This window comes from Bacillus sp. AFS037270 (genome assembly GCF_002585305.1).
Genome location: NZ_NUNF01000030.1, coordinates 1 through 57,671, shown reverse-complemented (window position 1 = coordinate 57,671; position 57,671 = coordinate 1). Strand labels below are relative to the sequence as shown.

Here is a 57,671-nt window from a genome sequence, read left to right as displayed (position 1 = left end):
GCATATGAATTTCTTCAATTTCTTCTTCTTTCAAAGTAAGACCTTCATTATGCTTTTTCATATACCAGAAAGCATCGATTGACTTTACTTCTGGTTGTTTAGCAAAGTTATAGAATTGAACAGGTGAAGCAGTTGCCCACTCTAGTGTTCTAGCATCCCATGGATCGTTAGAAATATTACGGTCAGCATATCTAGCACTCCAATAAATGTTATAGCAAAGAACTGCAAAACCAGCGGCTAAAATAACCGCACCAATAGCAGAAACTAAGAACAATGGAGCAAATCCTGATTCAGCAGAGAAGGTGTACGCACGACGTACGGCTCCATCAAGTCCAAGGAAGAACATTGGCATAAATGTTACGTTAAAACCAATTACGAATAACCAGAAATGAATCTTACCAAGTTTTTCATTTAACATATGACCGAACATCTTTGGCCACCAGTAATATAGAGCCCCGAATACCGCAAACACAACACCAGGAATTAATACATAGTGGAAGTGTGCTACAAGGAATAGGGTATTATGATATTGATAATCTGCTGCACCCATCGCAAGCATAACCCCTGTGACACCACCGATGACAAAGCAAGGAACAAACGCTAGTGCCCAAAGCATCGCTGTCGTAAATTGAATACGGCCTTTTCTCATCGTAAATAACCAGTTAAACATTTTAACCCCTGTCGGGATCGCAATCATCATAGTTGTGATCGAGAAAACTGAGTTTACGGCAGGGCCTGAACCCATTGTAAAGAAGTGGTGAACCCAAACTAACATACTTAATGCTGCAATTCCGACAATGGAAAATACCATTGATTTATAACCAAAAAGCTGTTTATGAGAGAAAGTTGAAATAATCTCAGAGAACATACCGAATGCTGGAAGTACCACGATGTAAACCTCAGGGTGTCCCCATAACCAGAATAGGTTCGCCCACATCATATCCATACCGCCTGCGCTTAATGTAAAGAAGTGAGTACCGAAAATACGGTCAAAAGTCATCAACGCAAGGGCAACTGTGAATATTGGGAAGGCCGATACAATGATAACAGACGCAATAAAAGAAGTCCAAGTAAACATTGGCATTTTCATAAGGCCCATGCCTTTTGTTCTCATTTTTAAAATTGTTACTACAAAGTTAATCCCTGTCATCAGGGTACCGATACCCGCAATCTGCAAGGCTATTGCATAATAGTTGTTCCCGATGCCTGGAGTAAATTCCTTACCGGCAAGAGGGAAGTAAGCAGTCCAACCCGCATCAGGTGATCCGCCCACAACAAACGAGATGTTAAAAAGCATCGCACCTGCAAAGAATAACCAAAAGCTTAGTGCATTCAATTGAGGGAACGCGACGTCACGTGCGCCAATTTGTAATGGAACAACAACGTTCATGATACCAATTAATAATGGCATCGCTGCAAAAAGAATCATGATAACGCCATGAGTCGTAAAAATTTCATTGTAATGCTGTGCATCCAAAAACTTTAATTCCGGACGTGAGGTTTGGGCTTTCATTAGAAGACCATCTACACCACCACGGAAAAACATTAAAACACCAGAAAGGATGTACATAATCCCAATTCGTTTATGATCTACAGTGGTTAGCCATTCGCGCCAAAGCCACTTCCATTTTTTTAAATAAGAAACACCTGCTACAATACCAATCATCGTTAGTAAAATAGCAATCTGGGAACCTAGGATGAGCGGGTTGCCGACGATAAAGAAATCATGCCAATTAATGCTCATCAATGTTCACCTCCATTTGATTTATCAGTCGTATTCGTCGAGTCTTTTGAAGTTTCAGTGGATGGTTCTTCATCCTTGAAAATTTGGCCTTTTACGCCATGAACTTCATATAATTTTGGATTAGTAAAAGTTTTAGAGTTCATTTGTGAATGGTCAACCCATTGCAGATGTGTACCGACGTAGGTTTCACGTCCTAAATGTGTTGGGTTCAGCAATTCATAATATTTCTTTTCAGTCAATTTAGGAGCAGTGTCTTTAACTTCATTTACCCATTTTTCAAAGTCTTTAGTGTTCTTAGCTTCCACGGTAAATTCCATATCCGCATAGCCTTTTCCGTTAAAGTTCGTATTTCTGCCTAGGTATTCCCCAACTTCATCAGCAGTTAAATACAATTCTGTTTCCATTTTATTCATGGTGTACTTTTGACCGCCTAATTGTGGAACCCAGAACGATTGCATTGTGCCTGCAGATGTTAATTTAAACTTAACAGGTGTGCCGACAGGAATGTTTACATAATTGACAGTTTCAATCCCTTGTTCAGGATAACTAAAAATCCATTTCCAGTCAGCTGAGGTCACATTAATCGTAATCGGCTTTTTATTTTCATAACCAGCCGGAACCTTTTCAAGCTTGTAAATCGTAGATACAGTAGGAATCGTGAGGGCAATGACAATTAGAATTGGGATAAAGGTCCAAATTAATTCTAATTTGGTACTGCCATGTTCCTCTGGTGGCTCATAGTCTTTATTCTCAGGTGTTGCACGGTATTTCCAAACGATATATCCGAATAAACCAAATACCACAACTACCACAAGTGCCATAAAGACTAATGACCAGTTAATTAAGCCAAGAATTTCTCTTGCTGCCGGACCTTTTGGATCAAAAACAACCATTTTTGAATCACATCCACTTAGCAGCAGCACAGGCAATAAAGCCAATAGTGGAACAATAAAGATCTTTCTAACCATGTTCGTAATTCCCTCCAATAAATTTGTTCATTTGTTCACAATTTCAACGTGAATGTATTCACAAACTTCAATAGAATAATACATTTACCTCAAAATTACAAGCAATTGATTTTAAATTAATTATTAACTGATATTCATTAGCAACTCAATTTCGCTATCACAATATTAACAATTACGCCATGATGTTTATATAGGTTTTTTGAAAAAGTTGTGACAAATTTGTTAAGGATTTAAAATGCTAATATGGAAATTAATTGGAATCGGGTAAGCGGATTTTCCAATTTTCCTTTATTATAAAGGGTTTTAGCGTTTAAAACTGTCTAATTTAGTCTTATCGTGGGATAATAAAAAAGAATACATAATAGAGGAGAGCGCAAAATGAAGGTAAAAATTAATCGCCATGCTGCAAAAGAATTGAAAAAGATTGTGGAAAGTGAAGAGGCAGAAGGCAAACTATTTCGTGTATATGTGACAAGCATGCACGGAGATCATGCCCATTATGACTTGATGCTTGACACACCCACAGAAAATGATGAAGTTGTCAAAACGGATAAAGATATTGATTTTATCCTTGATAAAAGTGATGAGTACCTAGATGGAGTCTGGATCCAATTTTTCCATGTTCCAAAAGAGGAATGGCTCATTACCAACCCATCAAAAGGCGGACACCATCACCATCATTAATAACATTTATAATCCTGCTGTTAGAGCAGGATTTTTTATTTAACCATAACTATATTATGTAAACTAGAGAGTATTTTTGAAATGTTACTAATAAAAATGTTATCTTATAAAGGAACATGGGAGAAGGGAGTTTATGACAATAATGGAAAACTTCAAGAATGATGTTGAAATCAAGTTAGTTGCGCTCGATATGGATGGGACTTTGTTAAATAATAAAGGCCAAGTTTCAGAGGAAAATCGTAAAGCGATTAAGGCTGCAAAAGATATAGGTATAATCGTTGTTCTAAGTACGGGGCGTTCTATACTTACTGTTCGAGAACATGCGGATGATTTAGAGCTCACCTCCTACTTAGTAACAGTAAATGGCAGTGAGATTTATGATGAAAAAAGAGATCTGGTTGAAAGGAACCTTGTCAATACAGAGCATATTCAGTGGATGTGGGAACTGTCAAAACTACATAAAACTAAGTTTTGGGCCATTAATACACAAAGGACCTGGCACAATGAAATGCCGGAAGATTTTCATACTCTGGACTGGTTGAAATTTGGCTTTACGATTGAAGATGATGCAACTAGGGAACTGGTTTTTAACGAACTGACCTCAAGAGGTGAATTTGAATTAACGAATTCCACGTTAAAAAATATTGAAGTAAATGCAGCCGGAATTAATAAGGCGCGCGGGCTAGCGCTTGTCTGCTCCAGGTTAGGAATCGAAATGAAGAATGTAATGGCAGTTGGCGACAGTCGAAACGATTTAATGATGATCAAAGAGGCTGGACTAGGAGTTGCAATGGGAAATGCCCAAGATGTGGTCAAAGAAGAAGCAGACTGGATTACGTCAACAAATGAAGAGGATGGGGTAGCTAAAGCCATACAAAAATGGGTTCTTGCGAATAATTAAAAGTTATTTGTATAAAGGATTATTACTTTGGTAAAACTAGATTTGCAAATAAATTTTGCAAAATTATGTAATGGCTACGTGCTAGGAGGCTACAAAGAAAATGGAACATGGTAAAGTAAAATGGTTTAACAGCGAAAAAGGATTTGGATTCATTGAGCGCGAAGGCGGAGAGGATGTATTCGTTCATTTCTCAGCTATTCAAGGCGAAGGGTACAAGTCTTTGGATGAAGGTCAAGAGGTTACATTTGAAATCGAAAATGGCCAACGTGGACCGCAAGCCGTCAACGTTCAAAAACAATAGACCTATCAATAAAACAGACCCTTACAAAGGGGTCTGTTTTTTGATTTTCTTCCATTCATCCTCATGGATCACTGATTCATTTTAATATATCCTTTAATAAGTAAAATTTTTGGACGTTATTTCTTAAATTGGGAATAACGTCCTTCTTTTTTTAATACGAATGTAATAGTGAGTACAGGTTATATTTTATATTTTTTATCAGATTATAATTATTATAATTTAGTATTGATTTTCACTAAAAATATATTATAATCTAGTTAAGTATTAAAAAATAGATTACGAGGTGATTAAATGAGTAATACGAACAAACATTTAACAACTGGAACAGGTGCCCCTGTCGGCGATAATCAAAATTCTATGACGGCTGGTTCGCGCGGACCAACCTTAATACAAGACGTCCACTTACTAGAAAAATTAGCACATTTTAACCGTGAACGTGTACCAGAGCGTGTGGTTCATGCAAAGGGTGCCGGTGCACATGGATATTTTGAAGTAACAAATGATATGTCTAAATATACAAAAGCAAAATTATTTAATGGGGTTGGTAAACGTACGCCGATGTTCATTCGCTTCTCCACCGTTGCCGGTGAACTGGGTTCTGCTGATACAGTCCGGGATCCTAGAGGTTTTGCGGTTAAGTTTTATACGGAAGAAGGAAACTATGATTTGGTGGGTAACAATACACCAATCTTCTTTATTCGTGATGCAATTAAGTTTCCGGACTTCATTCATACACAAAAAAGAGACCCTAAAACCCATTTGAAAAACCCAAATGCAGTTTGGGATTTCTGGTCCTTATCACCTGAATCCTTGCACCAAGTTACCTATTTAATGGGTGACCGTGGTCTCCCAGCAACATTGCGACATATGAATGGATATGGAAGCCATACCTTTAAATGGGTAAATGAGAATGGAGAAGCAGTCTGGGTTAAATATCATTTCAAGAGTGAACAAGGCGTTAAAAACATGTCTGCAGATGTAGCGGCGAAATTAGCTGGTGAAAATCCAGATTATCATACAGAAGATTTATATAATGCAATTGAAAACGGAGACTTCCCGGCATGGAGGCTGCATGTTCAAATCATGCCATTTGAAGATGCCAATACGTATCGGTTCGATCCATTTGACGTCACAAAAGTGTGGTCCCATAAAGATTATCCTTTAATCGAGGTTGGCAGAATGGTCTTAAACCGCAACCCTGAAAACTATTTTGCAGAGGTTGAACAAGCCACATTCTCGCCAGGTACAATGGTACCAGGAATCGAAGCATCACCTGATAAAATGCTTCAAGGTCGTATATTTGCCTACTCTGATGCCCACCGTTACCGGGTCGGTCCTAACCATAACTTACTGCCAATTAACCGTCCAAAGGCAGAAATAAATAACTATCAGCGTGATGGTGCAATGCGCTTTGATAATAACGGCGGCGGATCTGTTTACTATGAGCCAAACAGCTATGGCGGTCCAAAGGAAGTACCAGAACATCGACAAACACCTTTTGAAGTTACTGGTGCTGCAGCGCAGGTTGCTTATGACCATAATGATCATTATACCCAAGCTGGTGATCTATACCGCTTAATGTCGGAAGATGAGCGTACTAGATTAGTTGATACCGTAGTAGGGGCTATGAAACCGGTAGAGAGAGAGGATATTAAATTACGTCAAATTCAGCACTTTTATAAAGCTGACCCACAATACGGCGAGAGAGTGGCCAAAGGATTAGGATTGGCGATTCCACAGGAAGTAAAATAAATCGGATGCAGGCTGTTCTTTTATGGAATAGCCTGTTTTTTATTATTTTCAACAAATTCCGACAGTATTTTTAAAATCCCCTTATTAAACTAGTTTTTAGATAGGGGGAGTTGTTTTAATGTACAAAAGATTTATTTTCACCTTGCTATGTTTACTGCTGCTTTTCAGCGGAATAGCTTGGCCTGTCCATGCGAAGGAAAACAGCATGGTAAAAAAATTATCTAAAGATAACAATTTGACTAGTTTCGATAATTCTTCCTTTTCCATTCATTCCTTTGCGAAGAGAATTTTTGGAAGATTCTATCAAGAGTTCATTATAGACAAACCCAGCGGAACGTTTTATGAACAGTATACGATGATGGAACAAGCCCCTTTGAAAAATAGGATGAACATTGCCGAGCAAAAAGATAAAGTCTTTCTCGATGAGCCGATCCGATTAACATTCGCGGGGGATGCAATGATGGATTGGTCGGTGAAGGAAACGGTCAAGCAAAAGGGAGCAGACTATCCTTTTGTACATATAAAAGAGGAACTATCTTCAAGTGATCTTAGCATAGTTAATTTAGAGACGTCTGTGACAACAGGTGGGACTAAACAAGGAAAACAATATACCTTTCGTTCGGATCCCTTCGCCTTGTCAGGTTTAAAAAATGCGGGATTCCAGCTAGTCAGCTTAGCTAATAATCATTCTCTTGATTTTGGACTATCAGGGTTTATGGATACGGTTGCTTCCTTAAAGCAGTATCAATTAGATTATGTCGGCGGGGGATTAAATAAACAAGAAGCCTATAGGGCAAAAACATATACTTTAAAAGGAAAAACAGTAAAAATATTGGCTTTTTCAAGGGTACTTCCTGATTATTCGTGGGTAGCATCAGATACAAAACCAGGCCTTGCAAATGGGTATGATTTAAGTCTGATCGAATCGACGATTAAAAAGGAAAAGCCGACCGCAGATTTCTTATTTGTGTTTATCCATTGGGGTGTTGAAACAAAACGTAATCCTGAGCCATTTCAGCGCGAGTGGGCAAAGAAGATGATTGATTCTGGTGCTGATGGGGTAATTGGAAGTCATCCCCATGTATTGCAGGGATTTGAATATTACAAAGGAAAGCCTATTGCCTATTCGCTTGGGAATTTTCTATTCCCCAACTACATAAAAGGGAACGCTGCCCAAACAGGCATCCTTCATATAGATATTCATAAAGAGGAGACGAAGATGACTTTTGTTCCATTTAGAATATTGCAGGACCAAATCGTGAAACAAAGTGACCAAGATAAACGGGCCGTTTGGAATGAACTGCAAGGATTGTCCTATGGCGGATTGACAATCAACAATGGGGATATTTCTGGAAATACAACCGTAGCAGACTCAAATTTTTAAAAAAACTTTTCCAGAAAAATTTTTGTATAACGTCGAATTTTTTCGGAAGGATTTTAATGATATTATCCGAATTATAAGAATAGTATGTAGTAAAAAAAGGGGGTCTTAAAATTGGGGATTAAGGTGGTAGAGAAAGAAGAAATAAAAGTGGTTGGTATAGCTTGGACAGGTACATACTCTGAAGTAAAAACAATCCCAAATCTTTTTAACAAAATGGAAAATCGTTTAGAGGAAGTTTCTTGCCTGACCAACGAACCTGTTGTGATTGCGCCATTCCATAGCCGTGAAACAGAGTTTACTTATTATGTTACAAAACCTGTTGGGAAAATCGAGAATGTACCAGAGGGAATGGTTGGTTTCTCAATTCCGAGAAAGAACTATGTCTGTACTACTCATAAAGGAAGCCTGGAAGAAGTAGAAAAAACATATCAACAACTGTTCAATTGGATGAAAGAATATGGTTATGAACAGGATTACCACGCCTTAGGGTTAGAAATTTTTAAAGAAGAGCATAAGCAGCAAAATATGTCAGGAGACTTATATTTTGAGATTTATGTACCGGTTAGAACCTATAAGGAATAGTTAAAAAGGAGTTTTTTAGACTCCTTTTATAAAATATATGTCAAGATGGACATTACTTGTCTTCAAGCATTTCCCTTTACTATTTCTTTTTAGTATAATAACATTATATACAAAGCTAAATATTTCCTTCGGGGTCAGGTGAAATTCCTAACCGGCGGTGATGAAGCCAATGCTTCTTAGTCCGTGACCCGTTTAACTTAATGTTAAACGGTGGATCTGGTGAAACTCCAGAGCCGACAGTTAAAGTCTGGATGGGAGAAGGAAAAATAGTGGGTTATGATTAGGGAGAAATTTGCCCATTTATACCCTTTATTTCCTATTGTCATTTTTAAGACCCTAAAGAAATTCTATTCTTTAGGGTCTTTTTTATACTCTGAAGGTATTTTATATAGCGTGGATCTAGTAAAAATGGGATTCGAATCTTGCCCGAGCCAAAGTAAGGAGAAGAAGGATTATGTTTACCGGAATCATTGAGGAAATAGGTAAAGTAGCAAAGATTCAGCGGACAGCCAATTCGTATGTATTAACAATAGAGGCTGAAAAAATACTACAAGATATACATCTTGGTGACAGCATTGCTGTAAACGGGGTCTGCCTGACGGTTACTTCTATTTTAGGAAAGCAGTTTACAGTAGACGTCATGCCGGAAACAGTTAAAGCGACCAGCTTAAATAACATTAAAAGTGGGACAAAGATTAATTTGGAACGTGCAATGGCTGCAGGCGGCAGATTTGGCGGGCATTTTGTCTCCGGACATGCTGATGGAACCGGGGTTATTAAAAGAAAACAAGCCTTAGAAAATGCAGTTTATTACGAAATAGAGGCAGATCCTGAAGTTTTAAGATTTGTTATTGTTAGAGGCTCTGTTGCGGTCGACGGGACAAGTTTAACTGTATTTGATGTTTCGGAAAGTAGTTTTACACTCTCACTTATCCCTCATACCCTGTCAGAAACTGTTATAGGTCTAAAGGGTCCAGGCGATATCGTCAATCTGGAATGCGATATGATTGGCAAATATGTCAGCCATTTTATAAAAAATACTGGCAATGATATGCCTCAAAAGAAAAAGTCGGGAATCAGCCAAAGTTTTTTAGAAGAAAACGGATTTTATTAAGCATTAAAATGATGAAAAAGGAGTGATCACATGTTTGATTCAATTGAGGAAGCCCTTTCCGATTTAAAAGCTGGCAAGGTTATTATAGCTTGTGATGATGAAGACAGGGAGAATGAAGGGGATTTTATCGCCTTAGCGGAAAAAACAACACCTGAGGTCATTAACTTGATGGTTACGCATGGGAGAGGACTAGTTTGTGTTCCGATCGTGGAAGAATTAGCTGAGAAACTAGACTTAACGCCAATGGTCGCTCACAACACAGATTATCATGGGACGGCTTTTACGGTAAGTATTGACCATAAGTTTTCGACGACAGGAATCTCTGCTTATGAACGGTCTGCAACTGTATTAAGTTTACTGGATCCAGAAGCAAAACCGGAAGATTTTAAACGTCCGGGGCATATGTTCCCGCTTATCGCGAAAAAAGGCGGCGTTTTGCAGAGAAACGGGCACACAGAAGCTGCAGTAGATCTTGCGAAATTATGCAGTGCTAAACCGGCCGGGGTTATTTGTGAAATTATGAATGAAGATGGCACCATGGCCCGCGTACCACAGCTTAGAGAAATAGCTGATCATTTGAACATAAAAATGATTACCATCAAAGCATTGATTGAGTATATAAGCAAAAAAGAAAGTCCTTTAAAAACCAAGGCGGATTAAAAAATTATATTGGAGGAATCATCATGTCGAATATTTTCGAAGGTAATTTAGTAGGTAGTGGGTTAAAAGTAGGGATTGTTGTAGGAAGATTTAATGAGTTTATTACAGGTAAATTATTAGATGGTGCAAAAGATGCCTTAAAACGTCATGGTGTCAGCGAATCTGACGTAGATATTGCCTGGGTTCCAGGTGCTTTTGAACTGCCGCTAATTGCCCAAAAAATGGCATTCAGTAAAAAATATGATGCTGTAATTACACTAGGAACAGTTATCCGCGGTGCAACACCACACTTTGATTATGTATGTAACGAAGCGGCTAAAGGGATTAATGCCACTGCATTAGCGAGTGGAATTCCAGTCATTTTTGGAGTACTTACAACAGATTCAATCGAGCAGGCGATTGAGCGTGCTGGAACAAAGGCAGGTAATAAGGGCTGGGATTCAGCAACGTCTGCGATTGAAATGGCGAACTTGATCCGAAATATCGAACAATAAAATGTTTAGCTTTACAACAGAGTAAAAACAGGCAAATCTAACGCCTGTTTTTATTCTGAAATATCATTGTTTTTTATATAAGGTATATACAAACCAAACCAATTATCTATATAATGGTCATATCATAAAAAAATAGCACGGTAAATAGGTGCTTAAGTCTTACTAGACTCTAAGCTTAATAGGGAAGTTGGTTGAATGCCAACGCGGTCCCGCCACTGTAAATGGGAGCAACCTATAGATGCCACTGTCGAAAGATGGGAAGGCATAGGAAGCAATGACTATGAGCCAGGAAACCTGCCTGTTTTAGACACCAAAAGCCTACGCGGATAGGAGAGTGTTAAGAATAGGAACGTTTTTATTTGTTTCTGCTTAACGTACATACACTCCTCCTCCTCAATAGGGGGATTTTTTTATGTCTATTTTTATAATGAAAGGAATGCAAGTAGAATGCTAAAAAGAAAGAATCTTTGGATGTCTATGCTGTTAGTTTTGATGGTACTGACAAACGGCTTGCAAACACCAGTATTTGCGGCAGAGGCAAAACAAGGTACTGTTACAGTCCTTGGACTAGACTCCACACCGGTAGTTCCAGAAAAGACACTCCAATTGGCTGAGAAAGAAACGGCTACCGAAGCATTGATCGATGCGGTTGGTAAAGATAATCTCGAATATACGGATAGCAGTTACGGGCCAATGCTCACAGGTATTAATGGAGTAAAAGCGGGGGAAAACCAATTCTGGGCATTCTTTATTAATGGAATCTCAGCACAAGTGGGACCGGATTCTTATGTCCTTCAAAATGGTGACAAAATAACATACCGACTAACCGATTTTACGAAACCAGCACAATCCACTGTTTCACTGAAAGTTGTTGATGATAAAAAGAATACAGTTGCTGAACTTTCATCCATTGAAGTAATCGGAAGTCCAAATGCCTTTCAGCTTTTACAAACAGCCTTGGGTTCTGATCAGGTTGGTTTTGAAGAAACAAACTATGGAAAGATGATTACCTCTCTTAAAGGAATTAAAGCGGAAGGATCTAACTACTGGGCATTCTATGTAGATGGGAAAATGGCTACCGTTGGTGCAGAGGGCTATCAGCTGCAAAATGGTAACCAGTTAAGTTTTCAACTTGAATCCTTTGAACCAGCACCAGGAGATGGAGGTAATGGTGAGACAACACCAACAACACCGTCAACTCCAACTACTGGAACAGTTACAGCTCAAGATTTGCAAACAGCTGTGAACACTTCAAGTGCTTACGTACTAAAAAACCAAGTTGGTGAATGGCAGGTAATTGCCTTGAAACAAGCAGGAAAAGAAATTCCTAAAAACTACCTTTCTGATGTAAAAGCCATTGTAAAAGAAAAACAAGGAAAGTTTTCAAGAATTACAGATACAGAACGATATGCTTTAGGGATTTTAGCTGCAGGCGGCAATCCGACAAATGTAGAAGGCTATAATTTAATAGAAGCAATTTATAATGGAAATGTAACAAAACAAGGTTTAAATGGAGTTGCATATGCCCTAGTAGCTCTAGACAGTGCCAATTTCACAATACCATCTACGGCCCAATGGACAAAAGCCAAACTCATCAGTTATTTGACTGAACGACAAAACAGTGATGGCGGCTGGGCTTGGGACGAAAGCACCACAAGTGATATAGATACGACAGCAATGATTTTAACTGCACTTGCACCATTTAAGGATCAAGGCGGTGTAAAGGAAAAGGTTGAGGCAGCCGTCGAGTATCTATCTACTCAGTACAAGGCTTCCAAAATCGATAATAGCTCAACTGCAGCCCAAGTGATGATCGCATTATCAGTTCTTGGAATCGATGCAAACAGCGGTGATTTTTCAAAAGATAATAGCGGCCTTGTTCAATATTTGCTATCATTCCAAAATAAAGATGGCGGTTTTGACTGGCAGGGCGGAGATGAGAGTGATCCATTCACGACCTCTCAAGCGATTCAGGGATTAGTTGCCTATCAGTTATTTACAGCAGGTAAAGGCTCTTTATACCATTTCAATCTAACTGCGGAAACTCCTGTAGCCGAGAAACCTGCTGTTGAAACGCCTCAGACAGAACAGGCTGCTCCGACAGAACAAGCTGCTCCTACAGCTACTGTTGTGAAGACAACCAATCAGACTGGGCATGCACTTCCAAATACAGCCACAAATATCTACAATCTTGTAGCTCTTGGACTATTGCTTATGATTGCAGGTAGTTTCATTTATTTAAGACAAAGAAAACAGAACGCATAAAAACCATTATCCCCTCTTGGCTTCCAAGAGGGGATTGATTGGAGGCAGGACATGAATAAATTTTTTAAAATTACTTCCTTTATATCGATTCTATTTATAATCTTTAACTTAGTTGGCTGTAGTTCAACTGACAGTGCAGAGAAGGATTCCAAAAAAGAAACAAAAACTGTTGAAGTAACAGCGAAAGCAGAAAATAATACAGAGCAAGTTACAAACCAACAAACTTCTGTAGAACAAGCGAAAACGACAGCTGCTTCACCTGAAACAAAGGAGGAACAGCCGGCTGAAGTGAAAACGGAGAGCGAACAAAGCTCACAGCCTGCTCAGCAAAATCCCGCTGAAAGTAAGCCAACAGCCAACACGTCTTCCACAGCGAGTAAAAATACGGCAACAACAACAACAAAAACCACAGGTACAACAACAACAAAAAGTACCGGAACGACAACAACAAAAACCACAGGGACGACAACCCAAAAAACTACCGGAACGACAACAAGTAAAACGACTAGCACGGCACCAAGCACTACAACCAATTCAACTCCAGCTCCTAAACCGGCGGTCACTGCACCAAAGCCTGTCGCTACGGTAACAATATCTATTACAGGTCCTAAAGACCGCGGGACAATCCTTTCAGCTTCAAAGGTAAAAATAGAAGATGGGTATACTATTTTTGATGTGGTGAAGCAAGCAGCGAAAGCAAAAGGGATTGTAGTGGATTCCACAGGCAGCGGTGCAACAGCCTATATCGAAGGAATTGACAATATCTATGAATTTGACTATGGTGCAAAAAGCGGCTGGGTATTTAAACACAATGGTCTTAGTATTACCAAGAGCATCGGAGTCATAAAGGTTAAAGATGGTGATCAGATTGCATGCTACTATACTGAATAATATTTGGAGGTACAAGCGATGAGGCTACGGTTTGATCGCTTTCATCCGCTTGTTACTTTTCTATTTTATGCCGGGGCTGTTTCATTGCTTATTTTAATGCTGCATCCCCTTTTTTTAATCAGCTCCATCGCAGTTGTTATTTTGATTAATTTACGCCATGATCGTTTAAACGGATTACGGCGATGGTGGTTTTTCATTATTACTACATTCCTCTTAATGGTGATCATGAACCCGCTATTCAATGAGAGGGGGAGGCATTTGTTAGTTGAAATATATGAACATCGTGTCACATTGGAGGCAGTTGTTTATGGTGGAATGAATGCCCTCTCGATTATTGGGATTATTGCTTTATTTGTTTCTTACAACATCATCATGACACCGAACAAGCTTTTATTTATTTTTGCAAAAGTGTTACCTCAATTTGCGGTCCTTCTCATGTTGACGCTCCGGTTTATTCCATTAATGCGAAGAAGGCTTGAAGAAATTTCGCTCGTACAAAAAAGTAAAGGACTCTCGGTTAGTCATGGCACCTGGAGGGCAAGAGCTAAGACAGGAATGCTTTATGTTCAAACATTGTTAACCTTTTCTTTAGAGGAGGCCATTCAAACCGCTGATTCTATGAAAGCTAGGGGATACGGACAAGGTTCGCGTTCATCCTATGAATATTTTAAAATAAACAAAGCAGATATCATCGCAATCCTTTATTTATTAAGTCTTTTTGGTTTTATCGTAATTGAACGTTTTTCAGGGTTTGGTGTATTAACGGTTTACCCCATTATGGAATCATGGCATCTATCGTTGATAGATAGAGCGGTTTTCATTTGTTATATCATGTTTTTAAGTTTCCCATTACTAGTTGAAGCAGGTGGAATGTTCCGATGGCGCTTATCGAATTAAATAATGTTACCTTTACCTACCCGGACTGCACAGAGCCTGCCATTCGGAATCTTTCTCTAAACATCTGTAAAGGACAATTTGTTGTTCTCTTTGGTGCTTCAGGGTCCGGAAAAAGTACTCTTTTACGATTACTAAAAAAAGAAATCCAGCCGCATGGGACGTTATCAGGAGGAATTTCAATAAATGGCCAGCTTGTTCAAGAGACACCTGGGCTTACTAGGGATGTTGGCTTCGTATTTCAAGATCCGGAAAATCAGATTGTCGCAGATGATGTCTTACATGAAATTGTGTTTGGGTTAGAGAATATCGGTCTGAACACAAATGAAATGAGAAACCGAGTGGCAGAAATAGTCCACTTTTTTGGCGCAGAATCAATTCTGAACCGAAAAGCAGAAGAGCTTTCAGGCGGGAAAAAGCAGCAAATTAACCTGGCATCTGTTTTATTGATGCAGCCGAACATTTTATTATTGGATGAACCGACCGCGCAGCTCGATCCCGTTAGTACGCGGGAGTTTATGGATATGATAAAGAGATTGAACGAAGAATTTGGAATGACGATCATCATGGCGGAACACCGGCTTGAAGAAGTCTTTACCTTGGCTGATCAAATTATCATGATGCAAAACGGTCAGCTAAAAGTTTCTGGTGAGCCCAAAGAGGTGCTTCGTGAGCTATGGGATACCTCTAATAAGGCGTATGTTCCAAAGATTCCTGCGTTATTTTTAAGTATGGAAGGTCATGGCAGTGTTCCTTTAACGGTGAAAGAGGGAAGAGACTGGGTGCAAAAGCAGAAGGTTGAGCCTGTTTTTTCAGGAGCAGAGAGAGTCTTTCCGAAAACAGGAGAACGGGTAAAAGTAAATAATCTTTCTTTTCATTATGATAAGAAAAGTGGTTATATTTTAGATGAACTTGAACTGAGCTTAAAGCAAGGAGAGTTTTATGCCTTGCTGGGAGGAAATGGTTCGGGGAAATCTACTTTGCTAAAGATTATTGCAGGTTTGTTAAAGCCTGATAGTGGGAAAGTGTCTTTTGATGATCTGCCCTTGAGGAAGTATAAACAGAATGAATTAGCTGGTAAGATTGGTTATTTACCACAAAATCCGAAGCTTTTTTTTCTTCAGGATACCGTTCAAAAAGAACTTCAAATCACGATGGAGCAGTGGAAGTTAACGGATGGTCATGAAGTAAAGCAACTGTTGGATAAATTAGGAATAGCCCATTTATTGTCAAGTCATCCGTATGACCTTAGTGGCGGAGAACTGCAGAAGGCAGCTTTAGCTTGTATTCTAATAAGGAAGCCTGAGGTGCTTTTATTGGATGAACCGACCAAAGGCTTGGATCCAATTTCAAAAGAGAACTTAGCTAAGATTCTCTTATCATTCCATTCAGCTGGGATGACGATTCTGATGTCCACACACGATGTCGAGTTTGCGGCACAATATACAAGCAAATGCGGGATGATGTTTCAAGGCAAGATTACATCTGAGGACGTACCAGAGAAGTTTTTCAAAGGGAACTTCTTTTATACGACGATGATGCAAAGGGTGTTTCGAGGGTTATCGGATAGCCAAATCCCAATGACGCTTGAGGAGGCCACACGGTAATGCGCAAACACAAGGCCTTAGTTACCGGTTTTCTTTTCATTATGATGCTAGTTTTACTAGGGCTGAATTATATTTGGGAAGATTCCTATTTAGGCTTTAGCTTTGGGCTAGTTCTTTTAGCTCTGTCTCTCTTTTTATTCCGGTTTGAAACTAGAAAGGTAGAACCTCGTGAATTGGTGCTTTTAGCCGTACTAGCTTCGATTGCTGCCGTGGGCAGGATTCCATTTGCAAGTCTCCCGAGTGTCCAGCCGACGACCTTTGTGATTATGATGTCCGGTTATGTGTTTGGAGCTGAGAGCGGCTTTGTGATCGGAGCAGTTGCGGCTCTAGCTTCCAATATGATTATGGGGCAGGGGCCATGGACACCTTGGCAGATGGTGGCATGGGGCTTGGTTGGATTGACTGCTGGTCTATTAAGAAATACCCTCTTTATGAATAGAAGATGGGGGCAGATTGTATTTGGGGTTATCTGGGGTTACCTGTTTGGCTGGATTATGAACCTATGGGGATTTATCGCGCTGATTCAGTCCGGCGGCTCGCAAACTTGGAAGGCGTTTATCGTTTATATGATTGGAAGTGCCACTTTTGATACCTTTCATGCCATCTCCAATGTTTTCTTCTTGGTAGTTTTTGGCGGGATTTGGATTAAGATTTTATCCAGGTTTAAGCGGAAATATGGATTACTAGAATAAAAAAACTCCAGTTTTAGCTGGAGTTTTTTTAGTGGTTATTGTCCAAGGACCTTTGCTTTATCGATTAATGCATTAATCCCTTTCCCAATCGTATATAAGGCTTTTTCAAGTCCACTTTTCAACTCAGGGGCATGCTCTTTGATCGTAGAGCTAATTTTCTTTGCATTATTATTCAATTCATGCCCTATGGCCTTCGCCTGATCATTGATACTCTCTTTAGTTGCCGCTTCACCTGCAAGCTGGGCGTTAATGGAGGTGACTTCAAAACTTTCATTAGGGAGATGGCGGATAGATTCCCGCATTATCTCTTTAAAAATAGGAACAACATTGGAAGAACTCGCACTTGGTAAGTAGTGCTGCCTGTCAGTTTGGTCATAGCCAATCCAGATGGCACCGACAAGGTTTGGCGTATAACCGACCATCCACTGATCCTTCGTTCCGTTAACCCCGCTGAACGGCAGCTGAGTGGAGCCTGTTTTTCCCGCAATTTGAACACCTTGGATATGAGCTTTCCTTGCAGTACCTGTCTCAACCACATTCAATAACATCGAGGTCATTTGATTCGCAACTGATTTGGAGGTTACCTTAGTTGTTTTTTCTTCCCGCTCGGCAATCACATTCCCAGTCGGACCGACGATTTTGGTAATCAAATGACTATCCTCTCGGACCCCATCATTAGCGAAAGCAGAAAAGGCATTAGCCATTTGTAATGGTGAAACCCCTTTACTCATCCCGCCAAGAGCAATTGCAAGGTTTTCGTCTTCTTTTTCAACCGGAATACCGAACCGCTTTAATGAATCTAAACCCTTATTTAGGCCAATCTCATGTAACAGCCAGACAGCCGGAACATTTAACGATTCTTCAAGGGCTTTATACAATGGTACTTCCCCTTGGAATGTTTTTGAAAAGTTTTCCGGTGTGTAGTTCCCAATGGTGGTTGGCTTGTCTTCAAGCACAGATGAATATTTATAGCCATTTTCTAAGGCAGGAGTATAGACTGCCAAAGGCTTAATGGAGGATCCCGGCTGGGCCTGCAATTGGGTGGCCCTGTTAAAGCCACGGAAAACATGCTCACCGCGGCCGCCGACGAGGGCGCGAACACCGCCTGATGCGGGGTCCATTAAAACCGATCCGCTTTGGACCATTTTTCCTCCCATACCGCTAGGGAACAGATAATTTTTGCTATAAACCTTTTCAAGCCCAGCTTGTAAATTTTGATCCATTTCTGTATAAATCCTGTAGCCTCTAGTTAAAATCTCGTCTTGTGTTAACCCGTATTTAGAAATGGCTTCATTTAAAACAGCATCGACATAATATGGGTAATTACGCTCAATATTGCTTCCGCCGCCATCACTAAGTTGTATCTTTTCTTTCTTCGCTGTATTGTACTGATCTGCCGTAATCATACCTTGTTCCTTCATCTTAGCTAAGACAACATTTCGGCGCTTCATCGCTAAATCATAGTTATTATAAGGATTAAGATAGTTTGGCGCGTGTAATAGGCCGGCCATCATAGCTGCTTCGCTGATGGTTACATCTTTAATATCCTTATTAAAATATTTTTTTGAGGCATTGCTGATCCCCCAAGCGCCGCCGCCAAAATAAACTTGATTTAAATACATTTGCAGAATCTCATCTTTTGTATAAACCTTTTCAATTTTTACGGCTAAAAATAGTTCTTCTGCTTTCCGTTTATAGGTTCTTTCAGGGGAGAGCAGGGCATTTTTAGCTAGCTGCTGTGTTAAAGTACTACCGCCGGCCGTAACCCTTCCAGCAAATATGTTCCCGAAAAGGGCACGGGCGATTCCTTTTATATCAAAGCCGCCATGTTCATAGAAACGCTCATCCTCTATCGCCACTACCGCGTTAGGGACATACTTAGGTACTTCATTAATAGATATGCCCTTCGTTCGATTGGTAGCTACATTGCTGGCGACCTCTCCATCTTTATCGTAAATAACCGTTGGCTGACTTAAGCCTTGTTTTAATTGGTCAACGTTGGCCCTTGATGCCAGCCAGCCAAAATAAGCAATCGTTACTAATACTACGAATAGAAGTAATAATAATAAAATTTGGGTTAAATGTCTTCTTTTCCAGAACCCGACAAGCATTCCCCAAATGGGCTGTAATTTTTCCATGCTATCTCCTAACTTTCAAAAGAAATTTTCGATTTCTTTATTATAGAATTTCTAGACGAAAAAGACCAATATTTAGCTAAAGGATGGGCATCTATGACATATGTGGACAACCATTCCATATCGTAAGCATATATTAATTAATAGAAAAAGAATAAGAAAGGGGTGGGGAGATTGATTAACTGGAAAGTCCGCTTTAAAAACCGGAATTGGGTGATTGCCTTTCTTTCACAGCTTATGATCGTAGCGGAACTGGTTTTATCTGGTTTACATTCAATGGGACTCGTTCATTTTCAATTAACGGATTCAATCCAAAATTCGATTTTAACATTAGTTAATGCAGTGTTTGTGTTGTTATCCTTGTTAGGGATTATCCAAGATCCGACAACCAAAGGATATAAGGACAGCGAGCAAGCGTTAAAATATAAAGAGCCAAAATAATCTAAAGGGAAATATAATTTTTAGCAAATTGTCTACAAGTTGGAAAAATTTTGATAAGATAAAATATATAGATTAATAGGAAGAAAATGACAGGAAAGGAGGCCCTTCTTGAATAAGTTTCTGAGTAAAGGATGAACTATTCAGCAGAGAGGGGGCATTAAAATGTCAGTCTGGTTTATGATTTCAGGGGCTTTCTTACTGATTATCTTTTTAGAGGAATCTATTTACTATGGTTGGAATCGGTATGTATATGGTAAAAACAACCAGATGAGAAGTAAATGGAAAAATCGCTTGTTTGTTGTATTGGGATTCTTTAAGCGAAAAAAATCAATCGATATCGAAACAAATCATCAAGAAAAGAGCTCAAGCTAAAGCTGGAGTTCTTTTCTTTTTGGGTCAATGTAAAAGCCTAAACATAAGTCAGTTGGTTTGTGACTCATTCTGTTTTTTCTTCTTTTTAAAGTAAGACTTAAGCAATCGAATGCAAAAGAAGAGGCCAAATAAAAACACAATCACGTATTCAGCGGGTTCCATTACTCGGAATGGGTTTAAGGCCTTCAAGATAAGCAAGTTTGGCGCTGTTCCCATAATAAAATCAAGGAGAATAATTAAGCCGAACATCCCTCCGGCTAATATAAAAACAACCATTATTGCTTTCAATTTGTTCACCCTCATTCCACGTTACGGATTAGTATTCAGAGTTTTAATAGTCCTTATACTCTGAATTCTAAAGTTTTTTGCAAAGATGGATATTGGTGTGTTTTTTGGGGAAAATACCCATTATCAATCTCTAGGAAATGGGGTGGAGACTTGTGTCAATCCTGTCACAAATTTTGAAAAAGAAACAACAGAAAAGACAGAATGATAATTATCGGCAAAAGCAAGATCCACTTAAGCCAGAGGAATTGCCAATTCTACGTGACTATAAAGAAAATATCGATAGGATAAAAGGAGAATTTGGTAATAGTTCTGATATTGTTATTCGCCTCATAAGTGTAAGCAATCATAAGGCTGCTTTGGCTTTTATCGATGGATTAGTAGATACAGCAAGCATAAGTGATTTTCTTTTAGAACCGTTTATGGAACAGGCTGTTATTCCTGAAAAAAAGGATATATTTCAATATCTTCTTGATAAAGCGGTTGCCTTAGGAAGTGTCCAGTCGATTGATAATTGGAATCAAGTATATGATTCAATGCTATCGGGAAATACAGTCATTTTTATAGATGGATGCAACAAAGCGATTAGTACTGAAACAAAGGGCTGGGAAAAGCGCTCCATAACAGAGCCAACAACACAGCTATCGATCAGGGGTCCAAAGGATTCCTTTACAGAAACACTAAGAACCAATACAGCGTTAATAAGAAGGCGGATTAAAAGTCCTAATTTATGGATAGAACCGATGAAAATAGGGACAGTTAGCCAAACGGATATTGCGATACTGTATATAAAAGGAATTGCCAACGATAAAATTGTTAATGAAATTAAAAAAAGATTACAACGAATCGATATAGATTCCATTATGGGATCGGGATATATTGAACAATTTATTGAAGATCAAACATGGACAACTTTTCCAACCACCTTTCATACAGAGAGACCAGATGTTGTCGCATCGCATCTACTTGAAGGTAGAATTTCCATTGTTGTGGATGGAACACCATTTGTCTTAACAGCGCCAGCCTTATTTGTGCAATTTTTTCAGGCTCCTGATGATTATTATTCCCGTTTTGATATCTCAACAGGAATTAGGCTCCTTAGGATTATTGCTTTTTTAATTGCCCTTATAGGTCCAGCCACTTATATTGCAGCTACAACGTTTCACCAGGAAATGATTCCGACGACAATGGCTATTGCCATTGCAGCACAACGGGAAAACGTTCCATTTCCTGCGTTTGTTGAAGCTCTTATTATGGAAATTACCTTTGAAATCTTAAGGGAGGCCGGGTTAAGACTTCCACGTGCGGTCGGTCAGGCCGTTTCAATTGTGGGTGCGCTTGTAATTGGGCAGGCCGCCGTACAAGCCGGTTTCGTTTCACCTGTAATGGTAATAGTGGTTTCGGTCACAGCAATCGCAAACTTCTCCACACCGATTTTTGCCATGGCAATCGCAGCAAGGTTAATTCGCTTTGTCTTGATGGGGTTAGCCACCATGTTGGGGTTTTATGGAATGATGCTTGGTCTTATGTTTATGGCGATTCATTTATGTTCACTGCGCTCTTTCGGTGTACCATACATGATGCCATTAGCACCATTTAATATTACTAATCAACAAGATGCCTTTGTGCGCTTTCCTCTTTGGGCATTAAAAAATAGACCTCCATTTATTAGTAAAGGAAATATGAAGAGGACTGGAGATAATCAAAAGCCTAGTCCCCCAAGTCCTGATGAGCAAAATAGTAATAAAGGTGATGAGTCATGAAAAAGAGCTTAATTATCTTAACCATGTTATTCATGCTTATGCCTTTGCTTAGTGGCTGCTGGAATCAAAAGGAATTAACAGACTTAGCCTTTGTAATGGCGTTAGGAATCGATAAAGGGAAGGATAAAAAGTTTAAGCTTTCCTTCCAACTGGTGAATCCTGGTAACGTAACAACAGGACAAGGCAGCGGTGGAGGTCAGGGTCTTCCGATTGCTGTTTATCGAAGTAGCGGGGACACAATAACAGAAGCTGCACGGAACGCAACCAAAAAGGTATCCCGGCGCCTTTATTACGCTCACACTAACGTTGTTGTCGTTAGTGAAAAAATCGCAAAAAAAGATCTACTATATATTTTGGATGCATTAGACCGAGATCCTGAATTTCGAACAACTACAGAAATGGTCATTGCCAGGGGCTGTACAGCAGAGGATATTGTAACAACCCTTACAATTCTCGATAGGCTTCCTGTTAACAAAATTACGAAACAGTTAAAAGCTTCACAAGCGATGCTGGGTGAGAATATGTCGGTAAGTATTGACGACTATCTTAGTGCTTTAGTCAGCAAGGGCAAACAGCCTTTTTTAAATGGTTATAGCTTAATTGGTATTAAATCAAAAGCAAGAAAAGCCGAGAATCTCCAAAAAACCACAACGGATGCCTTTCTTGCTTCCAATGGGTTAGCTATCTTTCATTATGGAAAATTTCGGGGCTGGGTCGATGATGACAAAGCCCGGGGGATCGTCTGGATTCAAAATAAACTCAAAAGTACCGATATTGTGATTCCGTGGAAAGAAAATAAAAAGGCTCTTGTTGTCGCACCAATCCGCTCCATAACAAAAGTTTCTGCTCACTTTGTCAATCAAAAGCCGGAAATAAATATTGCCATTAATAGTGAAGGATGGGTTAGTGAAGCCAACACTGTCATTGATTTAAACAATCCTGTGATTATCGAAAAAATAGATAAACTCGTCGAAAAGGAAATAAGCAAGCAAATTTTAGACTCGGTTCACGCCGCGCAAAAATTAAAATGTGATATTTTTGGATTTGGAGATAAAGTGCATATTACTAACCCTATTTTATGGAAGAAAATCCAAGGAAATTGGGATGAGGAATTTGCCTCATTAAAGGTCAATGTGACCACAGACTTTTATGTTCGCCGTGAAGGAATTCGGACACTGCCTTTTTGGTCTTCAATGGGAAAATAAGAACTGGCAAGGGGAGACGTCTATGGAAAACGCAAAAATTAAGGCCTACCAGCTGTTTGTGCTGGTTGTTCTTTTTGAAATGGGGAGTGCGATCCTCGTTGGCCTGGGAGCGGAGGCCAAGCAGGATGCCTGGATGTCTATTCTATTAGGTCTTGGAGGCGGGTTAGCGGTTTTTCTAATTTACTATCAATTATATAAATATTATCAGGACATTCCGCTAACCAGTTATGTTCAAAAAATCACAGGTAAATGGATTGGCCGTATTATTGGGGTTTCGTATATTATTTATTTCCTGTATTGTGCTGCCAGGGTACTGCGTGACTTTGGTGAATTATTAACTTCTACCATCTATACGACAACCCCTTTAATTGTCATTAATTGTTTGATGATCTTCACGATTATTTATGGTATTCATAAAGGTTTTGAAGTGATTGCACGGGTTGGAGAACTCTTTTTTCTTTTGGTGTATATGATGGCCCTTGTAGGCTTTGGTTTAATTATGTTTTCGGGATTAATTCATCCAGAAAATCTTCGTCCCGTCCTAGAGAATGGCTGGAAACCTGTGCTGAAAACTTTCCTAATGGAAACCATTAACTTTCCATTTGGAGAGATGATTGTCTTTACAATGGTACTCCCCTATTTAAATGATGCCAAAAAAGCAAAATGGGTATGCTTAGGTGGAATGGTCCTAAGTGGCATTAATATTACAATCACAGCTGTTATTAATGTGGCCGCATTGGGTGCTGATTTGTTTACTCGGGCTAATTTCCCATTATTATCAACAATCAGCAAAATCCAATTAGCCAATTTTATTGAACGGCTTGATGTTCTATTTATGCTCTATCTTGTCATTGGCGGTTTCTTTAAAATATCCATCTTTTTTTACGCGGCAGTTGTAGGAACAGCAGATATTTTTGGATTTAAAACTCACGGAAAACTCAGCTTTCCTATGGGGGCACTTGTATTATTTTCATCCATTACAATCGCATCCAATTATTCGGAGCATATAAAAGAAGGACTAAAAATTGTCCCAGTCTATTTACACTGGCCATTCCAAATTTTGATCCCCTCATTTTTATTAATCATTGCCTTTTTCAAAAACAGAGGAAAAAAGAAGAAAGAATCATAAAAAAACTGCCATTCGAATATTCACTTAAATGGCAGTTTTTTTAATTTATTTATTTATTTGTAATGGCATTCTTCGTGATTTCCTGCCTAATCGGTAAGGAGATGTCAACAGAAGTTCCTTGATTCTTTTGACTGTTAAAATGAATCATACCATTGTGAGCTTGAACAATTTTAAAGCTGACAGTTAATCCAAGACCCGTTCCTTTTTCTTTCGAAGAGTAGAATGGTTCACCAAGCTTCTCTATGCGTTCCTTCGAAATTCCACAGCCATGATCTTTCACCGAAATCATTACATGTTCACTTTTAGCAGAATGAATAACAATTTCAACTGTTCCGCCTTTTACAGATGCTTCAATCGCATTTTTAATAATATTAATAAATACTTGCTTCAATTGATTAGGTTCGCATTCAATGTAAATTTCCTCTTCCGGAAAAGTAGAGACAATTTGAACATTATAGTAAATGGCTTCAGTACTTAATAACGAGATAACATCACTTAAAAGCTTTTGAATATCTGCTGTGGAAAATTTAAGATGCTGCGGCTTGGCTAAAAGCAGCAGTTCCCCCACAATGTGATTAATCCGGTCTAATTCATCCATCATAATCCGATAGTAAAATTGATGTTTTTCATCTTCCATTTGTAAAAGCTGAACAAACCCTTTTAAAGAGGTAAGGGGATTACGAATCTCGTGTGCCACACTTGCGGAAAGTTCCCCAACAACAGACAGCTTTTCTGTTCTCCTTAGCCGTTCCTCCGCTTTTCTTAAGATGGTTACATCTCGTCCGTAACCAATAATTCCGGAGATGATCCCATTAACAATAATCGGCACAGAGGTACATTGAAGGGTTATTTCATTTCCATTCCCGTGAGGAATCTTAATTTCATACATAACTGGCTTCACTTCATCTGCCACTGATTGAATAAAATATGGCAGGAATTTTTTATATTTTTTTGGTAAAAGAGTCGAAACGTTTTGACCTATCACATCTTCCCGCTTGAATCCTGTAATTAAGTCAAAGTGTGGGTTTAAATTGGTAATAATTCCAGCTAAATCCAGCATATAAACAATATCCGGACTATATTCGAACAGTGATTTATATTGCTGTTGACTTTCTGCAAGTTGTTTGGCCATTTCCCTTTTTTCAGTGATATCACGACCGATCACAACCAACCCTTTACGGCTGTCATCAGGATTGAACAGAGGGACTTTAATAGTATCAAACGTCCTAAATTTCCCATCTGGCATGTGAAGAACTTCTTCCATTCGCGTTATGATTCGTTTCTTCCATGTCTCTTCATCAGATATTTCACAATACCTTAAGGCATCACTATGGAACTCGGAATAATCCGCTAACTCGGAGTCCTTCTTCCCGCGATAATCTACATGCTCAAGTCCGAACAATTTCAATCCAAATTCATTGGCCTCAATCCATCTGCCATCCCCATCCTTAAAGTTGACAAAATCAACCATAGCATTAATAAGGGTGGACAGCCGGTTTTGATCTTCAAGGGAATCTGTTAATTCCTGTTGTTTTCTGTAGGAAAAATAAATAAATAAACCTGTAACCATAATATAAAGAATTTCCTTTGTTCTCTCTACAGCCCAAATAAGGGGTGTAGGAACAAATTCTTCAATGAGATAATTTGTTCCATAAATCCAAATAATACTACTAATTATATAAAGGATAACGAGCTTTTTTTTATCCATACATTTCTCCAAATTCTTTCTAGGGAGATACATTCCTAGAATAATAGAAAACATTTCTACTATATAGTACTAGAAAATGTTCTTTTTTGGAATAATAAAAAGCTATGTACTATATTATGGAAGATTATTCGTTTTTCAGCGCATATTCTCTGACCATTTCTATTGAGACTAATTTCCGAGTAGGAATGATTCCCTGTTTAGCAAGGTCATTAATCTGATTTGTAACCATATTGATTTTTTCAGTTGTAAATGGTTTGCCTTCTCTGCATAATGTCACTGCTTCTTCTATATACATTTCTCTTAATTGATCAAGCGAAAGGAAATCGTTAATTTTCTTATTTTGTTTGTTAACATGTTCTGTAATTGCCTTATGTACACTCATCTTTTTCTACCCCTTTGTTTTCATTGATTTAGTAAACTCTTTTCCCAAGAATGAGTAAATCCCTTTCTACTCCATCTAACTCTGCTACATCTGGCAGATGAGCCCATTTTTCAAACCCAAAGCTCGTAAACAGTTTGATACTTGGTTCATTATGGCCAAAAATGAACCCTAGTAATGTCTTGATCCCAAGTTCAGGGCAGGTATCGATTGCCTTTTGGATCAAGAACTTGCCCAGTTTTTTACCGCGAAAATTGTGATGAATATAAATACTTACCTCTGCTGTCGCGTTATAGGCAGGTCTGCCATAAAACGATTGAAAGCTGACCCAGGCGCAAATTTCCCCGTTTGTTTCTACTACCCATAAGGGACGAAACACTGGTGAGTGATCATAGAACCACTGCAGCCTGCTTTCAACTGAAACAGGTTCTAAATCAGCTGTAACCATCCGGCCAGGAATAGTGGAGTTGTAAATATCAACTATGATTGGCATATCCTTTTTTTCTGCATCTCTTAATGTGAAATCTTCATACATGGGTATTGTCACTCCGTTGGTTAAGATGTAATTAGATTTTATGATATCGTTGAAACATTATCTTTTCAAGCCATTTAGAATAATAATTTCCGCAAAAAGAAAGACCCTTTTTCAAATGTGAAAAGGGTCTTTCTCCATTTGGCTGCACGATTCGTTATACAGACCAATTTCGTTTCGATGCCAAGACTTTATTACCAGCGATGGGCCTTAGCATTGCTCCTTAAGATGATTTGGTTTTGCGACACTCTAGTCTGACCGTTTACTTGTGCTTTCGTATGCTTTGGTCTCGTAAAAGTGTAGTGAAAAAGCTCCGACTGTGAATCTAACTGGTCTCTGTAGCTCATCAACAATCACCTCATCATAGGATTTGAAACGGATATTCAGAAGAATATCATCTTTATCATTTGTAAAAAAGGGAGGAAATAGTCAATAATCTTAAATGAATCAAAAAAGTTCTAAACGTTAAAATAAAAAGACAGTCAAAACATAAAAAGGATGAATTATAAATGAAGATGACAGGAAATACGATTTTGATTACGGGCGGGGCATCAGGCATTGGGTTTGCGTTTGCTGAGCGGTTTTTAGAGAGAGGCAATGAGGTGATTATTGTCGGCCGCCGTGAAGAAAAATTGCGTGAAGTTAAGGAGAGATTTCCGTCCATACATACAAAGGTTTGTGATGTTTCCAAACAGGACGAGAGAATCCGTTTGTTTGAATGGGCAACGAAAGAATTTCCTCAATTAAATGTAATTGTTAACAATGCCGGTATCCAACAGAGAATTAATCTCTTAAATGCGAAAGAAGATTGGGATTACTACCGCAATGAAATTTCGATTAATGTAGACGGTCCGATTCATTTAACGATGCTGTTTACACCTCATCTTGAAAAACAAGCACAGGCGGCGATACTAAATATCACGTCCGGATTAGCGGTGATGACCGGTGTTTGGGTGCCTGTTTATAGTGCAACAAAAGCTGCGCTTCATTCTTTTACCACATCACTACGCCATCAATTGGCAGAAACAAACATTGAGGTCATCGAAATCCTCCCTCCTGCTGTCAACACAGATTTAGGCGGAGTTGGTTTACATACCTTTGGTGCTCCGTTAACGGATTTTGCCGACACGATTTTTGCCGAGCTTGAAAAGGGGGAGGTTGAAATCGGCTATGGCGGCACAAAGGAACGACTTCAAGCGACAAGAGAAGAAATTATGCAGGGCATTAAAGGGGCATGGCAGAACTTTTTAAAAAATAACCCCAGCTTTCGCAGTTAAAAAATAGGATGACGTGTGCTTTAGGATGAAGAATGAATGTGAAACCGCTTCAAAAACAGTAATAAAGTGTTCACAAGATTATTCATTGGAATGATGTACAATGAATACATGAATTGGTTTGTGATTCGAATCACAAACCAAAATACAACGTGCAACACAAAAGAGGCGACTAAAAATGGCTCATTTATCTTTAAGCGCACTGCTGATCCGTTTCCTGTTAGGAGGACTAGCTGTTGTCGCTTGTACAATCGTTGCGAAAAAACTAGGAGATAAGGTTGGAGGAATCTTCGCAGCTTTCCCAGCTGTTTATTTAGCGGCACTACTGACGATTGGTTTAGATTTTCATGGTGGTCAGCTTATTTCTCATTCCATCATGTTATCACGAGGCGCTATTTTTGGAATGGCAATTAATATAGTAGTTGCTCTTCTTGCAGGATATCTCCTTCCTAAGGTTGGCTGGAAAAAAGGTATTGTGCAATCAATGGCTTGCTGGTTTGCTGTTTCCGTTATTGTCGTATTAATTACATCACATTAATTGAAAAGGGTGAGCAACATGAATAAACAAGATTTATTTATGCGTTTTTTACTCGGCGGGACAGCAGTTTCCTTAAGTTATCTAATTACAGTCGTTTCTCCATGGAAGATTCTCGCCGGTATCTTTGCTGCTTTTCCAGCTGTTATGCTGACAGCTGTTATAATGGTGGGTATCGCATCTGGAACGAAGAAAGCGACCAATATCGCCAGGGGTTCCGTTTATGGGATGATGGGGGGAATTATTTGTGTCATCACAGTCCTTCTATCTTTACAGGAAACTAGTAATTGGCTTTTTAGTATCAGCATTGGTTTAATTTCTTGGCTGGTAAGTTCTGTTGCTATATCAACCATACGCGAGCGGGCTACTAGAAAAGCAGTCCGCCAGGCATAGGTTCTCAGCTGTTTTAGCGGCTGAGGATTTTTTTTACAAAAAAGTTAGTAAATACTTGTATTATCTGAAATTTCCGAATAAAATTAAAGTGCACATACTAACCGGTAGGTATGTGTTGGGTTATTCTTGCATACTCTTTTATGGAGGAAAAAACTAGATTTCAAGATTAAGAATGGAGTGAAAAAGATGCATTTACGCCTAACCGATGAACAAAAAATGGTGCAAAAAACAATTAGAAGATTTGTAGAAAAAGAACTCATTCCACTTGAAAACGAAGTATTAAGAAACGAGCGAGAAGGAAGACCAAGTCTCCCTCCAGGCAAATTAAAAGAGCTGCAATTAAAGGCAAAGGAAGCAGGATTTTGGGGAATCAATACACCGGAGGAATATGGCGGCGCCGATCTTGGGCAGATGATGATGGCAATTGTCCTGATGGAAGTGTCTAAGACCTTTGTGCCATTTTCATTTGGAGGCTCAGCAGATAATATTCTCTACTATGGCAATGAAGAACAAAAACAAAAATATTTAATTCCAACAATAAATGGCGAGAAAAAATCCTGCTTTGCGATGACAGAGCCAGGGGCTGGTTCTGATACGAGAAATATCAAAATGACGGCGGTAAAAGACGGAAATGACTGGGTGCTAAATGGAGAGAAAACCTTCATAACTGGTGGAAACGAAGCCGATTTTGTTATGGTGATTGCAATTACCGATAAGGAGAGGCATCAAGCCACACAAGGCCGTGAAGGTGTGACTTGTTTCATTGCTGACCGGGATATGGGCTGGAAATCCGAGTATATACATACGATGGGTGATTGGGGTCCAGCCGGGTTAGTATTCGATAATGTTCGTGTTCCTGAGGAAAACATTCTAGGTGAATTACACAAAGGATACAATCTTGGGTTGGAATGGATTGGCTTTGCAAGATGGATCGTCGGGGCTAGAGCAGTGGGCTCTGCCGAACGCTTATTACAAATGGCGATTGATTATTCCAGAGAACGGATTACCTTTGGTAAACCGATTGCTGAACGGCAAGCCATTCAATGGCAAATTGCCGATTCTGCGGTTGAAATTGAGGCTGCCAGATGGCTTGTCTTGAACGCTGCGTTTACGCTCGACGAAGGTGAAGATAACCGGCATCTTGCATCCATGGCTAAATTATATGGTTCTAATATGGGCAATCGAGTGGTCGACCGGGTTCTGCAAATTCATGGCGGGATGGGGTATACAAAGGAATTGCCAATTGAACGTTGGTACCGTGAAGCAAGATTATGGAGAATTTACGACGGAACAGATGAAATTCAACGTATGATTATTGCCCGAAATTTAATCAAAGGTCATGTCAAGGTTGGTCAATACGTATAGAGAAAATGTAAGCGCTATCTATTAAACTTTTTAAAAATAGGAGGAAGAGGGATGGCAGGAAGATTTTCAGGACGAGTCGTATTTGTAACAGGTGGAAGCAGGGGGATTGGCAAAGGAATTGTCGAACTTTTTGCTGAAGAGGGCGCAAAAGTTGCATTAATTGATTTAAATGAAGAAGCATTGAATGAAACAACCAGTGAATTAAGAGAAAAAGGGTATGAAGTGTATTCAAAAGTTGCGAATGTAGTGGATGCTGAACAAGTAGAGAATGCTTTTAAAGAGGTTTATGAAACGTTTGGATCGGTGGATATTTTAGTCAATAACGCCGGGGTTATCCGAGATAATTTGTTATTTAAAATGACAGATTCCGATTGGCAAACGGTCATGGATGTCCATTTAAAAGGATCGTTTAATGCCGCACGTGCAGCGCAAAAATACATGGTTGAGCAAAAATATGGGCGGATTATCAATATTTCGTCTACTTCAGCGCTCGGCAATCGCGGCCAGGCCAATTATGCTGCTGCCAAAGCCGGCTTGCAAGGCTTTACCAAAACACTAGCCATTGAGTTAGGAAGATACGGCATCACCGCTAATTCCGTAGCACCGGGCTTTATTGAGACAGAAATGACGAAAGAAACAGCGGCAAGAATTGGGATCACATTTGATCAATTAGTTCAAGCGAGTGTAGCTCAGATTCCGGTGGGCAGAACTGGCAAACCTGCGGATATTGCCAATGCCGTAGCGTTCTTTGCAGATGAAAAATCTTCGTTTGTTAATGGCCAGGTGATTTATGTCGCTGGCGGACCAAAATGCTAATAAGGTGAGGTGAAGAGCTTTGTTTAACGACCAAATTGGTAAACAATCAAACAAAGTGAAAAATGCCGTGGAAAGAGGCGCTGTAAAAAAATTTGCGGAGGCAATCGGCGACCTTCATCCGATCTATTTTGATGAAGATACAGGCCGTCTTTCTCGCTATAGAAACAATATTGCACCGCCAACTTTCCCGCGGATATTTGATTATGGAACGATTGAAGGATTGAACCTGCCAAACAAAGGTTTAATTCATGGGGAACAAACCTTTCATTATAGCCGTCCATTAGTAGTGGGGGAAGTAGTGTACTGCTATTCCAAAGTGAAAAATTATTTTGAGAAAAAAGGGAACTTTGGGCAAATGGGATTCTTGGTGTTGGAAAGCTCTGGGGAAGATGAAGCAGGGAATGTCATTTTTAGTTCTACCTCAACTATTGTTATTTCTGAAGCAGTAAGGAAGGTGTTGGTAAAATGAGTACGCTGACACAATTACAAGTGGGTGAGTCACTTACTGAGGTGCAGCTTGAACCAGTCTCACGGATGGACCTAATTAAATATTCTGGAGCATCTGGCGATTTTAACCCGATTCATACCATTGATGATGAGGCGAAAAAGGCAAGACTGCCAGGGATTATCGCTCACGGCATGTGGACAATGGGCAACTTGGCAAAGCTGTTTACTGCTTACTATGAAGAAGGATTTGTCCAAGATTACTCGATTCGGTTTAAAGGGATGGTATTTTTAAACGATGTGGTGACATTAAGGGCGACTCTGAAAGAAAAGCAGGACCAAAATCTCCGTTTTGACGTTCAAGCGGTGAACCAGCAGGGGAATGAAGTTTTAAAAGGTGAAGTAATCTATCACCAATATTAAAAGCATCCATGAAATAAAACCCAGCATAAAGAATCTCCTTTTTTCATGCTGGGTTTGTTTCTATCAGCGTAGAGGATGAGTGCATATCCTTACATAAACCAGATGATGACCAAACCATATTGGTAGGTGTCAACTTTTGAATTTTGAGTTAGATGAAGACATTCTTTTTTTCAAAAATAACGTCAGGGAGTTTATCCAAACAGAAGTAGAGGCCGTGGCCAGGAAATTGTCGGAAGGTTGGCTGTTGAGTATTCGAAAAATTTCCATTATGATGTGGGTAGGCACATACTGACTAGTAGGTATGTTGAGGAGGGAAAACCATGAATTTTAGTTATTCTGATAAGGTCCAAGAGCTTCAGGAAAAGCTGACAGGCTTTATGGATGCATATATTTATCCAAATGAAAAGTTCTATCATGAGCAAATCGATAAAAGTGACCCTTTTTCCCAAATACCTCCGATTATGGAGGAGCTTAAAGAAAAGGCGAAACAGCACGGATTATGGAATTTATTTTTACCAGAAAGTGAATATGGGGCAGGTTTGACTAACTTGGAATACGCGCCGCTTTGTGAAATTATGGGACGTTCCGCGATTGCCCCGGAAGTCTTCAATTGTGCCGCCCCTGACACTGGAAATATGGAGGTCCTTGTCCGTTATGGGACCCAAGCCCATAAAGAACAATGGCTCAAGCCGCTTCTAGACGGAGAAATCCGTTCCTGTTTTTCGATGACAGAACCCGATGTTGCTTCCTCTGATGCGACTAATATTCAAGCAAGTATTGTCAGAGATGGTGATGAGTATGTCATTAATGGAACAAAGTGGTGGTCTTCTGGTGCAGGAGATCCCCGCTGTAAGATTGCCATAGTGATGGGGAAAAATGATCCTTCCGCTCCGACCCATGAACAACAATCTATGATTCTAGTTCCTTTAGATACTCCTGGAGTGACAATCAAACGGATTTTACCTGTGTTTGGATATGATCACGCGCCACATGGTCATGCGGAAATTGAATATAAAAATGTTCGTGTTCCAGCTTCTAATATGCTTTGGGGAGAAGGAAAGGGCTTTGCGATTGCACAGGGAAGGTTAGGACCGGGAAGAATCCATCACTGTATGAGAACGATAGGTGCAGCGGAACGTGCGTTAGAAGAATTGTGTAAGCGTGTTCAAAGTAGAGTGGCGTTTGGAAAAAGGCTTTCCGATCAGGGGGTTATCCAAGAATGGATTGCTGAGGCCAGGATTGATATTGAACAGGCCCGCTTGCTCACGCTGAAAGCAGCCTACATGATGGATACAGTTGGGAATAAGGAAGCAAAAGCAGAGATTGCCATGATTAAAGTGGTGGCTCCTAATATGGCATTGAAAATAATTGACCGTGCGATTCAAGCCTTTGGTGCAGCCGGAGTAAGTGAGGATACACCGCTTGCCGCCAGCTGGGCGAATATCCGTACACTAAGACTAGCGGATGGTCCTGATGAGGTTCACAAGCGGGCAATTGCCAGATACGAGCTAAAAAAATATCGATAAAGGGGGAATAACTAGTGCATGTAAAACAACTGTTCGATTTAAGTGGTAAGGTGGCGATTGTAACAGGCGGCGGCAGGGGGCTTGGCCAGCAAATTGCCGAGGGGTTTGCAGAGGCAGGGGCCAATGTTGTGGTCTGCTCGCGTAAGGTGGAAGCTTGTGAGGAAGTTAGTAAAGAGTTAAAAAAGCTTGGTGTTGAAAGTCTCGCGTTAAAATGTGATGTTTCTAATCCAGAAGATGTTAGAAATGTGGTTGAGAGGACCGTTGAAAAATTTGGCCGGATCGATATTCTAGTCAACAACAGCGGAGCATCCTGGGGGGCACCAGTTGAGGAAATGCCGCTCGAGGCCTGGCAAAAGGTGATAAATGTCAATGTGACGGGCACATTCTTGATGTCGCAGGCGGCAGGGAAAGTGATGCTGGAACAACAGTCCGGAAAAATCATTAATATTGCCTCGGTTGCCGGTTTAAAGGGAAGCAACCCTAAGGTGATGAATGCAATTGGCTATAACGCCAGTAAAGGGGCAGTTATTACGTTTACGAAGGATTTAGCGGTAAAGTGGGGACCAAAAGGAATCTACGTGAATGCCATTGCGCCAGGATTTTTCCCGACGAAGATGTCCAAAGGGCTCCTGGATATAGGTGGGGAAGCTATTCTTGAAGGGACGCCGCTGCGAAAGTTTGGCTCGGATACAGATATGAAAGGGGTAGCATTGTTTTTAGCATCGCCTGCATCCGATTTTGTGACCGGTGATGTTCTAGTGGTGGATGGCGGAGCGCATGCGATGTAATTTGCGGATAGGCTGAGGCAACTTGCGGAATGTCGGCTTTAATTCGCGGATAAGGAGAGCCAACTTGCGGATAATCGGCTTTAATTTGCATTTAGCCAGAGCCAGTTTGCGATAGCTTAACTCAACTTGCGTAAGAAGATTCAATAAAAAAAGAGAGACAAAATTGAGCGAAAAATAGAGAAAACGGTATTAGGAGGTCGCTTAGAAAAGGTTCACAAAACATTCTGGGCGGAGGTCAAAAACAACTTATTTAGAGGGGGAGATCAACTAAATGAAAAGAGACGCAGTCATTGTTTCGGTTGTCAGGACCGCAATTGGCAGACAGGGCGGCGCCTTAGCTAGTGTGCCTGCCCATGTGTTAGGGGCGGAAGCAATCAAGGAAGCGGTTAAAAGAGCAAATATAAACCCAAAAATTGTTGATGATGTCATTTTTGGCAACGTCCTCTCCGGCGGAGGCAATATTGCTAGATTAACAGCTTTACAAACAGGACTATCAATCGATTTATCGGGGTTAACCGTTGATAGACAGTGTGGTTCAGGAATCAATGCCATCAATCTTGCTGTCCAAGCCATTCGTGCCGGGGACGGGGATGTATACATTGCCGGGGGAACTGAGAGCATGAGCAGGGCGCCGTATTTAATGGACCGCCCGGAAAAACCATATAGTCCGCTGCCGCCAAGCTTTCGTAAATCGCAGCTGTCACCTACAGAAATAGGCGACCCGCCAATGGGAATCACTGCCGAAAACCTCGTCAAAAAATATGGAATTACCAGAGAAGAACAAGATGACTTCGCCTGCCAGAGCCAACAGCGGATGGCGCGGGCCATGGCCGAGGGACGCTTCGATGAACAAATTGTTCCGATTACCATTCCGGTCAAAAAGGGTGAGCCGATTGTTTTTAAAACAGACGAACACCCTAGACCGCAAACAACCATAGATGCGTTAGCAAAATTGCCGCCTGCATTTTTAAAAGATGGAACCGTGACAGCGGGCAATAGCTCAGGCTTAAATGATGCAGCCTCTGCGCTTGTGATCATGTCCAGGGAAAAAGCGGAAGAATTAAAGCTTACACCACTGGCCGTGGTCCGTGACTATGCAGTAGCAGGTGTAGACCCAAACATTATGGGGATTGGTCCGGTACCAGCTGTGAAAAAAGTCATGAAAAAATCTGGTCTCACTTTAGCTGAAATGGATCTAATCGAAATCAATGAAGCCTTCGCCGCCCAGGTATTGGCCTGCAACCGAGAGCTAGAAATGGATCTGGAAAAGGTCAATGTGAACGGTGGAGCCATTGCCCACGGACACCCGCTTGGGGCTACAGGTGCAATCCTTGTTACAAAAGCGGTCTACGAGTTGCAGCGGTCCGGCGGACGATTTGCTTTAATCACAGCTTGTATCGGCGGCGGGCAGGGTATCGCCACCATAATTGAACGAGAATAGACATTCAGATCATTTAGAAATAGTCATCATAACACTGGGCAAAAGGACATGATCGGTTTTCCAAGGTGTCCGAATATAAAATTGTCGAGATTTTCGTCAATATGATTCTTAATGGCATTTCTAAAGATGATAGCGTTTACAACTTAAAACAAGGAGCGGTGTTCATGGTAACTCTTCATTATCCTTTTTGGCCCAAACTCTCTAAATCTTTAAAAGTACCTTCTACTTCGCTGTACGATAACCTCAAAGTTAGTGCCAATCGTTATCCAGATCAGGATGCGTGTTTTTACTATGGCAATAAAATCACCTATGAGCAGTTGGATAAAGAAGTTAATGCCCTCGCAGGATACTTAGAATATAAGCTAGGCGTCCAAGCTGGGGATAAAGTATTGCTTTTTATGCAAAACTCACCGCAATTTGTGATAGGTTTTTACGCAATCCTTAGAGCCAACGCTGTCGTGGTTCCCATTAATCCAATGCTGGTAGCAGATGAGCTCGAATTTTATGTGCGAGATTGCGAGATTAAGACCGCGCTTGCGGGCCAGGAATTATATGACAGGGTCGCTCCACTGTTAGGTAAAACCACTTTAAAAAATTTAGTTATCGCTGCTTATTCCGATTATGCCGGTTCTGGGTTTGAAGGATTACTGCCAAAGGAAGTGGAAGCGCCAAGGGTTAATTTCACTCAGACCGGACACTGTTTATGGAATCAGGCTATTGCTGCAGATTTAACCCCTTCAGAACACACAGCCAAAGGGGACGACCTTGCCTGTCTCCCTTATACATCCGGAACAACGGGTCTGCCCAAGGGATGCATGCATACGAACCGGACGGTGAATGCCAACACAGTTGGAGCGTACCACTGGTCTTCCTCTACACCAAATGCCGTTCATCTCATGACACTGCCGCTCTTCCATGTAACGGGCATGGTTCATAGTATGCACATGCCGATTTTCAGCGGAAGTACAATGGTCATTTTAACGAGATGGAACCGTGATGCTGCGGTAGAGTTGATTAAAAATCTAGGCTGTACTCACTGGGTTACGATAGCGACCATGATCGTTGATTTCCTCACGAATCCTAATTTGAAGAAGGAAGATATTGCTACTTTAACCTTGATCTCAGGAGGGGGAGCGGCTTTACCGGAAGCAGTTGGCGAAAAATTATTTAAGCTGTCAGGATTACGTTTTGTAGAAGGATATGGACTTTCCGAAACAATCGCCCAAACCCATTTCAACCCACCAGACCGTCCAAAAATGCAATGCCTTGGCATTCCATCCTTTAACGTGGATGCTAGAGTGATTGAACCAGTTACAGGAAAAGAACTGGGTGTAGGCGAAATCGGTGAAATTATTGCCAACGGCCCTCAAGTAATGGTCGGCTACTATAATCGGGATGATGAAAATAGAAATTCATTTATTGAGATCGACGGGAAAACGTTTTTTAGAACAGGCGATATTGGCCGATATGACGAAGAAGGATATTTCTTCATTGTCGACCGGGTCAAACGAATGATTAATGCTTCCGGCTTTAAAGTTTGGCCAACCGAAGTAGAATCTTACCTTTATAAACATCCGGCGATTCAACAAGCATGTGTTGTGGGTGTCCTTGATCCTAGAAGAGGTGAAACCGTCAAAGCATTTGTCATTTTAAATGAAGGCTTCGAAGGGAAAATCAGTGAGGATGAAATTATCGAATGGGCCAAGCAGCATATGGCCGCTTATAAATACCCAAGGCAGATTGAATTCAGAAAGCAATTCCCGATGACCTCAAGCGGAAAAATCCTCTGGCGCACCCTTCAAGAAGAGGAGAAAGTGAAGGCGCAGAACTAAGATGATACATGAGGAGCAGCATCCGTAGATATGCTCCTCATAATTAGGCTCTTTACGACATAGAATTAGCTGCACATGCTTGAAGAAGGGAGGGTCTGTTTTTTGTTAAAAATTATACCCCTTGTATTGGAAACTGATTTCGCCGAGGGAACAGTCAATACCTTTTTAGCTATTGGTGAGACGATCACCTTAATCGATACAGGAAATCCCGGCCGAAAGTCCTTTCAACAACTAAAGACAAAACTACATAAACATGGCGTAACCTTTCGTGACTTAGACAAAATCGTGCTGACGCATATCCATATCGATCATGCGGGAGGCATTCCGTATATTCAAGCAGAAACAGATCTTCCTATCTTTGTTCACGAACAAGCCAAAGGATCGATCAATTCAAGTATCGATAAGTTTGAAAAAGACCAGCAGTTTTTTCAGGATTTTCTTCATTCATGTGGGGCGGATCCATCTAAACATATTGTTCAGCGACAATTTAAAGAAGAAAACTGGAGAAATGTTAGGTATGTAAAGGAAGGTGATACAGTTTTAATTGGGGGCAAACGGTTTGAAGTGATTCATGTTCCGGGGCACAGCCAATCTGACATATTAATGTGGAACCATGAAACGGGTGATTCGTTTGCAGGTGATCATTTAATAAAGGCATTTTCTGTTAATGCCTTTATTGAACCACCAATTATAGACGGAGAGAGTCGACCTAAGCCGTTATTACAATATCGCAACTCTTTAGAAAAAGTTAGCCGTCTTCCGCTCACCACCATTTATCCTGGTCATGGAGATAACTTTACGAACTATAAAGAGTTAATTCAGACAAGATTGCAAGAGCAAGAAAAACGCTGTGAGCAGATATTAGCCATCCTTGCTAATGATCGAAAAAGTATTTTTGAGATTTGCCAGGAAATGTATCCTCGTTTGAAGGGGAAAACCGTCTTTTTAGGGTTATCGCAAATCCAAGGTCATTTAGACTTACTGGAAACAAGGCAAAAAGTCAGTTTTATCCACAATGGTTCGCTGGTAGAGTATTTTTCTTTATAAATTCTTCTATAAAGGGAGCGGATTTCGTGAAGCTAAGAGATCTACTGGAAAAAAATATCACGGATTTTGGTGAATATCCGTTTCTATTTTTCAAGGAAAAAACCTACTCAAACATAGAAACTAGGCGATATGCAGACCAATTGGCAGCAGGATTGCGAAGAATCGGGATTGAAAAGGGTGACAGGGTCATCGTTTGTATGCCAAACTGCCCGGAAGTCCTCTTTGCCTATCAAGGGATAACGAGAGCAGGGGCCATCATCGTGCCAGTCATGTTCACACTTCATCCAAAAGAACTTCATTATATTGCCCGAAACTCTGGTGCTAAAGCAGTAATAACCTCATCGTATGTCCTTCAAAATATCGAAAAATCAATGGAAGCTCTGCCGGAAAGACCGGCCGTCATTTTATCCGATCTCCCATCAAATGAGCATATAACCAACTTTTACGATTTGTTAGTCCCTATTGAAAAAGAATTTATAGACGACGGAAAAGCCAACGATACAGCGGTTATCTTGTACACTTCAGGGACAACGGGAAATCCAAAAGGAGTGCTGTTAACCCATAAAAACTTATTTTCCAATGCGCAAAATTCAGCGAAGCACAATGACACAGAGCGGGGCACCACCTTGGGGGTCCTGCCGCTTGCCCATGTCTATGGCTTAACAGTTTCTAATGTATGCTACCTCACAGGCAGTGCGATTGTTGTTTTTTCAAGTTTTGATGTCAAAGAGGTTTTAAAAGCGATAGATACCTTTCGGGTAAGGACATTTTCTGCCGTACCAGCGATGATTCATGCCATGGTTTCCTATCCGAATACCGATAACTATGATACTTCGAGTCTGGAATCAGTAGGATCGGGTTCTGCACCGCTGTCGGTTGCCCTATTAAATGCCTTTGAGCAAAAGTTCGGTGCAAAGGTGCTTGAGGGCTACGGATTATCGGAGGCCGCCCCGGTTGTGACGGCACATAGCAAACGAATCGAAATTAAACCGGGATCTGTCGGTGTACCCATCCCAGGGGTCGAAATCAAAATTGTGGATGGAAACGGTTTAGAAGTTCCAGCCGGTGAAGTAGGTGAATTAGTCGTCCGCGGTGATAATGTTACGCCTGGATACTATCAAAATCAGCAAGAAACCAACCGTGTGTTAAAAGATTCCTGGTTATATACCGGAGACATGGCGCGGGTGGATGACGAAGGCTACGTGTATATTGTCGACCGTAAAAAGGATCTGATTATTCGCGGCGGTTTTAATGTTTACCCGCGCGATGTGGAAGAAATCTTAAATGGTCATGAAGAAGTGTTTGAAGCGGCTGTGGTCGGTATCCCTGATGAACGAATGGGTGAGGAATTGGTCGCCTGTGTTGTGAAGAAACCAGGTTCTAATGTGACAGAGGAGGAGTTAATTCAATTTTGTCAGGATCATTTGGCGAAAAACAAAACACCGAGAAAAGTCATTTTTCTTGAGGCATTGCCGCGAAACGGGGTTGGTAAGATTTTAAAGACCCATTTGCGTCAAAATGCTTCTGATATTGTAATCAGTTAAAAAATAGTGAGGGGAGATTTTAGGATGGAAAAAAGGACTATTTTAACAACAAGCACTAGGGGATTGCTCGAGGATTCTTTTCCATATCGCCTTTATCAAAAAGCAAAACGGGTAGGAAATTGGAATCCGGCAGATATCGATTTTACCCAGGACCAAAAGGATTGGAAGGCGATGACGGCTGAGCAGCAGGAGGATATTCTCCGCTTAATTTCTCAATTCCAAGCTGGCGAGGAGGCTGTAACCTTAGATTTGCTTCCGCTTATCATGGCGATTGCCAAAGAAGGCCGGTTAGAAGAGGAGATGTTTTTAACGACCTTTTTGTATGAGGAAGCGAAACACACGGAGTTTTTCAGGCTTGTATTGAATGCGATCGGCGAGAAAGGAGATTTGTCTCATTTTCATACGGAAACCTATCAAAAGATTTTTTATGAAATCCTGCCAACGACGATGGCCCGGCTTGTAACCGATCAATCCCCTGAGGCGATCGCAGAAGCATCGGTGGTATATAACATGTTTGTTGAAGGAGTTTTAGCCGAAACAGGATATTTTTCTTTCTATAACACTCTTGAAACAGCAGGAATCATGCCTGGTTTGTTGGAGGGAATAGGTAATTTAAAAAGAGATGAGTCGCGCCATATTGGTTACGGGACATTTCTTTTGCAGCGGTTGATTTGTGAACATCCGCATCTGTTCGATTTTGTAGCCGCCAAAATGGGGGAGCTGACCCCATTAGCCATTAGACTCAATCAAGAGGGCATCGCAGGAAGGGAGGTAAGTGCATTCGGAGGGAATCCAGATGACATTATGAATTTTACGCTCAAACAGTTATCTGTCCGAATGGAAATATTAGCGAGAGCGAAGGGCAAAAAAATCGAAGAGATTTATAGATATACAGATAGTGAGTTAGGTGTGTTGTAGGATGCATGAGATGAGGCAATTGTGACCGTCTTAAGAAGAAAAAGCTCGTTGACGGTCACAAAAAGAATAATTGTGCCCGTTGGGACAAGGTAGAGGGCATCGACGGTCAAAAAAAAGATTATTGTGCCCATATAGTGGTCACAGGGGGCGCTTCGGTCAAAAAAACTTCAATTTTGCCTAAAGATGCTCATTTCCTAAAGGACTCGTCATAAAAATCAAAGCTTAGCAGAGGAGGAAGAAATCATGACAGTAAATGTAGACGTTCAAACCTATCCCCACTTTATCAATGGAAAGTGGGAGCAAGCGGGCAGCGGGGAAACCTTTGAGGTGTTCAATCCTGCAACCGGAGAGCTTGTCGCTAAAGTAGCAAAAGGAACCCAGGAGGATGTCGATCGTGCAGTCAAAGCGGCCCGTGCCGCTTTTGACAAGGGCGACTGGAAAAACATGAAGCCGAAGGACCGGGCAAAAGTACTATTTGCGATTTCTTATAAAATTGCCGAGCACGCCCAAGAACTAGCCTATTTAGAAGCGATTAGTTCAGGCGGAACCGTCCGGCGCATTGGCAATAGTGATATTTTACAAATGGTCGACCTGTTCCAGACACTAGCAAACTTTACATTAGAGTATCCATTCTCAGAAACGCTCCCAGTCCCGCCATTCCCGGGACCTGCTCACAACTTCATATGGCGTGAACCTATCGGCGTTTGTGCGGCGATTACCCCTTGGAACCTGCCAATGGTGATTGCGACTTGGAAAATTGCGCCAGCGCTCGCGATGGGGAACACGATTGTGATTAAACCGGCCAGCTACACCCCGCTATCCACACTGAAATTAGCAGAAATTATTTCAGAGGTGGTCCCGCCTGGTGTCATTAATGTGGTAACCGGAGCAGGTGCAGAAGTAGGGGAAGCATTAGTGAATCATCCACAGGTTGATAAGGTTGCCTTTACCGGTTCAACAGAGGTTGGCCGAAGAATTATGGGTCTTGCCGCCGGCACGATTAAAAATATAACCTTAGAACTTGGCGGAAAGTCACCAAACATCCTGCTAGAAGATGCAGACTTAAATATTGCTTTACCCGGAAGCCTTTTCGGCGTATTCCTTCACTCCGGCCAGCTGTGCGAATCAGGAACACGGCTGTTTGTACCGGATAAACTTTATGATCAAGTGGTTACTGGTCTCGTTGCGCTTGCCAGTAAACTAAAGCTAGGCAATCCGCTTGACCCAACAACAGATGTCGGACCAGTAATATCGAAAAAACAAAAGGAAACGATTCTCTCTTATATTGAGTCCGGTAAGCAAGAAGGGGCAACCCTTGTCTGCGGCGGGAAGGCAGTGACAGTCCCAGGCTGTGAGCAAGGACATTTTATCGAGCCAACGATTTTTACAAATGTCAGCAACGATATGAAAATTGCCCAAGAGGAAATCTTTGGACCTGTCCTATGTGTGATTCGTTATTCAGACCTAGATGAAGCCATTCAAATGGCCAATGATACGATTTATGGATTAGCAGCAGGTGTCTGGACACGTGATGTGAATAAAGCCTATGAGGTCGCAAGGAAACTTCAAGCGGGTGTGGTCTGGATTAACGACTGGCATATGCTCCGCAGTGATGCACCGTTTGGCGGATACAAGCAAAGCGGCATCGGCCGGGAGATGGGCAAGCATTCACTTGATGCCTATACACAAGTAAAGCATGTTCATACCTCCATGTCCCCTGAATTGGAAAGACGCAACTGGTATGGAATTCTGTTTGGTCAAAACTAATGAAGAGGTGAAGAAGATTATGAAAACAACTCTATCACAGTTTATGTTACGTACTGGAATTTACAGCGGTTCAAATTCTCGGGCGATGGTGCCAAGTTTATTTGCCGGTCTTGGCGCAAAACGGGTCCTGCTCTTAAGTGACCGCGGTTTAGAAAAAGCCGGGATTGTTGAAAAAGTAGCGTCGATTTTTGAATTGACTGGTCACGGGTCTGGACCGCAGCTTGTCGGCACCTATTTGGACATTGCTCAGGATGCCGAAAGCCGCTGCATTAATGATGCGGTCCGCTATGCGAAGGAAGTGGGAGCGGATAGTTTACTAGCTGTAGGCGGCGGTAGTGTCCTAGATACTGTAAAAGGGGTTAAGTATGCTCTTCATAAAGGCTTATCGGATATAAAAGAAGCTATCCCAGGCGGCTTATTATATGAACAATTTCCGAAAGCAAACTATATCCCCATCCCGCATATTGCAATCCCGACAACTGCAGGAACAGGATCCGAAGTTTCGCCGATTGCCGTTATTTTTAATGAAGACATTCAAATGAAGACGAATATCATTAATCCATTTATAAATGCCGATATGGCGATATTGGATCCTGATTTAACCGTTGGCCTGCCACCTATGATTACCGCCTTTACAGGTTTTGATGCTTTAACACATGCGATTGAAGCACTAGCATCACCAACAGCGACTGGTCTAACGGATGCCTATGCCCTACATGCGATCAGATTGATTGAAAAAAATCTTCCGGTGGCTGTAGATGATGGCGGCAATTTAGATGCCCGAATGGATTTATTGCAGGCAAGTCTAATGGGAATTACCGCGTTTAGCTTTGCTCTAAATGCGATTCCGGTTCATAATATGGCTCATGCCTACGGTGCCTTGTTCCGAATCCCACATGGATTAGCGAATGCCGTTTTTTTACCGGTGGTGATGGAGCTTGTTCCTCAATTGTATTTGCCAAGGGCTGCTGAACTGGCTCAGGCATTGGATGTCGATGTGAAGGATGATACACCTGAAAACGCACTTGCTAAAGTGATTGGGAAAATCAGATTGTTACAACAAAGCGTCGGCCTGCCTGGCAACTTCAAGCAATATAATATAAGTGAAGAGGCATTAGCGGCAACGATTCCGGCGGTTATGAAGGACCCTGCAGCGCTCAGTTTCCCAATGCCGCAAGAATTAATTGCGGCTATTGGACAGAGGGTTGTTCCTGTCACTGTAAAGTAAGTAATAATTAGAAACAAAGGTACTCAGAGAGAATGCCTTTGTTTCTTTTTGTATTTTTTGCTTTGTATCCATAAACATCTTGATATATAATTTCAAATAGGGTCATTTTAGTTTTGGATTGATCTACATAAAATTTTTGATGAGTAGGAGTAGTAAAAATGGAAAAAGTACTTATTTTCGGTCATAAAAATCCAGACACCGATACAATCTGTTCTGCAATTGCATATGCAGATTTGAAAAAACAATTAGGCTATGATGTTGAACCAGTTCGTCTTGGTCAAATCAATGGCGAAACACAATTTGCGCTTACAACTTTCAACGCTGAAGTTCCACGTTTAGTGGAAGCAGTTTCGTCTGAAGTAAATTCTGTAATCTTAGTTGACCACAACGAGCGCCAGCAAAGTGCAAATGATATTGCAGATGTGCGTGTATTGGAGGTTATCGACCACCACCGTATCGCTAACTTTGAAACAAGTGATCCTTTATATTACCGCTGCGAGCCTGTTGGCTGTACGGCAACCATTTTAAACAAGATGTACAAAGAAAACGGCAAAGAAATTAAGAAAGAAATCGCTGGTCTAATGTTATCTGCGATCATTTCCGACTCTTTATTGTTCAAATCACCAACCTGCACACCTGAAGATGTAGCAGCTGCAAAGGAATTAGCTGCAATTGCCGGTGTAGAGGCTGAAACTTATGGCTTGGAAATGTTAAAAGCAGGTGCTGACGTTCGTGATAAATCGATTGCTGACCTTTTAAGCCTTGATGCTAAAGAATTCGAAATGGGTTCAAGCAAAGTTGAAATTGCACAAGTGAACGTAGTGGACACTGCTGATGTTCTAGAACGTCAAGCTGAATTAGAAGCGGCGATTTCTAACATCGTGGCAGAAAAGAACTTAGATTTATTCTTGTTTGTTGTTACAGATATCTTAACAAATGATTCTGTTGGTTTAGCCATCGGAAGCAAAACAGCTGCAGTTGAAAAAGCCTACAATGTTTCACTAGAAAATAATACAGCGACTTTAAAAGGTGTTGTATCACGTAAAAAACAAATCGTACCAGTATTAACTGATATCTTTAATCAAGGTATCTAATAGAGTGCAACACTAAAAACCGTTCATGCTTAGCATGGACGGTTTTTAGGTTGTGAACCAAAGGTTACACAACTTATTCAACTTCCTGATTTTCTTCTTTCTTTTGATTCATTAAGAAAAAAGTGAGCGGCTGTTCGGATCCGGTCATTAATTTGTACACATAGGAAGATGTGAGCTTATAGCCGTCATCTATTTTTCCTGCGAGGTAATTGGTCCGTTCAAATAGGATGGAACGGATATGGTTTAGCTGTCTGGCAAACTTATCTAATAATGCCTCTTGATTATCGAGCCGTTTTAACATCCCGCCGTGGATTTCTTCTTGTTTAGTTAATTTTTCTGCTGCCTGTTTTTGCATTTCAAGTTGTTCTTTCATTTGCATGGCAAGTTGTTGCTGTGTTTCTTCATTCTTATCTAAACGATCCGCAATACTGTCACAGGTCTTACTAATTTGATTGATTTGACCAGACAGGGATTCCCTTACTTGTGTTTCTTTTTCAATAATAGCCTCTAAATGGACATTCTTTTCATGAAGGGAATGTAAATTGGTGACCATTTCGTTTTCAAATTTCTGCTGTCTAAACGTACTATTCTTTAAGTCACTCAGCTGATAATCTACCTGTTTCCAGTGGGTATTCTGGGCATCTGTTTGCTGCTGATAACGCGTTTGTAGTTCTGCTAATGCCCGGTTCAGAGCCATATTTGCTTTTTGCTGCTCCTTCATTAGTTCGGTGAGGAAATCCTGCCTAGATTCGACTTGATTCGATTCCTTCAATTGCCTGCTATTTTTGAATAAATTCGGATGTTCCTTTTTATTAATGAATAGTCCCATACCTCTCTCCGCCTTTTATTTGTTTGATTGTGATAGTTTATGCAAAGAGATTGAAACTGGGGACATGATTGGGCTAGGGAACATTACGTGATCGCTTTAGTAATAAAACAAAAAACCGCTTGGAATATCCAAGCGGTTGGAATCAAACAATTACTGGCGTATTCAAAACGAATTTTTCTACAACCTTTGCTACGCCATCATTCATATTTGTGTCAGTCACATAATTTGCTTTTTCCTTAATATCTTGCGGTGCATTACCCATAGCAACACCAAGTCCGGCGAACTCAATCATCGCTAAATCATTATAGCTATCGCCGATGGCAATCACTTCTTCGCGCGTAATGCCAAGTTGTCCAATCAAATGATTTAGACTGGTTCCTTTTGTTACCCCTTTTTCCGTAAACTCTAAGAAAAATGGTTTAGAACGCATCACGCTAAGTTCTTCAGCTAATTCTTGCTGAAGCTTACTTTCTACTTCGACAAGTTTTTCCGGAGCTTCGACCATTAATACTTTAACAACCGGTTCATTGACTGACTCAATAAAACTGTCAACCTCAAACACATCTAAGCCTGTAATTTCCGCTTCAATATTGGTATATTGATTTCCTGCCTCGGTAACAATCAAATCACCAACATAGGTATGAATAAACACATCTTCACGACGGCTTAAATTATATAGGCGGTGCGCGGTTTCAGGTGATAACGTGCTGCTAAAAAGCTCTTCACCTGTTTGGCAGTTAGTAATTTTTGCACCATTAAAAGAAAGAATAAAGCTTCCATATTTCTTTAACTCTAGCTCATCAGCAATTTCATACATAGCGGACGTTGGGCGCCCAGAAGCTAGTACAACCTTTACACCTGCCTTTTGAGCATCCATTAATGACTGTTTCGTACGAGGGGAAATGGTGTGGTCGTCTTGTAGCAGGGTATCATCTAAATCTAGTACAATCATTTTATATGACATTTTTCTGTTCCTTTCTCTAGTTAGTTTCTTATCCCATCTTACTATAAGTCTAGGAAAAAATACTATTACAAATCAATCCAATTAAGCATATTTATTGTTTTAAGAAACAACGCTCTTCTGCTAACATGAAAATAGGAGGCGAGGAGATGAAAAAAGTAGCAGTTTCCTTTAGCGGGAAGGATTCAACCTTAGCTTTACATGATCTATTAAACTCAAATGAATATGAGGTCAAACTATTATTTTCAACCGTTACTGATGGATTTAATCGGACTAGTATTCACGGTGTGAGAGAGGAATTGCTAGAGGCTCAAGCAAAGTCTATTGGTCTTCCATTGAAAAAAATTAGAATTCCCGAACAGTGCTCTAATGATAAATATGGTGAAATTATGATAAAAGAAATAAATGCTATAAAGAAGTTAGGAGTTGACCATTTCGCATTTGGAGACTTATTTCTTGAGGATGTGCGAAGATACAGGGAAGAAATGTTAAAGCCCTCAGGAATCACACCGATTTTTCCTTTATGGGGAATAAACACAGCAGAATTGATTCACCGCTTTATTTCTCTTGGATATCGAACAATTACGACCTGTGTCGATTTAACTCAATTGCCCGAAAGTTTTTCAGGCAGGGAAATCACGAAACAATTTATAGAGGATCTGCCAGGTGAGGTGGATCCTTGCGGCGAAAATGGGGAGTTTCATTCGTTTGTTTTTGAAGGCCCTATATTTAAAGAGCCTATTCGTTTTAAATTGGGCGAGAAAAAGTTTACTAACGACATCTATACGGATCAAATAAGGTTCTGTTATACAGATTTAATTCCCAGCAAGGAATGAAGCAGGGAGGTCCCTGCTTCCATTTTTATTTAAAGTAACTTTAAAAAATATTAATCAAGTAATGAACGAACGGCTAATTCTTGATTTCCTGTGGGTGGCCAAACAGATAGGTCAAATGGATAATCAGAACCGGGGACAACTCGATCCTCACCAACCGTTTTGATTAGGAAATCCAGGCTATCTTGGTTCCATAACACCGTATCATACCAAAAGCGTTTCAAGTATTCTGATGGTTTGGCCTTTAACTTTGATGAAACTAGTGGCCATTGGTCAAAACCCTTGTCCAGCCTGCCAATCTGATAGGGAAGGAAACCGCCGCCATGGGCAAATAATATCTTTATATTAGGAAATTGATCAATCAAGCCACTTAACAAGAAGTCCGTTGCACATACCGTTGTTTCCCAAGGGACCCCAATCAAATTGGGCATCATTCTTCTCTTTAAACGAGGGTCTTCGCATAATAACGGATGAATAAACACGATGGCTTTTAAGCGATTAGCTTCTTCAAAAAAGGGCCTGAAAAATTCATCCGATAACATTTGATTTTCTAGTCCAGGCCCGATAATAACCCCTTTAAGTCCCATTTCCATAGCATCATTTAAGACCTCGGCAGCTTTTAGCGGATTGGTAAGCGGCACTGTACCTAAAGCTGAAAGGCGTTCTGGTGCGGAATTAGACCATTCTGCCAAAGAACGGTTGTATACACTTGAAATCTCAGTCGTGATTTCATCAGGAAAATCATACATAAACAGCTGTGGAATTGGTGAAATAACCGAATGAGTTACCCTAGCCTTTTCTTGATCCGCTAAAAATTGGTTTCCATCGATAAAAGCCTGCTTTAATTCAAAACCCCATTTTTCATTTACTATTAAAAAATCATTCTTGTTTTCTTCTTTTTTAACCCATTTTGCATTAACTTTTCTTTGATTGTCTTTCAACCATGCTAAAACATCAGATGGGATAAAATGAGTGTGAAAATCATACAACCGGAACAGCCCCTTTTCATGGTTTAAACTACTAAACTATTAACCTCTATAACCCATTCGTGTTGAGACCTCTCTAGCCGCGCTCATCACTTTTTTTGCTAGGCCTTGAATTTTATGCTCCTGTATTCGTTGATTTGGCCCTACGACAGAAAGTGCAGCAATGACTTTGCCTCTGTAATCAAAAATAGGCGCGGCAATCGAGGTTACCCCTTCTAGGATTTCTTCTGTACTATTTGCGTAACCGTTTTCTTTCACTTGATTTAAATGAATCCGAAGATTTTGCGGATTTGTGATGGTGTTTTTAGCTAATTTTTCCAGACCTTTTTCAATGACCTGATTAACGACATCTTCTGCTGCATAAGCAAGCAGAACCTTGCCGGAACTCGTACAGTATGGAGGATTTCTCTTACCTATATGGGTTAGGAAACGAACCGGATGGTTACATTCGACCTTTTGAAGATAGATAACGTCTAAATGATCCAAAACCGAAATATGTGCTGTTTCCCCAATATTTTCTACTAACCGATTTAAGACTGGCTGCGATTCCCGGTAGATATCCATCTGACTGCTGACAATTCCGCTTAACGACAGAATGGAGAGGCCTAACCGATATTTTTTTGTTTCTGGATCTTTATAAACAAACCCTTCACTTGCAAGCGTTGTCATTGTTCGGCTGACCGTACTCTTGTTAAGTCCGAGCGCAGCGGATAGTTCACTAATCTTTTTTTCCGGTTCATCCATCGTAAAACATTGTAAAATCCGAAGTGCATTTTTTACCGAAGAAAGATGACTATCTTTCTCGACATTTACGCTCAAATGAAATCCCTCCTTTTGAAGTGTTTCATTATGTAAAACAAAGTTGCTCTATAGTCGGCAATATACCAGAAAAAACAAAAAATGAAAACAGTATTTTTAAATATTATGAATTATTTAAAAAAATCGTCTTTTGTTGCATATAGAGCAACGATGGCGTTGTATGTGAAATTCGGAAGCGTTACCATGTAGTTAAGAAAATATTAAATTATCATTTATTTATTAGGAGGAATATCGATATGCAAGTAGAAACTAGAGTAAGAGCCATTAATTGTTTGCACTTTATCAACGGTCAATTTGTCGAATCACAAAATCACAAAACCTTTGAAAATATCAACCCAGCAACAGAAGAAGTGTTAGGAACCGTGGCCGAAGGGGGGAAGGAAGAAGTTAATTTTGCAGTAGCTGCTGCACGTAGAGCATTAAATGGAAAATGGAAGACTATGCCAATTGTTGAGCGTTCAAAAATTATCCGCCGGATTGGCGATTTAATTCTTGAAAGACAGGAAGAGCTGGCACATCTTGAATCCATGGATACTGGGAAGCCATTTTCATTAGCAAATAGTGTGGATATTCCGCGCGCAGCCTTTAACTTTCACTTTTTCGCTGATTATATGATTTCTGTTAATACCGATTCGAATATGCAGGATGATATCGCCCTTCATTATTCTTATCGCCGCCCTGTCGGTGTGGTTGGGATTATTAAACCTTGGAACCTGCCGTTACTATTGTTGACTTGGAAATTAGCGCCATGTTTAGCAATGGGTAATACGGCTGTTATTAAACCGGCCGAGTGGACGCCAATGACCGCAACTGTATTAATGGAGATTTGTAAAGAAGCAGGGGTACCTGATGGTGTAGTAAACCTTGTCCATGGTTTTGGCCCTAATTCTGCTGGTGCAGCGATTTCAGAACATCCGGATGTGGATGCGATTTCATTTATTGGTGAGCCAAGAACAGGTACCGCGATTATGAAATCGGCAGCCGATTCCTTGAAAAAGCTTTCCTTTGAACTAGGCGGGAAAAATCCAAACATTATCTTTGCTGACTCTGATTTAGATGAAGTGATTGAAACCACAATTAAATCCAGCTTTGTGAACCAAGGGGAAGTTTGTTTGTGCGGTTCACGGATTTACGTGGAACGGCCGGTTTACGAAGAATTTTTAACAAGATTTGCGGAACGGGTTAGAACATTAAAGGTCGGCCACCCGCTTGAAGCAGATACGAATGTTGGTGCATTAGTCAGTAAAGAACATTATGACAGGGTAAACAGCTATATTGATATCGCCCGCCAAGAAGGTGCCACCATCCTGACAGGCGGCAAACGTCCTGATGGATATGAAAAAGGTTACTACTTAGAACCTACCATATTAGTTGGGCTTGATCGAAATTCTCGCTGTGTTCGTGAAGAGATCTTTGGACCAGTGGTTACGGTTATGCCGTTTGATATGGAAGAAGAAGTGGTTATGCAGGCAAATGATACTCATTATGGCTTAAGTGCAACGATTTGGACAAATGATCTAAGAAGAGCGCATCGAGTTGCACACCAGCTAGAGGCAGGAATTATTTGGGTAAATACTTGGTTCTTACGTGATTTAAGAACACCATTTGGAGGTATGAAGCATAGTGGAATCGGAAGAACAGGCGGCATGCATAGTATCGATTTTTACTCCGAACTTTCCAATGTCACGATCAAACTATAAGAAGGGAAGTAAATACTTTGACTAGTAAAGTAACACAATTTGCAGAACAATTATCCGAAGCAGAAACGACGAAAGTCGGGATTGCTCCTTTAACATCCGTTGATCCCGAACTTACAGTGGAAGAAGCTTATTATATTCAGCTTGAAAATATTAATAAAAAAATAGCACAAGGACAAAAAATCGTTGGCAAGAAGATAGGCTTAACTTCTTTAGCGATGCAAAACTTGCTCGGAGTTGATGAGCCGGATTACGGGCATTTACTAGATTGTATGGTAGTGGAAAATGGCGGATCCATTTCAATAGAATCGGTCCTACAGCCAAAGGTAGAAGCCGAGATTGCTTTTATTTTAAAAAAGGATTTACGCGGACCAAATGTGACCACTCTTGATGTTCTTCAAGCAACAGACTATGTCGTTCCAGCACTTGAAATCGTCGATAGCAGAGTTCAAGATTGGAATATTAAATTGCAGGACACGGTTGCTGACAATGGCTCTTCTAAGTCTTTCGTGTTAGGTGGAAAACCTACTAAAATAGAAGATATTGATCTTGAATTAATCGGCATGGTCTTAACAAAAAATGGTGAACTCGTGAATACTGGCGTCGGCGCAGCAGCGTTAGGAAATCCAGCTACGTGTGTGGCATGGTTAGCCAATAAACTATCAGAATTTGATATCCCGCTTCGAGCAGGAGAAGTGATTTTGTCTGGTGCGTTGTCCGCAGCAGAAGTGGCCAATAAAGGAGATTCCTTCACTGCAAGGTTTGCTCATCTCGGTCAGGTCAGTGTGCACTTTTAATTTGAAGAAAAAGAGGGGAACAGCGTGAGTCAAATTAAGGAAATAGCTAATTATCTTGTTGCAGCCGAGCTTGAAAAACGTGAGGTTGTAAAGGTAACTGCCAACCTAAAGCCTGATTTAACCGTGGAGGAAGCATATCAGGTTCAAGAAGAAATCGTCCAAATGAAATTACAAGAAGGCAGAAGAATTGTTGGTCCCAAGATGGGTTTAACTAGTTTTGCCAAAATGAAACAAATGGGAATTGATGATCCCATCTATGGATATGTGTTTGATTATATGCTGATTGAAAATGGCGGAAAACTGCCATTACATGAGATGATCCATCCGAAGGTGGAAGCGGAAATTGCGTTTGTGATTGGTGAAGATATCGAAGGACCGGGTGTGACCGGTGCTCAGGTTCTTGCAAAAACGAAATATGTTCTGCCTGCATTAGAAATCATCGACAGCCGCTATGAAAACTTCAATTTTACCTTACCGGATGTTATTGCTGACAATGCCTCAACCTCAAGGGTTGTGTTTGGCACGACTTTAAAAAAGCCAGAGCAATTTGAATTAGATTTACTTGGTTCAACTCTATCTATAAATGGTGAAATCAAGGAACTGGGGGCAGGTGCGGCAGTATTGGGGCACCCAGCACATTCCGTTGCGATGCTTGCGAATATGCTTGCGAGAAAGGGAGAAAAGGTTCGTAAGGGTGATGTTATTTTAACAGGTGGGATTACCAGTGCCGTTATGTTGAAATACGGCGACGTCGTCAGTGGAAAATTTGATGGGCTTGGTGAAGTCACCTTTACGGTAACGGATTAGAGAAATACTTTTATAATACAAGGCTGTGTTAAAGGTTATCGTTGATTATTAGCATGTTGATTGGAGCGGAAGGCGCGCAGACTCCTGCGGGAGTACGGAACAGGTGAGACCCCGCAGGCGCTAAGGCGCCTAGGAGGCTCACCGGACCGCCCGCGAACCGCTCGCGCCTGGAGCGGAAATCAACATTCAAGATTAACACAGCCTAAACAAAGGATGATAAGCATGCCATTAATTAATCTGCAAATAATGGAAGGAAGACCTCCTGAGAAAGTAACCGAACTAATCAAGAATCTTACCAATACAGTTGAAGAAACCTTAAACGCACCGAAAGAAAGTATCAGAGTTATCGTGACAGAAGTTCCAAAAACCCATTGGGGGATTGCAGGCATTCCTGCTTCGGAGCGATAGAATTCATAAAGGGGAGCATGGGGAATATCAATGCTCCCCACAATTTTTCTATTTTGTAAGCGTTAACTTGGATTATTAAATTTTATAGGAGGATATTATGACGATTGAATTTAGTATGATAGCTCCCCATGTCCCTAGTATGTGTCATGAAGATCAAGTACCGGATTTTCAAATGGATATGGCTTCATCCATGAAAGTAGTAGCCAAACAAATAAAAGAAATAAACCCAGACGTGATTGTTTTAGTATCTTGTCATTGGCCATCGACGTTTTTCCATTATGTTGATTGTACTCCTGTTCATAAAGGGATATTGACTGCCTTCGAAGCTCCAGACCTAATTAAAGACCTCCCGTACAACTACCCAGGTGATGAAGAATTAGCGAACAAGCTCGTAAAGGCAGGAGAAGAGGCTGGCCTCCAGGTCCAGGGGGTAAATGATCCATATTACCTGTGGGATTACGGAAGTGTGGTTCCATTGCGTTACCTAAATCCAGATGAAGAAATACCGGTTATTAATTTATCGGTTACATTGGCAGCCAGTATCGAAGAGACCTATAAATGGGGTCAGCAAATTGCAAAGGTTTTACAAGAAACAAGTAAAAGGGTTGTCTTTATTTCAAGTGGTGCCTTGTCACATAATTTAGTGAGGGGCAGACATAATAAACCAACCATTACAGAGCATGCAATGGATAAGCAATTTCTCGAATTTGTGATGAAAAACGATTATCAATCCGCGTATGATATGCTTCCGGAGTATGCAAGGCTGGCTAGAGTCGAATCAGGCGGCCGCCATCTTGCGATGCTTTTAAGTATGCTTGACGAAGAATGTAAACCAACTTTCTATGCAGATGGGCAGTCTTCAGGCAGCTGGAACGTGCTGATCACCTTCCAAAAAGTCACAGTACAAGCCGCCAATTTAATTGCTGAGAATGAATTCGCCAAATAAAATTTTTCAGAGCCGGAAACCTGCCGCTGGTGGGTCCGGTTTTTTGATTGTAAGGATACCTTTTTTCGGAAAAATATGTGATACTTAAAGGATAATGATGACATCTATTTAGGAGCACTCGCAATGAATGATAAAGAAATAAGATGCGGATGGGTGAATCAGGATCCACTCTATATCAGTTACCATGACCATGAATGGGGGGTACCAGTATATGATGACCGCCAGCTTTTTGAATATTTAAATCTTGAAGGCGCTCAAGCGGGACTCAGCTGGTATACGATTTTAAAAAAGCGTGAGAACTATCGTCAAGCTTTCGATCATTTTGAGCCCGCAAAAATTATCCGCTATGATGAGAACAAAATTGCTGAACTGTTACAGAATGAAGGAATTGTTAGGAATAAGCTTAAAATAAATGCGGTTATTACAAATGCAAAAGCTTTTTATAGCGTAGTGGAGGAATTCGGTTCATTTCAAACTTATATTTGGTCTTTTGTGGATGGAAAGCCGATACAAAATCATTTCAGTGAAATGAGTGAGGTCCCTGCAACAACGGAAATCAGTGATCGGCTCAGTAAAGATCTAAAGAAACGAGGCTTTAAATTTGTTGGTTCCACCATTTGTTATGCCTTTATGCAGGCAGTGGGGATGGTAAATGACCATATTACCACATGTATGTGTTATAAACGCTTAAACTCTGATGATAATTAGTGAAAAAGAGCCCATCACAATTTGTGACGGGCCTTTTTAAATAAAGTTTATTTGGTTGGTTTCTCCATCATAAAATCAGAAGATGGAATGGGAATAATTTTTCCACCGATTTGGACATGAACGGTATCGTTGAAAATGGCTTTGACAATTCCTTTTAATGAAATAGTGGAATTTACAGATATTTTCTTAGATTCAGATTGGTTTGCCAAATTAATCAACACCTTCCAATTGTTATAAAACTGTATGGTCCTTTAGAAAGTTAAAAATTGATACTTTAAATTATTCGCATAAAAACGGTAAATTCCTGCTTAGCAGAATAACTTTTCTTTTTATAGTAGTAGTGATAAAATCATAACATGAACTCTAGTTCAAGTATCACACAAAGCATCATTTCTGTCAATTTAAAATTGAACTGTGGTTCAAATTCCTGGTTAGTGGTATGATAAATTCGAGGTGAAAGCATGTCAGATGATGAAAAACTGGTAGGTGAATTTCCATTTTTGCCAAAACAGGAACGGGCTCAAGCTAAAAGAAATGCGTTAATTGAAAGTGGATATGCGTTGTTTCATAAAAAGGGTTATGAGCAGACAACGGCAAAGGAAATCGCTGCTCATGCAGGGGTTGCAACAGGAACCTTTTATCGATATTTTTCCGATAAACGGCAGCTGTTGATGTCGCTGCTTGAGGATAAGATTGAGACTTTTCTCCCACCAGAAATAAGCTGGTTATCTAGCAATCCAGTGGACGCATTGGCGTCTTCTTTAGAAATTCATTATAACCGAATCCATGAGTTCGGACTCCGTCATGTTCTGCCTGAGCTGTTATCGAAGGATTCCGAGCTTGCAGCCGTTCTGGACAATGCTAGAAAAAGAATCCATGCTAGGATTTTTAACGGATTAAAAAAAGCGGGAGAAAAAGGGTTAACTTGGGACGATTTGGATTTAGATACTCTTTCTTGGGCGATTATGATGATTGTCGAGAACGGACTTGATAAAACAAGCCAGTCTGAGAAACCGTCTGCGTATCAGGACATTGCCAAGCTAATTTGCCGGATGGTGTTCCCTCCTAGAGTTTTAGAGCAGTTATCCAAAAAAGATGCCGAAGCCGAATAATTAATAATTTCTCATTAATCATTAAAAATTTGAAAATAATATCTTGAAAGATGGAATTTATTATATTCAAGATAACATGACAATAGTACAAAAAATAAAGGAAATGAGTATGATTTATTTTGGAATCGATCCAAAGAAAGCGGTGACCATGATGAAAGTAAGAGATTTTATGGTTAGAGACGTTATAACTGTTAGTCCAGAGAATTCAGTTAGAGAGGTCATGTCTGTATTTGTAGAAAAGAAAATTGGCGGGGTTCCCATTACAAAAAAAGATGGGACATTATGCGGCATGGTAACAGATGGGGATATAATTCGGGCTATAAAGCCATTAGATAAGCGAATTCATGATTATTTTAGTTTCATCACTTATATAGCAGTGGAGGAACGGGATGTCCACTTAAGTGAAGTCATTAATAGGGAGATTATTAAAATTGCGAAAACACATGGACTTGTAACGGTCAATCCTGAAGATGATATGGAAAAAGTGGTTGATCTGTTATCAAAACATCACTTTAAAAAACTGCCTGTCGTCAATGGAGTGAATCGTGTAGTAGGTGTCATCAGCCGTGGTGATGTGATTCGCAATATCCAGCAAACGATGGTTGAAAATATGTAACTTCTCTAGAGAAGGCAAGAATGGGCTGTTGATTTTTTAATAATCATCTGCCTATTTTTTTGTTTTTTGAAAGGGTAAACTGTACTAGTAGAATCCTCTAGTTTGCCCTTCGCTTTACTATACGGGGGTATGATATAATATTTCTAAAAAGGGAGGCGTGTTAATGTCTCATGAATTAGATCAGGAGTTAACTGAAGATTCCTGCTGTGAAGATGGGGGAAGCCAGCGGAAAAGTCACCATCCAGATAAAGTAAAAAATAATCTTGTCACGAGGTTAAACCGAATTGAGGGGCAGATCCGTGGGATTAAAGGCTTAATTGAAAAAGATACGTATTGTGATGACGTCATTAACCAGATTGCTGCAACACAATCGGCGTTAAACAGTGTAGCGAAAATATTGCTTGAAGGTCATATGAAAAGCTGTGTCGTTGAAAGAATCCAAGAAGGTGATTTCGAAGTCTTGGATGAGGTTCTGGTGACGATCCAAAAGTTGATGAAAAAGTGAGGAATTTATAATGGACCATGTTACTTTAAATGTAAGTGGAATGTCTTGTGAACATTGTGTCAAAGCAGTGGAAGGCAGTGTCGGCGAACTGCAAGGTGTAAAAAAGGTGTCGGTTAACCTTGCAAAAGGTAAAGTGGATGTAGAGTATGATACCAACCTGGTTTCACTCGATGAGATTAAAGAAACAATTGATGATCAAGGATACGATGTGAAATAAGAGATGGCACCCAGGTTTAAACACCTGGGTGTTTTTGGTTGTATTGGAAATTATAGATTTAATACTTGTGGACATCTTTTTACAGGTTTAGACACGTCCAGCTCCAGCGCCTA

Annotated in this window: 59 protein-coding genes, 1 pseudogene and 2 riboswitches (1 of these 62 running past the window's edge); of the genes and pseudogenes, 47 read left to right on the top strand and 13 right to left on the bottom strand. The window is 40.4% G+C overall.

Translation table 11 applies throughout. The features are described from left to right. A protein-coding gene (gene qoxB, locus COD92_RS15165; protein WP_098531636.1) for a cytochrome aa3 quinol oxidase subunit I crosses the window boundary here: on the bottom strand, window positions 1-1,744 show its 5' portion. It extends 233 nt beyond the left edge of the window; the window shows 1,744 of its 1,977 coding nt (coding positions 1-1,744); the start codon lies at window positions 1,742-1,744; its stop codon lies off the left edge, out of view. Further along, window positions 1,744-2,712 (bottom strand): cytochrome aa3 quinol oxidase subunit II, encoded by a 969-nt coding sequence (qoxA, locus tag COD92_RS15160; RefSeq protein ID WP_098531635.1) that lies wholly within the window; start codon window positions 2,710-2,712, stop codon window positions 1,744-1,746. Before qoxA ends, qoxB begins: the two co-directional genes overlap by 1 nt. 378 nt (window positions 2,713-3,090) lie before the next feature. On the opposite strand from qoxA, the gene COD92_RS15155 reads away from it, so the two are divergent. From COD92_RS15155 to COD92_RS15085, 14 genes and pseudogenes are all read left to right on the top strand, one after another. Further along, window positions 3,091-3,396 (top strand): iron-sulfur cluster assembly accessory protein, encoded by a 306-nt coding sequence (locus COD92_RS15155; protein ID WP_098531634.1) that lies wholly within the window; start codon window positions 3,091-3,093, stop codon window positions 3,394-3,396. Between the two features lie 142 nt (window positions 3,397-3,538). Continuing rightward, window positions 3,539-4,297, top strand: coding sequence for a Cof-type HAD-IIB family hydrolase (locus COD92_RS15150; RefSeq protein ID WP_480254346.1), 759 nt, complete (start codon window positions 3,539-3,541; stop codon window positions 4,295-4,297). A gap of 100 nt (window positions 4,298-4,397) precedes the next feature. Next, window positions 4,398-4,598: a cold-shock protein gene (locus COD92_RS15145; protein ID WP_098531632.1), complete on the top strand. Its 201-nt coding sequence runs from the start codon at window positions 4,398-4,400 to the stop codon at window positions 4,596-4,598. A gap of 291 nt (window positions 4,599-4,889) precedes the next feature. Continuing rightward, entirely contained in the window at window positions 4,890-6,350 is a 1,461-nt protein-coding gene (gene katA, locus COD92_RS15140) for a catalase KatA (protein ID WP_098531631.1), read from the top strand. Between the two features lie 118 nt (window positions 6,351-6,468). After that, the gene (locus tag COD92_RS15135; RefSeq protein WP_098531630.1) at window positions 6,469-7,734 is read left to right on the top strand and encodes a CapA family protein; all 1,266 of its coding nucleotides are present in this window, start codon (window positions 6,469-6,471) and stop codon (window positions 7,732-7,734) included. Between the two features lie 111 nt (window positions 7,735-7,845). Next, a complete protein-coding gene (locus tag COD92_RS15130; RefSeq protein ID WP_098531629.1) occupies window positions 7,846-8,316 on the top strand; it encodes a GyrI-like domain-containing protein in 471 nt (156 codons plus the stop codon). A gap of 120 nt (window positions 8,317-8,436) precedes the next feature. Beyond that, a riboswitch (FMN riboswitch) is annotated at window positions 8,437-8,583 on the top strand. A gap of 187 nt (window positions 8,584-8,770) precedes the next feature. After that, the gene (gene ribE, locus COD92_RS15120; RefSeq protein WP_098531628.1) at window positions 8,771-9,430 is read left to right on the top strand and encodes a riboflavin synthase; all 660 of its coding nucleotides are present in this window, start codon (window positions 8,771-8,773) and stop codon (window positions 9,428-9,430) included. Window positions 9,431-9,460: 30 nt separating this feature from the next. Beyond that, a pseudogene (gene ribB / locus COD92_RS15115) lies at window positions 9,461-10,087 on the top strand (3,4-dihydroxy-2-butanone-4-phosphate synthase); the annotation flags it as partial. Between the two features lie 26 nt (window positions 10,088-10,113). After that, the gene (gene ribH, locus COD92_RS15110; RefSeq protein ID WP_098531626.1) at window positions 10,114-10,584 is read left to right on the top strand and encodes a 6,7-dimethyl-8-ribityllumazine synthase; all 471 of its coding nucleotides are present in this window, start codon (window positions 10,114-10,116) and stop codon (window positions 10,582-10,584) included. A 129-nt stretch (window positions 10,585-10,713) separates the two neighbouring features. Further along, window positions 10,714-10,900, top strand: a riboswitch (cobalamin riboswitch). Window positions 10,901-11,031: 131 nt separating this feature from the next. Then, window positions 11,032-12,849, top strand: a complete 1,818-nt coding sequence (locus tag COD92_RS15105) for a DUF4430 domain-containing protein (protein WP_098531625.1) — start codon at window positions 11,032-11,034, stop codon at window positions 12,847-12,849. A gap of 51 nt (window positions 12,850-12,900) precedes the next feature. Continuing rightward, window positions 12,901-13,740, top strand: a complete 840-nt coding sequence (locus COD92_RS15100; RefSeq protein ID WP_098531624.1) for a DUF4430 domain-containing protein — start codon at window positions 12,901-12,903, stop codon at window positions 13,738-13,740. A gap of 18 nt (window positions 13,741-13,758) precedes the next feature. Continuing rightward, window positions 13,759-14,637: an energy-coupling factor transporter transmembrane component T gene (locus COD92_RS15095; RefSeq protein ID WP_098531623.1), complete on the top strand. Its 879-nt coding sequence runs from the start codon at window positions 13,759-13,761 to the stop codon at window positions 14,635-14,637. Beyond that, a complete protein-coding gene (locus COD92_RS15090; RefSeq protein ID WP_098531622.1) occupies window positions 14,619-16,241 on the top strand; it encodes an ABC transporter ATP-binding protein in 1,623 nt (540 codons plus the stop codon). Before COD92_RS15095 ends, COD92_RS15090 begins: the two co-directional genes overlap by 19 nt. Further along, window positions 16,241-16,933 (top strand): ECF transporter S component, encoded by a 693-nt coding sequence (locus tag COD92_RS15085; RefSeq protein ID WP_098531621.1) that lies wholly within the window; start codon window positions 16,241-16,243, stop codon window positions 16,931-16,933. The genes COD92_RS15090 and COD92_RS15085 overlap by 1 nt, the downstream gene beginning before the upstream one ends. A gap of 35 nt (window positions 16,934-16,968) precedes the next feature. On the opposite strand, the gene COD92_RS15080 is transcribed toward COD92_RS15085, so the two are convergent. Continuing rightward, window positions 16,969-19,071, bottom strand: a complete 2,103-nt coding sequence (locus tag COD92_RS15080) for a transglycosylase domain-containing protein (protein ID WP_098531620.1) — start codon at window positions 19,069-19,071, stop codon at window positions 16,969-16,971. A 171-nt stretch (window positions 19,072-19,242) separates the two neighbouring features. Here COD92_RS15080 and COD92_RS15075 point away from each other — a divergent pair, with 171 nt between their 5' ends. Both COD92_RS15075 and COD92_RS15070 read left to right on the top strand, forming a co-directional pair. Next, the gene (locus COD92_RS15075; protein ID WP_098531619.1) at window positions 19,243-19,509 is read left to right on the top strand and encodes a phage holin; all 267 of its coding nucleotides are present in this window, start codon (window positions 19,243-19,245) and stop codon (window positions 19,507-19,509) included. 162 nt (window positions 19,510-19,671) lie between these two features. Next, window positions 19,672-19,881 (top strand): hypothetical protein, encoded by a 210-nt coding sequence (locus COD92_RS15070; RefSeq protein WP_098531618.1) that lies wholly within the window; start codon window positions 19,672-19,674, stop codon window positions 19,879-19,881. Window positions 19,882-19,929: 48 nt separating this feature from the next. Here COD92_RS15070 and COD92_RS15065 read toward each other — a convergent pair whose 3' ends face one another. Further along, complete coding sequence (locus tag COD92_RS15065; RefSeq protein WP_098531617.1) at window positions 19,930-20,169, bottom strand: YczF family membrane protein; 240 nt, start codon at window positions 20,167-20,169, stop codon at window positions 19,930-19,932. A gap of 158 nt (window positions 20,170-20,327) precedes the next feature. On the opposite strand from COD92_RS15065, the gene COD92_RS15060 reads away from it, so the two are divergent. The 3 genes from COD92_RS15060 to COD92_RS15050 are packed head-to-tail and all read left to right on the top strand — an operon-like array spanning window position 20,328 to window position 24,263. Continuing rightward, complete coding sequence (locus COD92_RS15060; protein ID WP_483295678.1) at window positions 20,328-21,929, top strand: spore germination protein; 1,602 nt, start codon at window positions 20,328-20,330, stop codon at window positions 21,927-21,929. Beyond that, a complete protein-coding gene (locus tag COD92_RS15055) occupies window positions 21,926-23,134 on the top strand; it encodes a Ger(x)C family spore germination protein (RefSeq protein WP_098531615.1) in 1,209 nt (402 codons plus the stop codon). Before COD92_RS15060 ends, COD92_RS15055 begins: the two co-directional genes overlap by 4 nt. Before the next feature lie 22 nt (window positions 23,135-23,156). Continuing rightward, window positions 23,157-24,263 (top strand): GerAB/ArcD/ProY family transporter, encoded by a 1,107-nt coding sequence (locus tag COD92_RS15050; RefSeq protein WP_098531614.1) that lies wholly within the window; start codon window positions 23,157-23,159, stop codon window positions 24,261-24,263. 49 nt (window positions 24,264-24,312) lie between these two features. Here COD92_RS15050 and COD92_RS15045 read toward each other — a convergent pair whose 3' ends face one another. From COD92_RS15045 to COD92_RS15030, 4 genes are all read right to left on the bottom strand, one after another. After that, on the bottom strand, window positions 24,313-25,971 hold the full coding sequence (locus tag COD92_RS15045) for a PAS domain-containing sensor histidine kinase (protein ID WP_098531613.1): 1,659 nt from the start codon (window positions 25,969-25,971) through the stop codon (window positions 24,313-24,315). Window positions 25,972-26,095: 124 nt separating this feature from the next. Continuing rightward, window positions 26,096-26,353, bottom strand: coding sequence for a YpbS family protein (locus COD92_RS15040; protein ID WP_098531612.1), 258 nt, complete (start codon window positions 26,351-26,353; stop codon window positions 26,096-26,098). Between the two features lie 28 nt (window positions 26,354-26,381). Next, entirely contained in the window at window positions 26,382-26,885 is a 504-nt protein-coding gene (locus tag COD92_RS15035) for a GNAT family N-acetyltransferase (RefSeq protein ID WP_098531611.1), read from the bottom strand. A 191-nt stretch (window positions 26,886-27,076) separates the two neighbouring features. Beyond that, on the bottom strand, window positions 27,077-27,229 hold the full coding sequence (locus COD92_RS15030) for a YpzG family protein (protein WP_098531610.1): 153 nt from the start codon (window positions 27,227-27,229) through the stop codon (window positions 27,077-27,079). Window positions 27,230-27,391: 162 nt separating this feature from the next. Between COD92_RS15030 and COD92_RS15025 the strand changes: the two genes are divergently transcribed. From COD92_RS15025 to COD92_RS14945, 17 genes are all read left to right on the top strand, one after another. After that, window positions 27,392-28,159, top strand: a complete 768-nt coding sequence (locus COD92_RS15025; RefSeq protein ID WP_098531609.1) for an SDR family oxidoreductase — start codon at window positions 27,392-27,394, stop codon at window positions 28,157-28,159. A gap of 175 nt (window positions 28,160-28,334) precedes the next feature. Continuing rightward, complete coding sequence (locus COD92_RS15020) at window positions 28,335-28,694, top strand: DUF3147 family protein (RefSeq protein WP_098531608.1); 360 nt, start codon at window positions 28,335-28,337, stop codon at window positions 28,692-28,694. Window positions 28,695-28,712: 18 nt separating this feature from the next. Further along, window positions 28,713-29,084 (top strand): DUF3147 family protein, encoded by a 372-nt coding sequence (locus tag COD92_RS15015; RefSeq protein ID WP_098531607.1) that lies wholly within the window; start codon window positions 28,713-28,715, stop codon window positions 29,082-29,084. Between the two features lie 186 nt (window positions 29,085-29,270). Continuing rightward, the gene (locus tag COD92_RS15010) at window positions 29,271-30,449 is read left to right on the top strand and encodes an acyl-CoA dehydrogenase family protein (protein WP_098531606.1); all 1,179 of its coding nucleotides are present in this window, start codon (window positions 29,271-29,273) and stop codon (window positions 30,447-30,449) included. A gap of 51 nt (window positions 30,450-30,500) precedes the next feature. After that, complete coding sequence (gene fabG / locus COD92_RS15005; RefSeq protein WP_098531605.1) at window positions 30,501-31,265, top strand: 3-oxoacyl-ACP reductase FabG; 765 nt, start codon at window positions 30,501-30,503, stop codon at window positions 31,263-31,265. Window positions 31,266-31,284: 19 nt separating this feature from the next. Next, complete coding sequence (locus COD92_RS15000) at window positions 31,285-31,734, top strand: MaoC family dehydratase N-terminal domain-containing protein (RefSeq protein WP_098531604.1); 450 nt, start codon at window positions 31,285-31,287, stop codon at window positions 31,732-31,734. Further along, a complete protein-coding gene (locus COD92_RS14995) occupies window positions 31,731-32,132 on the top strand; it encodes a MaoC/PaaZ C-terminal domain-containing protein (protein ID WP_098531603.1) in 402 nt (133 codons plus the stop codon). The genes COD92_RS15000 and COD92_RS14995 overlap by 4 nt, the downstream gene beginning before the upstream one ends. 320 nt (window positions 32,133-32,452) lie before the next feature. Further along, window positions 32,453-33,658: an acyl-CoA dehydrogenase gene (locus COD92_RS14990; RefSeq protein ID WP_098531602.1), complete on the top strand. Its 1,206-nt coding sequence runs from the start codon at window positions 32,453-32,455 to the stop codon at window positions 33,656-33,658. A gap of 14 nt (window positions 33,659-33,672) precedes the next feature. Beyond that, on the top strand, window positions 33,673-34,446 hold the full coding sequence (locus COD92_RS14985) for an SDR family oxidoreductase (RefSeq protein ID WP_098531601.1): 774 nt from the start codon (window positions 33,673-33,675) through the stop codon (window positions 34,444-34,446). A gap of 271 nt (window positions 34,447-34,717) precedes the next feature. Continuing rightward, window positions 34,718-35,887, top strand: coding sequence for a thiolase family protein (locus COD92_RS14980; protein ID WP_098531600.1), 1,170 nt, complete (start codon window positions 34,718-34,720; stop codon window positions 35,885-35,887). A 164-nt stretch (window positions 35,888-36,051) separates the two neighbouring features. Next, complete coding sequence (locus COD92_RS14975; RefSeq protein ID WP_098531599.1) at window positions 36,052-37,719, top strand: long-chain fatty acid--CoA ligase; 1,668 nt, start codon at window positions 36,052-36,054, stop codon at window positions 37,717-37,719. Window positions 37,720-37,821: 102 nt separating this feature from the next. Then, entirely contained in the window at window positions 37,822-38,766 is a 945-nt protein-coding gene (locus COD92_RS14970; protein WP_176541288.1) for an MBL fold metallo-hydrolase, read from the top strand. Between the two features lie 26 nt (window positions 38,767-38,792). Then, window positions 38,793-40,310 (top strand): long-chain-fatty-acid--CoA ligase, encoded by a 1,518-nt coding sequence (locus tag COD92_RS14965; protein WP_098531597.1) that lies wholly within the window; start codon window positions 38,793-38,795, stop codon window positions 40,308-40,310. A gap of 24 nt (window positions 40,311-40,334) precedes the next feature. After that, window positions 40,335-41,228: a R2-like ligand-binding oxidase gene (locus COD92_RS14960; RefSeq protein ID WP_098531596.1), complete on the top strand. Its 894-nt coding sequence runs from the start codon at window positions 40,335-40,337 to the stop codon at window positions 41,226-41,228. A gap of 243 nt (window positions 41,229-41,471) precedes the next feature. Then, window positions 41,472-42,995, top strand: a complete 1,524-nt coding sequence (locus COD92_RS14955) for an aldehyde dehydrogenase family protein (RefSeq protein WP_098531595.1) — start codon at window positions 41,472-41,474, stop codon at window positions 42,993-42,995. A gap of 19 nt (window positions 42,996-43,014) precedes the next feature. Beyond that, the gene (locus tag COD92_RS14950) at window positions 43,015-44,223 is read left to right on the top strand and encodes an iron-containing alcohol dehydrogenase (protein WP_098531594.1); all 1,209 of its coding nucleotides are present in this window, start codon (window positions 43,015-43,017) and stop codon (window positions 44,221-44,223) included. A gap of 158 nt (window positions 44,224-44,381) precedes the next feature. Then, on the top strand, window positions 44,382-45,317 hold the full coding sequence (locus COD92_RS14945) for a manganese-dependent inorganic pyrophosphatase (protein WP_098531593.1): 936 nt from the start codon (window positions 44,382-44,384) through the stop codon (window positions 45,315-45,317). 73 nt (window positions 45,318-45,390) lie between these two features. On the opposite strand, the gene COD92_RS14940 is transcribed toward COD92_RS14945, so the two are convergent. Together COD92_RS14940 and COD92_RS14935 are read right to left on the bottom strand one after the other, a co-directional pair. Beyond that, entirely contained in the window at window positions 45,391-46,146 is a 756-nt protein-coding gene (locus tag COD92_RS14940; protein ID WP_098531592.1) for a hypothetical protein, read from the bottom strand. A 142-nt stretch (window positions 46,147-46,288) separates the two neighbouring features. Then, window positions 46,289-47,110 carry a Cof-type HAD-IIB family hydrolase gene (locus COD92_RS14935; RefSeq protein WP_098531591.1) on the bottom strand — a complete coding sequence of 274 codons (822 nt, stop codon included), beginning with the start codon at window positions 47,108-47,110 and terminating at the stop codon, window positions 46,289-46,291. A 146-nt stretch (window positions 47,111-47,256) separates the two neighbouring features. Here COD92_RS14935 and COD92_RS14930 point away from each other — a divergent pair, with 146 nt between their 5' ends. Further along, window positions 47,257-47,943, top strand: coding sequence for a Dph6-related ATP pyrophosphatase (locus COD92_RS14930; protein WP_098531590.1), 687 nt, complete (start codon window positions 47,257-47,259; stop codon window positions 47,941-47,943). Window positions 47,944-47,993: 50 nt separating this feature from the next. Here the strand turns inward: COD92_RS14930 and COD92_RS14925 are convergent, their stop codons facing one another. Then, a complete protein-coding gene (locus tag COD92_RS14925; RefSeq protein ID WP_098531589.1) occupies window positions 47,994-48,929 on the bottom strand; it encodes an amidohydrolase family protein in 936 nt (311 codons plus the stop codon). A gap of 39 nt (window positions 48,930-48,968) precedes the next feature. Next, a complete protein-coding gene (locus COD92_RS14920; RefSeq protein WP_098531588.1) occupies window positions 48,969-49,745 on the bottom strand; it encodes an IclR family transcriptional regulator in 777 nt (258 codons plus the stop codon). 236 nt (window positions 49,746-49,981) lie between these two features. On the opposite strand from COD92_RS14920, the gene COD92_RS14915 reads away from it, so the two are divergent. From COD92_RS14915 to COD92_RS14890, 6 genes are all read left to right on the top strand, one after another. Further along, entirely contained in the window at window positions 49,982-51,445 is a 1,464-nt protein-coding gene (locus COD92_RS14915) for an aldehyde dehydrogenase (RefSeq protein ID WP_098531587.1), read from the top strand. 17 nt (window positions 51,446-51,462) lie between these two features. After that, window positions 51,463-52,239 carry a 2-keto-4-pentenoate hydratase gene (locus COD92_RS14910; protein WP_098531586.1) on the top strand — a complete coding sequence of 259 codons (777 nt, stop codon included), beginning with the start codon at window positions 51,463-51,465 and terminating at the stop codon, window positions 52,237-52,239. 24 nt (window positions 52,240-52,263) lie between these two features. Next, window positions 52,264-53,046 (top strand): 2-keto-4-pentenoate hydratase, encoded by a 783-nt coding sequence (locus COD92_RS14905; RefSeq protein WP_098531585.1) that lies wholly within the window; start codon window positions 52,264-52,266, stop codon window positions 53,044-53,046. Between the two features lie 213 nt (window positions 53,047-53,259). After that, window positions 53,260-53,454: a 4-oxalocrotonate tautomerase gene (locus COD92_RS14900; protein ID WP_098531683.1), complete on the top strand. Its 195-nt coding sequence runs from the start codon at window positions 53,260-53,262 to the stop codon at window positions 53,452-53,454. A 97-nt stretch (window positions 53,455-53,551) separates the two neighbouring features. Beyond that, entirely contained in the window at window positions 53,552-54,400 is an 849-nt protein-coding gene (locus tag COD92_RS14895) for a DODA-type extradiol aromatic ring-opening family dioxygenase (protein ID WP_098531584.1), read from the top strand. A gap of 123 nt (window positions 54,401-54,523) precedes the next feature. Next, window positions 54,524-55,108, top strand: a complete 585-nt coding sequence (locus COD92_RS14890; RefSeq protein ID WP_098531583.1) for a DNA-3-methyladenine glycosylase I — start codon at window positions 54,524-54,526, stop codon at window positions 55,106-55,108. 47 nt (window positions 55,109-55,155) lie between these two features. Here COD92_RS14890 and COD92_RS32000 read toward each other — a convergent pair whose 3' ends face one another. Beyond that, on the bottom strand, window positions 55,156-55,317 hold the full coding sequence (locus tag COD92_RS32000) for a hypothetical protein (protein WP_176541287.1): 162 nt from the start codon (window positions 55,315-55,317) through the stop codon (window positions 55,156-55,158). A 252-nt stretch (window positions 55,318-55,569) separates the two neighbouring features. Here COD92_RS32000 and COD92_RS14885 point away from each other — a divergent pair, with 252 nt between their 5' ends. The 4 genes from COD92_RS14885 to copZ all read left to right on the top strand — a co-directional run bounded on the left by COD92_RS14885 (window position 55,570) and on the right by copZ (window position 57,558). Beyond that, window positions 55,570-56,220: a TetR/AcrR family transcriptional regulator gene (locus COD92_RS14885; RefSeq protein WP_098531582.1), complete on the top strand. Its 651-nt coding sequence runs from the start codon at window positions 55,570-55,572 to the stop codon at window positions 56,218-56,220. Window positions 56,221-56,329: 109 nt separating this feature from the next. After that, window positions 56,330-56,836, top strand: coding sequence for a CBS domain-containing protein (locus COD92_RS14880; RefSeq protein ID WP_255286719.1), 507 nt, complete (start codon window positions 56,330-56,332; stop codon window positions 56,834-56,836). 163 nt (window positions 56,837-56,999) lie between these two features. After that, entirely contained in the window at window positions 57,000-57,341 is a 342-nt protein-coding gene (locus COD92_RS14875; protein ID WP_098531581.1) for a metal-sensitive transcriptional regulator, read from the top strand. 10 nt (window positions 57,342-57,351) lie between these two features. After that, entirely contained in the window at window positions 57,352-57,558 is a 207-nt protein-coding gene (copZ, locus tag COD92_RS14870; RefSeq protein ID WP_098531580.1) for a copper chaperone CopZ, read from the top strand. The last annotated feature ends 113 nt before the right edge of the window (window positions 57,559-57,671 follow it).

Excerpts from the sequence above, each read along its gene's own strand:
- qoxA (WP_098531635.1), bottom strand. The coding sequence starts at position 2,712 with ATGGTTAGAAAGATCTTTATTGTTCCACTATTGGCTTTATTGCCTGTG.
- COD92_RS15155 (WP_098531634.1), top strand. The coding sequence starts at position 3,091 with ATGAAGGTAAAAATTAATCGCCATGCTGCAAAAGAATTGAAAAAGATT.
- COD92_RS15150 (WP_480254346.1), top strand. The coding sequence starts at position 3,539 with ATGGAAAACTTCAAGAATGATGTTGAAATCAAGTTAGTTGCGCTCGAT.
- COD92_RS15145 (WP_098531632.1), top strand. The coding sequence starts at position 4,398 with ATGGAACATGGTAAAGTAAAATGGTTTAACAGCGAAAAAGGATTTGGA.
- katA (WP_098531631.1), top strand. The coding sequence starts at position 4,890 with ATGAGTAATACGAACAAACATTTAACAACTGGAACAGGTGCCCCTGTC.
- COD92_RS15135 (WP_098531630.1), top strand. The coding sequence starts at position 6,469 with ATGTACAAAAGATTTATTTTCACCTTGCTATGTTTACTGCTGCTTTTC.
- ribE (WP_098531628.1), top strand. The coding sequence starts at position 8,771 with ATGTTTACCGGAATCATTGAGGAAATAGGTAAAGTAGCAAAGATTCAG.
- ribH (WP_098531626.1), top strand. The coding sequence starts at position 10,114 with ATGTCGAATATTTTCGAAGGTAATTTAGTAGGTAGTGGGTTAAAAGTA.
- COD92_RS15105 (WP_098531625.1), top strand. The coding sequence starts at position 11,032 with ATGCTAAAAAGAAAGAATCTTTGGATGTCTATGCTGTTAGTTTTGATG.
- COD92_RS15100 (WP_098531624.1), top strand. The coding sequence starts at position 12,901 with ATGAATAAATTTTTTAAAATTACTTCCTTTATATCGATTCTATTTATA.
- COD92_RS15095 (WP_098531623.1), top strand. The coding sequence starts at position 13,759 with ATGAGGCTACGGTTTGATCGCTTTCATCCGCTTGTTACTTTTCTATTT.
- COD92_RS15090 (WP_098531622.1), top strand. The coding sequence starts at position 14,619 with ATGGCGCTTATCGAATTAAATAATGTTACCTTTACCTACCCGGACTGC.
- COD92_RS15085 (WP_098531621.1), top strand. The coding sequence starts at position 16,241 with ATGCGCAAACACAAGGCCTTAGTTACCGGTTTTCTTTTCATTATGATG.
- COD92_RS15080 (WP_098531620.1), bottom strand. The coding sequence starts at position 19,071 with ATGGAAAAATTACAGCCCATTTGGGGAATGCTTGTCGGGTTCTGGAAA.
- COD92_RS15070 (WP_098531618.1), top strand. The coding sequence starts at position 19,672 with ATGTCAGTCTGGTTTATGATTTCAGGGGCTTTCTTACTGATTATCTTT.
- COD92_RS15055 (WP_098531615.1), top strand. The coding sequence starts at position 21,926 with ATGAAAAAGAGCTTAATTATCTTAACCATGTTATTCATGCTTATGCCT.
- COD92_RS15050 (WP_098531614.1), top strand. The coding sequence starts at position 23,157 with ATGGAAAACGCAAAAATTAAGGCCTACCAGCTGTTTGTGCTGGTTGTT.
- COD92_RS15045 (WP_098531613.1), bottom strand. The coding sequence starts at position 25,971 with ATGGATAAAAAAAAGCTCGTTATCCTTTATATAATTAGTAGTATTATT.
- COD92_RS15040 (WP_098531612.1), bottom strand. The coding sequence starts at position 26,353 with ATGAGTGTACATAAGGCAATTACAGAACATGTTAACAAACAAAATAAG.
- COD92_RS15035 (WP_098531611.1), bottom strand. The coding sequence starts at position 26,885 with ATGTATGAAGATTTCACATTAAGAGATGCAGAAAAAAAGGATATGCCA.
- COD92_RS15030 (WP_098531610.1), bottom strand. The coding sequence starts at position 27,229 with ATGAGCTACAGAGACCAGTTAGATTCACAGTCGGAGCTTTTTCACTAC.
- COD92_RS15025 (WP_098531609.1), top strand. The coding sequence starts at position 27,392 with ATGAAGATGACAGGAAATACGATTTTGATTACGGGCGGGGCATCAGGC.
- COD92_RS15020 (WP_098531608.1), top strand. The coding sequence starts at position 28,335 with ATGGCTCATTTATCTTTAAGCGCACTGCTGATCCGTTTCCTGTTAGGA.
- COD92_RS15015 (WP_098531607.1), top strand. The coding sequence starts at position 28,713 with ATGAATAAACAAGATTTATTTATGCGTTTTTTACTCGGCGGGACAGCA.
- COD92_RS15010 (WP_098531606.1), top strand. The coding sequence starts at position 29,271 with ATGCATTTACGCCTAACCGATGAACAAAAAATGGTGCAAAAAACAATT.
- fabG (WP_098531605.1), top strand. The coding sequence starts at position 30,501 with ATGGCAGGAAGATTTTCAGGACGAGTCGTATTTGTAACAGGTGGAAGC.
- COD92_RS14995 (WP_098531603.1), top strand. The coding sequence starts at position 31,731 with ATGAGTACGCTGACACAATTACAAGTGGGTGAGTCACTTACTGAGGTG.
- COD92_RS14990 (WP_098531602.1), top strand. The coding sequence starts at position 32,453 with ATGAATTTTAGTTATTCTGATAAGGTCCAAGAGCTTCAGGAAAAGCTG.
- COD92_RS14980 (WP_098531600.1), top strand. The coding sequence starts at position 34,718 with ATGAAAAGAGACGCAGTCATTGTTTCGGTTGTCAGGACCGCAATTGGC.
- COD92_RS14975 (WP_098531599.1), top strand. The coding sequence starts at position 36,052 with ATGGTAACTCTTCATTATCCTTTTTGGCCCAAACTCTCTAAATCTTTA.
- COD92_RS14960 (WP_098531596.1), top strand. The coding sequence starts at position 40,335 with ATGGAAAAAAGGACTATTTTAACAACAAGCACTAGGGGATTGCTCGAG.
- COD92_RS14955 (WP_098531595.1), top strand. The coding sequence starts at position 41,472 with ATGACAGTAAATGTAGACGTTCAAACCTATCCCCACTTTATCAATGGA.
- COD92_RS14950 (WP_098531594.1), top strand. The coding sequence starts at position 43,015 with ATGAAAACAACTCTATCACAGTTTATGTTACGTACTGGAATTTACAGC.
- COD92_RS14945 (WP_098531593.1), top strand. The coding sequence starts at position 44,382 with ATGGAAAAAGTACTTATTTTCGGTCATAAAAATCCAGACACCGATACA.
- COD92_RS14940 (WP_098531592.1), bottom strand. The coding sequence starts at position 46,146 with ATGGGACTATTCATTAATAAAAAGGAACATCCGAATTTATTCAAAAAT.
- COD92_RS14935 (WP_098531591.1), bottom strand. The coding sequence starts at position 47,110 with ATGTCATATAAAATGATTGTACTAGATTTAGATGATACCCTGCTACAA.
- COD92_RS14930 (WP_098531590.1), top strand. The coding sequence starts at position 47,257 with ATGAAAAAAGTAGCAGTTTCCTTTAGCGGGAAGGATTCAACCTTAGCT.
- COD92_RS14915 (WP_098531587.1), top strand. The coding sequence starts at position 49,982 with ATGCAAGTAGAAACTAGAGTAAGAGCCATTAATTGTTTGCACTTTATC.
- COD92_RS14900 (WP_098531683.1), top strand. The coding sequence starts at position 53,260 with ATGATAAGCATGCCATTAATTAATCTGCAAATAATGGAAGGAAGACCT.
- COD92_RS14895 (WP_098531584.1), top strand. The coding sequence starts at position 53,552 with ATGACGATTGAATTTAGTATGATAGCTCCCCATGTCCCTAGTATGTGT.
- COD92_RS14890 (WP_098531583.1), top strand. The coding sequence starts at position 54,524 with ATGAATGATAAAGAAATAAGATGCGGATGGGTGAATCAGGATCCACTC.
- COD92_RS14885 (WP_098531582.1), top strand. The coding sequence starts at position 55,570 with ATGTCAGATGATGAAAAACTGGTAGGTGAATTTCCATTTTTGCCAAAA.
- COD92_RS14880 (WP_255286719.1), top strand. The coding sequence starts at position 56,330 with ATGATTTATTTTGGAATCGATCCAAAGAAAGCGGTGACCATGATGAAA.
- COD92_RS14875 (WP_098531581.1), top strand. The coding sequence starts at position 57,000 with ATGTCTCATGAATTAGATCAGGAGTTAACTGAAGATTCCTGCTGTGAA.
- copZ (WP_098531580.1), top strand. The coding sequence starts at position 57,352 with ATGGACCATGTTACTTTAAATGTAAGTGGAATGTCTTGTGAACATTGT.